This window comes from Acidobacteriota bacterium (genome assembly GCA_016208495.1).
GTDB lineage: Bacteria > Acidobacteriota > Blastocatellia > Chloracidobacteriales > Chloracidobacteriaceae > JACQXX01.
This window is the reverse complement of the sequence record JACQXX010000116.1, coordinates 1-57,671: the sequence shown is the minus strand read 5'-3', so window position 1 is coordinate 57,671 and position 57,671 is coordinate 1. Positions and strand designations below refer to the sequence as shown.

Genomic DNA, 57,671 nt, shown 5'->3' with positions numbered 1-57,671 from the left:
GATGGGTCAGTTGAGAGTTGAGACTGACTGAAGGGGCGCCGAGCCGGCTGAGACCGGAAGATTGGGACATGACGGTTGTCGAGCCGTGCAACTGAGGCTGAAACTGGATTTCCCGAGCCAGGAGTCCATCCGGGTCTTCATTCTCGTCAAGTTGGAAAACAGTTCGATTGCGACGGCTCTGATACTTCACCGGGTCAATACTTTGAGATTTGAGCAATATTGCTGCCCGCTGGAGGACAAAGTTGGATACCTGTTGATGGTTGGCCGTCACTTCAATTGGTTTGCCCAGCAACGGCTGAAACCCGGTGGCCGAGATCTTCAAACAATACAGGCCGGGAGGCAGGTCTGGGATTTGAAACCAGCCGCGGGCATCCGTCTGGGAGGTGGTCGTCACCTGGCGAAAATCCTGGCCTGAAAGAACCGAGATCACCGCTCCAACCAGTGGAAGACCGATCGTGTCTTTGACGGTGCCGCTCAGCGCTGAAAGCTTTTGTTCCGCAGGGATTTTGGGCATTTCACTCAACCCGATTGCCGGTGTTCCGACCAGGAGAACCGCAAGGGTTGCCAGGTGAAAAAATGCGCTCAAATTCACTTTCCTTCGATTCATACCACAACTTGCTCCCTTGAAAGTGAATAAACCGTTCCACCCGGTCAGCGTGACGCGGGTAAACCGGAAAGTAAGACCCACCCTGGAAGTTCCAGGTTTAGAAACGAATCACGGTGTCTGGTCCGCCTTCGATATGGACCGTATCGACAAAGCGGACTTGATGGGGTTCGGTTTTCATGACCAGCGAGGCGGTTCGTTTTCCAGTTCCGAAGAATCGAACGCCGCGAAGCACTTTGCCATCGGTGACACCAGTCATTAAAAAGAGGATATGGCGGCCAGGGGCCAGGTCATCGGTAAAGAATACGCGAGTTGGGTCTGATAACCCCATGCTTTTCATCCGATCCAGGGTCTCGGAGTCATCCGTGACTTTGGAGTGATCTTCCTGGTGTAATTGATCTTTGAGGACAAACCGGGCCTGGATCTCACCATTCAAGCATTTCATTGCGGCGGCTGTCAAAACACCTTCGGGGGCACCCCCAATTCCCATGACGGCATGAACCCCGGATCCCCCCACGGCAGCACTGATTCCGGCAGAGAGGTCGCCATCCGAGATAAGCTGGATGCGCGCGCCGGCTTCGCGGATATCCTGCATCAGTTTCGCGTGGCGTGGGCGGTCGAGAACCGCAACCACGAGGTCTTCAATGCTGCGGCCAAGTCGTCGGGCCAGGATTTTCAGATTCTCTTTGACGGGGGCGTCAATCCGAAGGCAGCCGCGGGCAGCCGGTCCCACCACCAGTTTATTCATGTACATATCCGGGGCGTTGAGCAATCCGCCACGTTCGGCGGTGGCCAGGACCGAAATAGCGTTGGGTGACCCGGTGGCGCACAGATTGGTTCCTTCAAGCGGATCAACGGCGATGTCAACCGCCGGGTAGGGATTGCCTTCGTCGGGAAGTTCGGCACCGATTCCAACCCGCTCACCGATGTAGAGCATGGGGGCTTTATCACGTTCGCCTTCGCCGATCACGATTCGACCGTTAATGGGGACGGTCCGCAACGCATCTCGCATGGCTTCGACGGCCACGTGGTCAGAGTACTTGCGTTTCCCCTGGCCCATCGTTCGCGATGAATCAATCGCGGCGAGTTCAACGACGCGCAGGAATTCAAGTGAGAGTGAAGGGGGAAGTGATTGGCTTGGTTTCATGCTGAGCTCCTTATGAGAAAAAGACGGGTGGGATTAAAGAGTAAAGATAAAATAACACGCTGATTAAAAACCGCTTAAAAACCGCGGGTCGAACAAATATCACACTGATCGCAGGCTTTTCGCGCTTCCATGACGCAGGTTTTGGGGCTCAAAAATTCAAGAATTTCCCCTAACTGGTCAGGTGTGAAAAGGAGTCGTTCCTGGCTTGGATGAAGGGGGGCGGGGGGGCTCAATGGGAGTGGGATGGAAGTGAAACCCGGGGAAGGCGTGACGGCCAGATTTCGAATGACCTTCTGGGAAATCTCGCGAGCCAGTTGATCGAGAATTGGATCGGTTTGATATTCGGTCATAGAGGGTACACAAGCCAGCAATAAGAGTGTCTGATAATCGTTAGGTCGAGAGTGGCCCGCAGGGCTCAATCTGATCCACAATGCCAATAATGGCAGCATCAATGGCGGCGCCTTCACGCCCGGTTGAAGTCGTCGAAGCACTCCATCCTTCCTGCACCACGACCACGCGATCCCCAACCCCGGCGTCGAGAATGTCAAGCGCCAGGAAATTCCCGCCTTGATCCTGACCATCCGGTGTGATGGGTTGAACCAGAAGCATTCTGCCGCCTGCATACCGCTCGTTTTTTTGAGTTGCCACTACATTACCGATGACTCGGGCCAGGAGCATAAGGAAATCCGGAATTGAATCAAGAATTGAATTGTGGAGGTGGATTAGGTAAAAATGCACCGGTATCTTACCACAGCGCAAAAGCTTAGGAAAAGGATGTAATTTGGAACAACCAGTTCCCGGTTGCATATTTCAGAAACGAACACCACCGATGGCGGAAAATCTGAATGAAACGATGGCTGAAAGAGCCCGGTTTTTCCGCCTCCAGGGGAGATTCAATGTCCGCACCCTATCGAATAACATTAGGAGTCACCGGCTGTATCGGGGCGTATAAAGCCGTACTTGTGTTACGTGAGCTCCAAAAAGCTGGAGTGGAGGTGACGGTTGTGATGACACGCTCAGCGGTCGAATTTATCCAGCCACTGACATTCCAGGCCCTGTCCGGAAAGCCGGTCATCACTGACATGTGGAAGCGCGACCAGGATTCAGAGATAAAACACATTGCCCTGGCCCAAAATACCGACTTATTGCTGGTTTCGCCGCTGACTGCCAATACCATGGCCAAATTTGCACAGGGAATTGCGGATGATTTTCTTTCCACACTGTATCTGTCCGTAACATCGCCGGTGTTGCTGGCGCCGGCGATGAACGTTGAAATGTGGCGACACCCGGCCACCCAGGAAAATCTGGAGCGCCTCAGACAACGCGGTGTCGCCATCATTGAACCCGAGGCCGGCTATCTGGCCTGTGGCATGGTTGGGGAGGGGAGGCTGGCGGATCCAACCGTCATTGCCCAACAAGCATTGGAGCTGGTTCAGGTCCGAACGGATCTGTCAAATGAAGTGGTTCTGATAACAGCCGGACCCACAATTGAAGACCTTGATCCGGTTCGATTTTTAACCAACCGATCATCCGGCAAAATGGGATATGCCCTGGCTGAAGCAGCCCGCTCGCGTGGGGCAACGGTCATCCTGATTTCGGGGCCAACCCGGCTTGTGCCCCCTTCCGGAGTCACTTTTGTTTCAGTTCGAACCACGCGCGAGATGTATCAGGCAGTACTCGATCACCTGCCCGGCAGCACCATCGTTTTAAAAGCGGCGGCAGTGTGCGATTTTCGGCCCAAAACTCCAGAACTCAATAAAATCAAAAAGCGCACCGTGTTTTCCCTTGAATTGGAAGCAACTGAAGATATTCTGGCTGAAATTGGACGACGACGAACGCCAACTCAAGTCATTGTGGGCTTTGCGGCTGAAACCGAGCACCTTGAAGCCCATGCCGCCTCAAAACTTCAGCGGAAAAATGTTGATCTCATCGCGCTCAATGACGTGAGTCGAACCGATATCGGCTTCGATGTTTCCAACAATCAGGTTACACTCTTGGGGCGTGATACCAGCCGTCGTCAACTGCCATTGCTTTCCAAGCGCGAAACCGCCGACCGAATTCTGGACGCTGTTCTCGATTGGAAACAATCGCGGACTCTGGCGACCACTCCCATTTCTGGAAAGTAGTTTATATGGATGTGAAGCAACCAACCGGTGCCCAGACTCACAGGCCCGAACCGGATGTGGAACCACTCAAAGTTCTGATTGTTGACGACGAAGCCGATATCCGGTTGATTTGCTCGGAAGTGCTGAATGAGCACTATCTGGTCAAATCCGTAGCCGATGGAAGTGAAGTCCCTCCCATGCTGACCAGTTTTCGTCCTGACATTATTGTTTCTGATTTAAAAATGCCCCGTGAGGGAGGGTTGAGTGTTCTCCGAAAGGCCAAGCAGGAATGTCCGCTCATTGAAGTCTTGCTGATCACTGGCTATGGGCGTATCGAGGATGCCATCGAAGCCATTCAACTCGGCGCCAGTGATTTCCTGCTCAAGCCGTTTGATATCAATCAGTTGCAAACTGCCGTCGGACGATGTGCCGGTCGGATCCGCCTTCGCCGGCAAAACCAGGACTTGCAGCAAGCCAATCGTGAACTGACCAGGCTCAACGATTTAAAAGAAAAGTTTTTGCGGTTGACCAGTCATGAGTTACGCGGACCGCTGACCGTTTTGCAGGGGTATTGCGATCTGCTTCCACTCCTGGCCGACTCACCCGCCGAAGTAACATCGGCAACTGAGGCGATGTCGCTGGCGGTCAACAGTCTCGGGTCAATCGTTGAGAACCTGACGACGTTGCTTTCAACCTACCAGGAAACACTTCTGATTGTCGGACAACCCCTTCGGATTCAGAAGATTGTGGAGCAGGCGGTTGAAGAGGTTCGGGCCTATGCCGCCCATCGAGGGCATACCATCACGATTGAAGATACCGATATGCTGTCGCCGGTGATTGGTGATCGCCTTCGGTTACGGCAGATATTGCGGGAACTGCTTTTAAACTCAGTGAAATTCACCCCGGATGGCGGATGGATCCGGGTAAAAATTCACCGGTTGGCGGAGCCTGGCTGGTTTGCCCTGGTGGTCGAAGATTCCGGGATTGGAATTGAACCTTCAGCCCTGAGTCGAATCTTTGAGGCCTTTTATGAACAGCAAAATTCGATTCATCACAGCACGTCGCGGACCAACTTTCGAGGTGGGGGAATTGGGGTTGGGTTAACACTGGTGCGTGAAATTGTAACCACGTATGGCGGGCGAGTCGGAATTACCAGCGAACCTGGCAAAGGGACTGAAGTGGTGGTTTCGTTGCCATCTTTGCTTCAAACGTCTTCCGCCTCGGCGATCCTCAGGTAATACCATTTTGGAATGAAACCATGGTATCAGAGAACAGTTAAATTATTTGATCAAATAGAGTTAGTGGACTACTGACTACGATTTACTGACTACAAACCGGTATAAGTCCTCTGTCAGCCCGTCTTCAACTTGATGTCGGCCCAGGCTGCCGCTCATCAGCGCCAGGGTAAGGGAGCAGCATCCGATCTGGAAAGGAAACAAGAGACAAGAGGAAAGAGGACAAGTGGAAAAACATTCTCCCGCTCCCAACTGGAGAGCATTCACGCTCTCAACGTCGGTGGGATGCTCTTCTCCGTGTCTCCCTGTCTCCTTGTCACACACCGACTCACCTTTCCTTATCCTGTTTCCTTATCCTGGCGCTTATCAGGCTGCCGCCGGACTCGGAGCAGTGAAAAGATAAATTCCGATTCTAAATGCTCGACCTGGAAGCGAGGGTCGGTCTCCAGTTCAGGTCGGAGAACCGATGGAAGTATGACCAGGAGGCTCTCAGTCGAGGATGTGAATTTGAGCAGGTCATCCGGATGGTCAAAGCGATTTGGTTCCTGGTCAGCATCGCAACAATAGACCCGATCCGGGAGATAAAAAACCGGGGCATATTTACGGCATTTATAAAAGGTTATCAGTTCGCCAGGCAGAATCGCTTTGCGTGCGGTGACCGAGAGATGCTTCAGGGACTCCCGTCGTTCCAGAGTGGGAAAGAGTTGAAGCGCGACAACGACCACAAGCACGCCCATCCCACCGCACAGAAGTCCATAAAACCCTGACTCAATGCGAAAGGCCGCCAGACCAAGGCCGATGATTCCAATACTGCCAAGCACCATGATCACCCCGCCCATCTGACCTGGGTCCGTGACGAATTTACCGCCAGCCATCCACGCGGCAACCGCAACCGCCAGTACCAGAAGTGAAGTTCCGGCTACCAGCCAGCGCCGGGGGCCGGCATAGTCAGCGGTGCTGAGTTTTTCAATCGATGTTCCCACCATCAGCGCGGCAGCCGGCCAGATCGGGAGCAGATACCCGGGAAGCTTTGATCCGGAAAAACTGAAAAACAGAAGTGGAAAGAGCACCCAGCAGGTGCAGAAACAGGCAAGTTTCAAAGAAGTCTGGGACGCCAGGGGTGTCGGTCGGTTTCGAAGAAGCCTCAGGTGCTCGGCGAACCCATGGAGCCAAAAGAGCGTCCAGGGAAACAGGCCGCCAAGCATAACCGGAAGGTAAAAATAAACCGGCCCGGTATGATGATACTTGTCCGAGGTATAGCGCTGGAAATGGTGGGCGATAAAGAATTCCTCAATAAACAAGTACCCATGCTTCCAGATCACCGGACCATACCAGAGGCTGGCCGAACACACCATAAGTCCGCCGCCGATCAGCCAGTGCGTCTGGTTCACCCGCTGGAAAAAGTTACGAACTGAGGTGGACGTCATCATCAGATATCCACCAATGATGCCGGCTGGAAGAACCACTCCAATTAACCCTTTGGCCAGAAGGCTGATCCCAAGAAAGATATAACATATCCACAACCAGCGCTGATCTGTTCTGGCTGGGGAAAGATCCCACCATAAAAAGGAGCCAAGGGTTACGGATAAACATACAGTCAGGGGAAGATCAAATGTCCCTCCGCGGGCAAAACCAAAATAAAAGCAGGTTGAAGCCAGCGCCGCCGCCGCCCAGAAGCCACACCGCTGACTATGAACCCGGGTGCCGAGCCAGTAGATCCAGAGAACCCCAGCCAGTGCCAGACAGGCTGAGGGAAGTCGAACGGCCCATTCCGAAACGCCGAACAGGCGATAGCTGAGTCCCATCAGCCAGTAAACCAGGGCTGGTTTCTCGAACCAGGTGTGCCCCAATAAGGTTGGGGTAACCCAATCGCCACGATCCATCATTTCACGGGCGACCTGGGCATATCGCGGCTCATCGGGCCCAAGCAGCCCGACACTTCCGAGATGGAAGAAGAACGTGAGGCCAGTCAGGGCGATCAGGAAACAGACATTGAGTGGTGGTGTGCGACGGGAGAGCGGGTTGGTTTGATTCACGGGAAGAAACGAAAAACTGGTTGCCGGGATGGTTTTTCGGCAACCAGTCAGGTTGAAAATCAAGGTTGAAAACTAGAACGGGATATCATCTTCACCGACTTCAGCCGGGGCATCGGCATCCAGGTGCGCCGCCGCCGAACTCCCGCCACCCGCCGAGCGGGTGAATGATTCCCGACTTCCCTGGCTGGGTGACCCGCCGCCGGCTTCATTTCGGGTATCAATGAAGTGTAGTTCGGTTCCGGTCACTTCCAGGCTGGTGCGAGTGACTCCATCCCGATCCTGCCATTCGCGGACCGAAAGCCGCCCTTCAACGTACACCTGACGCCCCTTGGCCAGATACTTGCTGGCCAGTTCCGCTTTTTCGCGCCAGAGCGTGACTCGAAACCAGGTCGTTGATTCATTCGCACCTGAGTCGCCCCCAGGTTTGGCGTCGCGTTTGCGCTCGGAGGTCGCAATCGAAAAGGTGCATACCGGGACGTTCTGGGCGGTATAGCGCAGTTCAGGGTCGCGTCCTAAATAGCCGACGATGATAATCTTATTGAAAGACATTGGTACTCCTTGGATTACGCTTGATCGAAGAACCTGAGCGGCCAGGCCCAGGCCAGTTTGGGGGTTGAACCTGTGCGGGAAGAGGAGGCAAAGATCCGATGGACTTCTTAAAAGCCCAGGGGCTTAGCCCTGGTCACCCCACAGATGTGCTTGATAAAATGCCAGGACACGCTCCCAGGCATCCTGAGCATCGGCTTCTCGATACACTTCGGGTCGCGTGTCATTAAAGAAGGCATGGTCAGCTTCAGCGTAGATATGGAATGAATAGGGTTTTTGATGCTGTTGAAGTGTTTGTTCAAGCTGATGAACGGAATCAACCGTCACAAAAGAATCTTTTCCGGCATACAGGCCCAAAACCGGTGCTGTCAGGCTGGCAATATCCGGGGTGACACCTGGGAAGCCGCCGTAAAAGATGACACAGGCGCCGATTTCAGGATTCTTGCAGGCAGCATACAGTGAAAGGAGACCACCCATGCAAAACCCGACGCTCCCGACTTTTGGAAAACCGCTGGTTTGTGGTAAAGCCAGCAGTCCCTGGATGGCGACCTGCATTTCACGGGCCGCCTCATCAATGCGCAGGCTCATCATCAGTTTTCCAGCCTGATCAGGGCCGGTTGCCTGCTGGCCGTGGTAGAGATCAGGAGCAAACGCGGTATAGCCCGCAGCGGCAAACCGGTCGGCGATTGATTCAATGTGGGGCACCAGCCCCCACCATTCCTGCAAAACAATCACTCCGGGGCCGGAACCGGAAACGGGTGTAGCCAGGTACCCATTGACGGTGAGTCCGTTAGCGGTGAATTGTGTTCTGTTTCCCATGAGGATGATAGCTCTTCTCCTTGAAAGACTTTTGACGGACGACTTTACCAAGTGCGGTGACGGCTTGACAAGTCCCGGCTGATTTCCGGATGATGATCTCTTTTCTTACCCGACACCACCATTCAGAGGTGGCCTGTAATCGCTTCAATTTCAGACCAATAAAGCCGACTGGGAGATTGTCGTGGCCTCAGATCTTCCGTTTGACTTGTGATGTGTCCTTTAAAGGAGACCCAGGAGAATGCACCAGCCTGACCTCAATCGAGATGTTTTCTCACCGATTAAATTATTCAGCCACATGGATCGAATGCACGACTGGTGGCATGGTCGCACCGTGTATCCGGTCACGATGGAACTCAGCCCATCTACCATTTGCAATCATTTTTGTACGTGGTGTATGCACGGCGGGTATTTCGGCTCCCATAAAGGTGACGATAAATCCCTCAAGGCGTACCCGGACAGCAGCGTGATGCCCCTCGATTTTTATCGAACTCTGGTCGATGAACTCTTTGAACTTGGCATTAAGTCAATGATCTTTTCCGGGAGTGGAGAACCATTTGTCAATCCAAACCTCATGGAATTTGTTGAGTATACCACGCTCAAGGGCATTGAAACTGCAATCATAACCCACGGTGGGTTGTTGACTCCGAAAAAAGCGGAAGTGGTAGCCAGGCATTGCACCTGGATTCGAATTTCACTCAATGCCGGCACCGCCGAAACCCGAAAAGCCGTGCATAAAGTGGATGACTTTGAGAAAGTCCTTCAAAATCTGGCCGATCTGGCGTCAGCGAAAAAACGACACCAATCGAGGGTCCATATCGGCGCGCAGATTGCAGTTTCACCTGAGACCCAGGGAGAACTCGATCTTGCCGTGCGCCGGGTGAGAGAAACCGGGATTGATTATTTTCAAATCAAGCCGGTCATTTTGCACCCGATGTCATCGCCAACGCAGTATGATCATGATTTCTATAGTCAGGTTTTACAGGAAGCCAGGGCAACCAAACAACACGAAACAAATGACTTTAAGGTTTTCGTCAAGGAAGATCAGTTTGCTGGAGTTTTAACCCCTGACTATGAACGAAGTACCTACAAAAAGTGCTACGCGAACTTTTTCCCCGTAATTGAAGCAAATAAAAAGGTTTATTATTGCTCTCAAACCCGAGGGCTTCCCGAGTTCTGCCTGGGCGACCTGGCAGTCCACTCCTTTCGTGAAATCTGGGAGAGCGAACATCGCCAGAAATTAAATGAAGGGATTGATATCTCCAAATGTCAGCCGATTTGTCGCTGTCACCCAATCAATAAGATGATGTGGACACTGCGTCATCCAAATAACAACGTGAATTTCGTGTAACGTACAGAAGGGAATTTGATGCCATGTCCCGGTACTTTGAACCCGTTCTGGTCACTGGTGGCGACGGATATCTGGGCCTGGTGGTGCGTGCATTTTTTGAGGCCGATTCAGCCTCGCGGCGGCGGGGGTGGGATTTTCTTGATCCGGTTCGGGCTCATCAGTTCCGCCAGTACCGAACCGTGATTCACCTGGCGGCTGAAACCAGTAAGTCACCTCAAGCAGCCGGAAGCTGTTTTCATGTAAATGCCCAGGGGGCTGGGTTTCTGGCTCACCATCTGGATCAAGGGCAAACCCTGATCTTTGCCTCAACCAAAGACATCTACCATTCACACAGTGACGGTGAGGTATCCGTTTCGGAAGCCTGCCCCACCACCTATGACCGGCAGAATGCCTACGCCTGGTCAAAATGGCTCGGCGAAGAGTACCTCCAATTCCATGCCGCTCAGCGGGGGTTCAGGTTGGGGATTTTTCGATTGTCGACTATTTTCGCGCCCCCATCAGCCGGCAATCGTGGTGGGTGGGTTTCGGGCTTTGCGCAATGCCTGCGGGAAGGGAAACCGTTGCACTTAAAAGGACAGGGAAGGCAGGTTCGAGACGTATTGCCGGCGCGGGAGTTAGCCCGGGCCTTTCAGCTTTTTCTGCAATCAGATCACCCCGGAGGTGTTTTTAATATTGGCGGCGGCCTCGATTTTTCCGGTACGCTTCTTGAATTTGCCCATCGAATTGCCGTTGTTCAAGGGCTGGATCAGTCGCTGATTGCCGGAATCGACACCCCACCAGGGAAAGACGAGCAAGAGCGCTATGTCTCCGACCTCGGAAAGATTGGCCGCGAGTTGGGATGGTCGCCCGACTTTGATCTCGATCAGGCACTCCGGTCTGTATAATTTCAGATAAAGCGACGACAGCATCCCATTCTTATCTGGCTGAACTGGGCCGCAGGCTGACATCCGTCGGTGGCTCCCATTCAACCTTAAAGCAACAACACCGCCCGCCTTGCTGAAGGCATTCGGTGATTTCAACCGTGACCTCCTGACCACCACACAACTCGACGGCATGCTGAAAATACCCCAATCCGCTTTCGCAATAATGCGACGGTGGAGGTTCGGGGTATTCGAGTTTGAGAAGGACGGTTTGGCGTCCCCCAGGGTCGCTTGATTCGGGTTGATGGTATGACGCCTTTCCAAAATCCTGGTAGGTTTTGTTCATGACCGCAGACAGATTCAAGAGCGCATGGATGTCCTTTTTCATGAGGGGTTCATACGCCCCGCCTAAATTCAAATCTGCCGAAAACCGACCTAGCTCTTCGAAAACGTTTGGATAGTGTCCGCCCAGTTCGGCGGCAATTGCCAGATCGAGACGAACCAGGATTGCCAGCGAGTACCACTCACCAACATAAATTGTTTTGCAGAGCAGATTTTGGTCTTCGGCAGGTAACAGCCGCAAGATTTTCTTGAGCGTCTGAACACCGTGTTTGATGTGGAGAAATAACAGCCTGGATTTAATCAGGCTTCCTTGGATGCGATGTTGAGCGGCGGTTTCAAGCTGGGATTCTGGGTTGGAACCGGATTGACAGCAAACGGGTCGGTTAGGCATAGGAAACAGGCTCGACTTGGTTTATTGGACTTGGGTGGAAGGGTTGGTCAAGATACCTGGTAGGGTAACTGAACGGAACCGAAAAGAAAAGTTACAGATTGGGCTTTGGATCCGGATATTGTGATACATAATACCTATTATCGGACTCAATAAAAATCTCATCTTGACTGCCCAAATCCACAGTCCCCTCACCTGATTCTATGACTGGGCTCGCGGGTGACATCGCTGATATACCTCTTTGAGCCGATCATTCGTTACGTGCGTATACACTTCGGTCGTGGCGATATCACTGTGGCCAAGCAAAACCTGCACCGATCTCAAATCCGCACCGTGCTCCAGCAAATGGGTTGCAAAACTGTGGCGCAACATGTGTGGCGTAATATGCCCGATTCCAGCCTGATTTCCATAGTCCACTATCATTTTCCAGCACCCCTGTCGCGTCATCGGCTTCCCCTGCGGTGTGATAAAAACCAGCTCCGAGCCAGATGATTTTCCTTTTTCCTTGAGTGCTCCTGTTCGGACCGGCCAGTACTGATTGAGATATTGAATCGCTGATTTCCCCAATGGCACCTGGCGCTGCTTGCTTCCTTTTCCAAAACAACTCAGAAACCCCACCTCGCAATTGACATCACCCAGTTTGAGCGTCACGACCTCCGACACCCGTAATCCAGTCGCATACATCACCTCCAGAATGGCCCGGTCCCGCTTCCCAACCTCAGTCCCCAGGTCAGGCTGCGCCAAAAGCCGGTCAATTTCCTCGACGGTCAGAAAATGCGGCAGTTCCGAAGCCCACTTTGGCGTTGGCAAATGAACGGTCGGATCCGTCTTTCGAAACCCATCCAGCAGCAGATATTTGTAAAAATTCCGAACCGTGACCAGGACGCGTCCGATTGACCGCCAGTCCAGCCCGCCTTCACGTAACACTTGAATAAAATCAACCAGATCCTGCCGTTCAAGCGTTAAAAGATCCCGCTGGCGCGCATCGCTAAACCCCTTTAATTTCTCTAAATCCCGCCCATAGGCTTCCAGGGTATTGACTGACAACCCCCGCTCGACTCGCAAATAATCCAGAAATGCTTTCCCAAGATCGCGTGCCATTTCGAGTCTCCCTCCCGCTCCGGTGATGTATCCGGGTTGATGTTCCACGTGACACTCTACACGTAACACTTGAAGTTCCACGGTCTACCTTGTGGATTGGCGGCTTGGCCAAAGGAACAGATTCCTTGACCCGGCTTCGCTCCTTTCGTACACTCCCGCTTTTCCCTCAAGGAGTCGTATTCCGGTTATGCCCATCAAAGTCGAAAATCAGGCGTCGGTAAAGGTCACCACCAACCTCGAAGCCCTCATTCAGAGCGTGTTTGACGCGGTCCCTCAAGAACATACTCGCGGCATTGGTAAAGTGGTCATCGTTGACCGCATCCAGGAAAAAGCCATCGCCAAAGAAATGCGCGAGAAACTTCCCTGTTTGTACCATCCAAAGGCCATGGGCATGCCCGCCTGGTTTGAAATCGCCCTCGCCACCTTTGTCGAACAGAAAGGTCTGGTCAAGCGACTGGCCAGCCGATTGAACTTAAAGACCAACCTTGCCGGCGCCACGCTTTCCCTCATCGGCCAGCATTACCACTTCACCCTCTCGCATGGCCTGAAGCCCAACCAGCGTGAAAAAGCGGTCCGCACCTATATTGAAAAATATTTTACCGTCTGGCGAGACCTCAATAGCGGGTGGCGAGCCAAAGTATTCAAGCCGATCTACCCTTACCTGGATCGCTTTGGCAAGTGGATGTCAAAACACTACCAGCACCAACTGCGCAAACAACAAAGCCAGGCCAAGCCCTCCAAATAGCTTTCCGCCTGGCCTGCTTCCATCTCCGTGGAACCCGGGCTCATCCGTCATTCCTCTCGGTCCCCCTCCTGCTCTAACTGCTCAACGATTCGCCGCAAGGCAGTTAAGACCTCCTCACGCTCGACCCGAGACCGCTTAAACTTCAACTCCAGCGTAAACTCGCGCGCCGGTGACTGAAATTTGAACAGAAAGGGCTTGGGTCTGCCCTGAGTTGGCGGCTTGCTGACCCGACGAACATCATCCCGGGTCAACCCCTGGCTTTGAATCCGGGCAATCAGCGCCCGCCGCTCATCCTCACCTGGTTGACGCACAATTTGCAGCAGGGTTGATTTCGAGGAAATCTTCGCCGCCCGACACAATTCCTTGATTTCATCCGAGAGCGAACTGATCGAAAGCGCCTCCGTGATCGAGGACCGGGACTTTCCGATTTTTTTGGCCACCTCATCGTGGGTATATTCAAACCGGTCAACCAGCGTCGCCAGCCCCTCGGCTTCCTCAAATGGGGTCAGATCCTTGCGCTGGAGGTTCTCAATCAAGGCAATCTCCGCCACCGCCCGATCATCCACATCCATTTCAATACAGGGCAACTCGGTTAATCCAGCCATCAGACTCGCTCGATACCGACGCTCCCCCGAAATAATCATAAACCGTCCACCGACCTGACTGGGACGCACCAGCAATGGCTCCAAAACACCTTTCTCCCGAATTGAGGCCGTCAGTTCAGTCAGGTCGCCAATTTCCATTCGCGGCTGGTTCGGGTTCGGCTCCAGGCGGTCAATCGAAATCATTCGTCCGATTGGCGCCCCGGTCCGCTGCCATAACTCCTCGACGTAATGTGCCTCATGCCGCATTTTGACGGTTGTTGGAAGCCCTCGCTTAGACACGATTGATTACCTCCTCACACAAGGTTGCATATTCGACCGCACCACTCGATTGTGGTGCATAGGTAAAAATGGATTCCCGGTACGCCGGGCTTTCCTCAAGTCGGACGGATTTGGTAATCACGGTATTGAAAACCCGCTCACCAAAGACCTGCCGAATCTGCTGAAAAATATCTCTGGACAGCGTTGTCCGCTTATCGTGAAGCGTAATGACCACCCCCAAAATATTCAGATTCGGGTTCGGTCGCGACTTGACCTTGTCAACCGTTTCCAATAAGTCATCCGTCCCCTCCAGCGCAAAATAGGATGACTGGATGGGAATCAGAACATGCGACGAGGCCACCAGGGCGTTGACCGTAATCAACCCCAACGTGGGCGGCGTATCCACCAGGATAAAATCGTATCGGGCGTTGACCGCTTCAAGCCGGTCTTTTAATCGAAACGGCGCGTCGAACTCCCCTGCCAGTCGGGTTTCAAACTTGGCCAGACTAATCCGGGCCGGCAGAACATCGAGCCCCTCAACCGGACTGCGGTGGATGACAATCTCCGCTGGAATTGATAAATCGGTTAAAAAGTCATAGGCCGAGAGCTCTATTTTGGATTGATCGAGGTAAGAAAGCGTGCTGTTCCCCTGGGGATCCAAATCCAGCAAAAGAACCCGTTTCCCACGCATGGCCAGGGCCGCCGCCAGATTGATCGTGGTCGTGGTCTTTCCAACGCCACCTTTCTGATTGGCAATCGCAATCGTGGCGGCACCTTTGAGAGGAACCGGCGCTGCTTTTCGTTCAGATTTCAGAGACTTGTTTTTCATTGGGATTTTGAACCAAACCTGGAACTACCGATTTTCAGAATAAGAAACCACGCGAAAAAGAAATCCAACTCTTTCAATGGTTTCTCAACGATGCCCCGCCAAAACACCACGGAACGATTGATCTGAAAAGCGATACTTCCAGTCAGTGTGCGACGAAACAGTGTCGCTCCTTTCTTTTTCACGTAAGATTTACATTTTGTACCGATCCATATCCGATTCATCAATTTCCTCAGGCCACTCGATTTCCTCCGCTGAACCCTCACCCGGTTCCGCGCTTTCCTCTAAATCTTTCTCCACCAGTGTCGCACTGGACTCGCGAATCACCTCCTCGTTGACAAAAATCGGCGCATCGGTTCTCAGTGCCAGGGCAATCGCATCGCTTGGGCGAGCATCCAGAAACAACGTCCGGTCCCCCACCTGCAATTCAATCACCGCATAAAAGGTATTCTCTTTGAGCTCGGTGACGACAATCCGCTTGACGGTCCCACCCACCTGTATAATGAGATTCCGCATCAGATCATGCGTCATTGGGCGCGGAGGCGACATTTTTTCGATTTCAAACGCAATCGCGTTTGCTTCGAACGGCCCCACCCAAATCGGAAGCATGACATCGCTATGGACGTCCTTGAGAATCACAATCGGTGTATTGGCGGTTGGATCGATCATCAAACCGCGAATTTTCATTTCGATTTCCATGTTGCCCCACTTCTTGAATGAATGAGCCAGTCCAGGCTTCCTGGGTTCAGGCAAGCTGGTCGTGTTCATATTGGATCGTGATTAATTGGCCGAGTGTATTGCTGCTCTGACTATATACCTTCCGTTCCAGCCGGGACAAGCCCACGACTCACGGATGAAGGATGAAGGATGAAGGATAAAAAAGCTGAAGATTCTAAGTGAGACGCTTCAGGCTCAGGCTCCAGCCCCTCACCCATAAGCGCCAGGAGAAGGAAGTTTGAGCCTGTGTGAGACACGAAGACACGGAGACACGGAGACACGGAGACAATTCACCAGGTTTGTCAGGTTGGATCAGTTCCGATTGAGAGCGGGGGAAGCGACCAGTTGTTTTTTCTCCCTGTCTCCGTATCTGTCTCCGTGTCTGTCTCCGTGTCTCCTCTTGTCCAGGCGGCGGATGAGGTTCTCACCTCCCACGTTTGATGAGCCTCACGAAACGGAGGTCAGCATTTCCTGGGCTGCCCGTCGGGCGGCCTCGGTCACCGATGCCCCACCAATCATGCGGGCGAGTTCATTCACCCGCTCGTCAATTCCCAGGCGCTCAACAAACGTTTCCGTTCGCGTACCAACAACATCTTTCCATACAACCAGATGGGAAGCCCCAAAACGGGCAATCTGGGCTAAATGGGTCACGCATAACACTTGCTGGTGGTCACTTAATCGCTTCAACCGCTGTCCCACCGCTTCGGCCACTCTCCCCCCGATACCGGCGTCCACCTCATCAAAAACCATCGTTCGTGGAAAATCCGTTGGCGCCGTGATGGTCTTTAATGCCAGCATCAACCGTGAGATTTCCCCTCCCGAAGCCACTTTGGCGAGACTTCGCAATTCCTCACCGATATTTGGGGATACCAAAAACTCAACCTCGTCAAGCCCGGTCGGCCCCCATTTGGGTTTGCCTTCGCTGTGCAATCGGGTCAGGCCAACCTCGATTCGGGTGGCTTCCATGGCCAGAAATTTGAGTTCTCCCATTAATGCCCGCTCAAAGTCTGTGGCCACCCCCCGTCGTCGCGCACTTAATGTTTCAGCCAGTCCCAAATAGACGGCGCCGGCTTTTTCAAGGGCAATTTCGAGCGACTGGGTATACTCCTCCCCGGCGCCCAGACGCTTGAGTTGTATCCTGGCAGTTGAGATTGTTTTCACCACGTCATCGAGCGTTGGACCATACTTTCGTTTCAGCCGGGTTAGTTCGATCAGGCGATCCTCAATCTGCTTGAGCCGTTCGGGTGAAAACCGGACCCGCTCGGCATAATCACGCAGGGCAAATGCCGCATCCTCAATCACGTACCGCACCCCATGCAGCGGCGATAGCGTCTCCTCAATACTTGGATCAATGGTTGATAAATCATCAACCCGCCTTAGAACAGTTGCCAGTCGGGTCAGGATCGAAGACTCGTCTTCATACAGGGCGTCAAAACAACTGGTCGCCAGCGTGACGAGTTTTTCGGCGTTTGAAAGCACGTGGAGTTCGGCCTCCAGTTCAACGTCTTCAGCGGGATTGGTGATTTTCGCAGCTTCGATTTCCTGACATTGAAAGGCGAGCATATCCACTCGCCGCAGCCGCTCGGCTTCACCCTGGCGGGCAGCTTCCAGTTCCTTGCGAGCCAGGTCCCAGGCTTCATACGCCTCACGAACCTGGGCGGCCAGTCCATCAATTCCCCCAAAGGCATCCAGCACCGCACTGTGGGCTTCCTTATGCAGAAGTGTCTGCTGATCTCCCTGGCCGTGAATATCAACCAGGAATGGCCGAAGTTGTTTGAGAAAATTGACAGTGGAAAGCTGGTCTTGAATAAAAACGCGGTTTCGTCCCTGGCTGGTGATCTCCCGACGAATCAGAAATTCATCAAGATCAACTTCCAGCCCATGTTCGGTGCACAGATCAAGGACTTGAGGGTGGTGTGGAATGCTAAAAACAGCTTCCACGCAGGCTTTCTGCTCCCCCGTGCGAATCATATCCGGAGATGAGCGTCCACCCAGGACCATTCCCAGCGAATCAACCACAATTGATTTTCCCGACCCGGTTTCTCCGGTCAGCACATTCAGGCCAGGTTCGAATTCAATACACAGACGCGAGACAAGGGCGAGGTTCAGAACATTCAGAAGCTTCAGCATGCCCGGTTGATCCTCACAAAAAAGAAATAATCAAAAAGTACGATCGAGAAAATGCAGATTCACGGCTGGAACCACAACATAACATGGGCGCCCGGTTTCTGGCGATTGTTCTCGGCCAGCGATGGCGATTGAAAGTTGACCGGCCTGTGTAGAGACGGTACAGAGCCACGAAGCTCCAGTAAATTGAATTGAATCAACGATGCCTTGAAAAGCAACACAGCCCGCGGACTGCAACTTATCAGACTGATCATTCCCTGGATTCGAAAACTCCAACCGGGCATCTTCACTGCGAAAAAAGACATGGCTGGCTTTTTCACTTTTTTTATCCAATCGAGAAATACCCTCTGTAACGGCGGTGAGCGGCACGCAATTCCCATCATTCCAAAACCGGGCCACCTCCAGGGTTTGCGGGGTAAAATATACTTCGCGCGGAGTCCCAACTTGCTTGACCTCTCCACGTTCCATCACCGCCAGCCGATCAGATAAGGCAAACGCCTCTTCCCGATCATGGGTTACCAGAACGGTCGTCACCTTTAAAGATCGTACAATTTCCCGCACCTGTTCGCGGGTTTCAATGCGAAGTCGTGAATCCAAATTGCTGAACGGCTCATCGAGCAGCAAAACCTGAGGCTGGATTGCCAGTGCCCGGGCCAATGCAACCCGTTGCTGTTGCCCACCTGAAAGTTCAAATACCTGGCGCTTCCCAAAGTCGGCCAGCTTCACCAACTCAAGCGCATCGCTGACCTGCCGATCAATCGTGCGGACCTCCAGTTTCTGAATGCGACACCCAAAGGCAACATTTTCCCACACGTTCAAGTGCGGAAAAAGCGCGTAATTCTGAAAAACATACCCCAGTCCCCGTGATTCCGGCGGGAGTGAGGTGATGTCAAGACCGTTGACCCAGACTGATCCAGACCAGGGGGTCTCAAGCCCAGCCAGAATCCTCAAGGTGGTTGTTTTCCCACATCCTGAAGGCCCAAGCAGACTAAAGAACTCTCCCCGCCTCAGGAAGAGCGAAAGGTTGTTTAAAACGGTCTTTCCTGAAAACCGACAGGAAAGCGCTCGCAATTCAACAAAGAAACGCTGATCCGTCATTTCGCCGATCCCTTTCCGCTTTCCTTGATCATCACCGTCCTGGTTCCAACATTGGCGGCCTCGTCATATGCCCGAATCGCCACCAGTTGAGCCGTCCCTGAGTGCTTGAGCTCCAGTTCAAAGGTTTCTGTTTTCTGATCGGAAATCCCATCCATTGGGCTCAGAGGAATCCAACTCCCCCCATTCACACTATACTCGACCCGACGAACCAAACTCATCTGATCGCTGATCTGAAACTCAACGCTTGTCCCACTGGTACGCGGCGTCGGCTCTCCCTTCAGGCTGATGGCTGGTGGGCTATTGTCAACCTCCACCGGGTCGCTGATTTGGTATCCGACCAGCACCCGATTGGCTGGATTCGAGGGCGCGTCGGTAACTTCTATTTTGAATTCATACAGCCCATCTGGCAAAACATCCGCATTCACCAGGAAAAACGACGCTCGCTGAGTCGCTCCAAGCAGGACCCAGGCCGACTGACCCACAAGGCGATAAGACACCTGATATACAAGTTGATCGCCATTGGCATCTTCGCCTTGCCATTGCAATGACCGGGCGCCTTTCTGGAAAACCTTGCGGGGGGGCAGATTTCCACTCAAACCAAACAGCGCCGGATCAAGCCCTGCCGTGAGAATCGCTGGATCAATTGGGGGTTGAGCGGTTTCCTGCAATGCAATTCCTGGCGACAACACCGTCAATGAACTAATCCGGGGGGCAATGTTTTTGGGCATATACGCCACTTTCAAACTATCCAGGCGACTGGCCGGCGAAAACCGAATCTGCCATTGGAGATAACGTGCCGTCGGGCTTTTGATTTTTTCCCCATCACCCAGGACAACTTCAACCGACCATCCACTCCACGTATCATCTGGTATTTCAGTATTGCCGCTTCGGGTTTGCACTCGAATTTCGCCACCGCCACGCCAGGAAATCATTCCCCAGTCAGCCACACATTTTGCATCCTGAACCGGCGATACATACTGCCCATCTGAAGCGGTGCCCGGTGTTATCTTCCAAACCTTCCCGAAATTACTGGTGGTTACCCATACCTCACCCGATGAACCAGCCTCAATATTCGAAATATGGTCTTCCGTTGTTTGGAAAACCATGTGTGTTTGCCCCTGGCGGTCAACTTCAAATAACCGTCCGTGGGTCCCGGTCCCAATCAGGATTGTACCCTGTGGCGTTTCCAGGCAATCCAGACCCACCAGCTCGGTTGATCCCCACCAGATCTCGGTCTCGCCGTCAGGTTGGATTCCATACAATACCGATTGTGCGGCGCCACTCTCCGACCGGGTATTGACCAGATTCACCGCGGATGAAATCGGGGAAGCCGAATCGGACAACAAAGTTACAGATACCGACTCTTTTCCGGTTGATACAGGCTCGCTGGCCGGACGAACCGCCTTGTCATCAACGGCAAGCGCAAAGACGGTCCCATTTTTTCCAATGAGCAAGCGATGAATTTCCCTCAGAGCGGAATCAAACACCGCAAAGGCTTTCCCAGGGCCTTCGATGCGGTACACAACCCCACCCGGATCACTCCCGGCGTAAATATTCCCCAGACGATCCACCGCCAGGGAAGTAATATTGACTTCGGTGGAATCAAACACCACCACGCTTTTGCCGGATGGATCCACCCGATAAACGATGCCTTTGTCCCCTGTTGCCACGATCAGTTCGCCACGATCAGTTGTCTCTAATGCCCAAATATATTTCTCTTCCGGATTAAAAAACACCGTGCGGGTTCCATCTGATTCAATTTGATAAACTTTCCCATTGGGAGATGTTGCCGCCCAGAGAGTACCTTTGGACCCCACTGCCAGAGCGGTTACATCCAGCTCGTCAAAGTCGGCGATCAGTTTTGACTGGCCAGCCGGGTCAATTCGATACACCTGCCCCTCGTGTCCGGTTCCGACGTAGGTCGTCCCCTGTCCGTCGCGTGCACAGGACCAGATATACGGCTGCCGGGTATCAAAGACGACCTCGTTGCGTGGTGACAACGACAGTCTCCCCCGATCAGAAACCGACAAGTTTGTCATCGTTCCTTTCAAAACATCAGCCTGACGAAAGACTTCCCAAAACTGAGTGTCGGTCGCTGCCTGTATCGGGCAAGTTGAAATCCACCAGCCTCCCCAGATTACCAGGAAAAAAACTAAAAAAGCGCGGTTCAACGGCAGGACCTTTTCAAGACTTCGAACCTGGCTCCATTTCAGTAATGGCTGAGAACCTGAAGACACTGGCGTGTGAAGAACGTCCGGGTTCGGATCGCACGAAAAATGTAGGGTCATTCGGTTTTACCTTTCTTGTTATTCCTTAGAAAAATCATTATCAGCCCCAAGATTAATACCAAGTCGCCGGGCTTTTCGGTACAGAGACCACCGTCCGATGCCTAAAAGCTCGGCTGCCCGGACTTTGTTGCCCTGGGTATAGCTCAACGTCACCAGTAAATGCTCTCTTTCTACTTCATCCAGCGTTTTAGGAAGCAGGCATACCCAACTGGTTATCCCTGTTGCCTGACTAACCGGCGGCTGGTTGGTGGCTGGTGGCGACATGTCAAACAATCCAAATTGAAGAAAATCCTGCGGGATTAACTCCCCGGTGATGTTCATCGTAACCGCCCGCTCAACCGCGTGCTCAAGCTCACGAACGTTTCCCAGCCAATCTTGCCTCACCAGCCAGTCCATCGTGACCTCAGCCAGCCGAACGGCCTTTCGCTGACGGGAATTAAACCGCTGGACAAAATACTCGACCAGAAGCGGGATATCCTCTCGACGCTCCCGTAATGGAGGCAGGCGCAAATTAATCACACTCAATCGGTAAAAAAGATCCCGACGGAAGGTAGCTGACTGAGCCAGGGTCGTCAGTGGCTGGTTGGTTGCGGCCAGCCATCGTACATTGACGGTTCGTTCCTGATTTGACCCAACCGGACGAATACGGTGCTCCTGTAGAACTCGCAGCAATTTCACCTGGAAATTCGGCGAGGTTTCAGAGATTTCATCTAAAAAAACGGTTCCGCCAGCCGCCGCTTCAAAGATTCCGATTCGCTCTGTATTGGCACCGGTGAACGAGCCTTTCACATGTCCAAATAACTCGCTTTCCAGCAGAGTCTCAGGAAAGGCGCCGCAATTGACGCCTATAAAAGGGCGGTGGGCTCGCAAGGAATTGTTGTGAATTGCCCGGGCAACCAGTTCCTTTCCTGTTCCGGATTCGCCTGACATCAAGACGGTGGAGTCAGTTGCCGAGACCCGCGCAACCGCCTTGTAAAGCTCAATCATGGGTGGGCTGCTCCCGATGATTTTCAGGCTTCCCGCCACTGAATCGGGGACTTCAAGGGTTGGTTCAATCTCAGTTGAAAGCTTTGATAAAGCTCGTCTCACGACCCGCAATAATTCACCAGCATCAAATGGCTTGGCAACATAGTCAAACACATCTTTGCGGATCGCTTCAGCCACGGATTCCATCGAACCAAAGGCGGTCACGAAGATAAAGGGGGTGTCCGTGGTTACCTCTCGCACCACACTAAGCACATCCAGGCCCGACCCATCACCCAGCATCATATCCGATATCACCAGGTCAAACGGCTGAGGGGTAGCCGCCATATCGCGGAACAACTGGATGGCTGTGGCTGAGGATTCAGCCACCCTTACCCAGTGGCCTTCGTGGAGCATTAACTGCTCTAAAACTTGTCGAAATTCGATATCGTCATCGACGATTAAAATGCGTTTCATGAGCTTCATTTTTCTTTGGGATGGAAAAGGAATTTGGATTGATCTTGAAGTCTCTCCCATCTTTCCCCAAACAGATGGGAATTTCAACCAGGGATATCCAGCTCCTTCGATTCAGGCTCAACTTTAACAGAGTATTTACAATTATTTTCATTGATTACATAAATGTATTTCCATATTTTCCAAAGAGAAAAATTAGATAATTTATGTAATTTAAACTAATTACAGATTATGCTTACAACGATATTTTAACTTTATCTATATATGTAATCACATTCAATATCCAGCACGATCTTCCCTTACCTGGCAGCCTGGATTCCACTTGATCCCCGGCTTTGATTTCAAGTAGGGTTCAGCCAACCTGACACTCCTCTTCTTTCCATTTCAAATTATTTTCTTATGATTGCGTTTCTGACTGGCAAATTACTTGAAAAAAATCCATCGAATTTTATCGTTGATGTTGCAGGCATTGGGTATGAGGTATTCATCCCGCTTTCTACCTTCTATCAAGCTGGCGAAAGCGGATCCGCACTCTCCCTCTACATCCAAATGATCGTTCGTGAAGATGCCCTGATTCTCTACGGTTTTAGCACAAAACTCGAAAAAGAGGTCTTTATCAGACTCATATCGGTTTCTGGTGTTGGCCCGAAATTAGCGCTCACTATCCTCTCAGGACTCACCATTGATGAGCTTATTTCAGCTTTGAAAAATGGAGATATCCGACGGCTTTCTGGCATTCCAGGGATTGGCAAAAAAACAGCCGAGCGACTTGTCGTTGAACTTCGTGATAAGCTCACCGCACTTTCCGTACTAGAGACAGGTGGAACCACAACCACAACTTCAACGCCAGAACCAGGCCAGGATCAACACCAGGAAACGCTTCTTAAATCGGATCTGGTTTCAGCCCTGGTCAATCTGGGATGGCAAACCGCCGCGGCTGAAAAAGCGGTCACCCAATGCCTCAAAGAAGAATCACGACGTGAGTTCTCTTTCCTCTTAAAAGAGTCAATGAAACGCCTCTACCGGTGATATCCCGGCTGTCTTTTATTTTGTACGCCTGACTGACATCGGCCTCCTGGTTTGATTCTTTTGCCAGCTTCGCAAGCAAGCGAGCCTACCCGCTTCACCAAAGGCCAAGTCGAACACCAGATCAGCACCTGTAGTTTTACTGATCCTGATAAGCAACCTCACGGCTCGACTTCGAACATCAGCCTTCTTGAAATCAGGTTCGCACCTCAAAAAGATTGTCCATTGACCATCCTTCCCAGTTTATCAGACCAACCTTCAAAGCATACCCGTCGAGAAAGATGGAAGATTCACCATCGTTTTTCCCTGGATAAACTTCTTCTGGTTTCTTTCTGCGAAAAATGTCGGCGAACTTTGTCGGCGGAAATATCAAGGCCGCGAATACTCTCAAAAACAAAAGCAGTAAATACGGTAACTTATTTAAAATCAATATTTTACATAAACCATAAAAGCCTATGTCGGCGCGCCGACATAGGCTTTTATGGTTCGTTGATAAGTCCATCAGGGTTTGCATCAATCAGGTTTAGCTGACTTAACAACGGGCTTTTCTTGATCAATACATGATGACCAAACCCTCAAAAACTAAACCTCAAAAACCTCGCATATCTGCCATAGCGATTCCCACAGCACCTCGTAACCAGTTTGAAATAGCCCCGATTCCATTCTAATTCGGGATTCTCGGCTACATCTCTGAAATGCCGAGAACGTGTGCTTCAAGATCCGAGATTTCATTTCATCAGATTGAATCGGCTGTGACTTTATACATTGTGCCAGGGTGAAAGCGGCCAAGGCACCAACCAGTTCACTCTCATCTATGATCTTTTCGGTAAGTTTTTTCAATAATCCTTCATTGATGACCTTGAGTTTCTGAATGGTATAGAGAACTTCAGCCCGAATCTTTTCAGTTTCATTCTCCAGGAGATTCTCTAGCCGGCATAGGATTCCAGGGGTCATGAACTGATATTTCCCAACCAACTGAATCGCCTCCTGGTAAACTATTTCACTTTGATCTTCCAATGCAGTTGTCACCATTTCAAGCACAATCTTTGATTTGGAATTCAATTTACACAGTGTTTTGAGCGCCTCTTTCCGAACTTCACCGCGCTCATCTTTCAGGTACCCCAAGAGATTTTCTTCAATTCGCGGAGTCAAAACCCCGAGGACCCCAAGCAACTCAAGGGTACAAATCACATCTTCTTGAGTACCGACTGTAAAACGTACCAACAGGGATTCCGCAACCTGGGAAGAGACAATATTCAATTGTTTCAGGCTTTTTGCAGCCGAATACTGAACCTGTCGTTTTTTGTCAGTTAGCATTTCAATCAACTTGAGGCCAATCTCTTGAGTAAGGACTCTTGTTTCCCCAAGAGCCTCCACTGCCTGCCCCCTCACCCCATCATCATTATCCTCCAGGCATTTCAATAAGCTCTTTATAGTTTTTGTGTTTGTGTTTTTACTACCCAAAGCCCCAACGGCTTTCTGGCGAACCGCCTCACTTTGATCATCCAATTGTTCGATAAGTACTTTTACAACCTCATCACTATCTGGGTTGACTAACCCAATCAATAAAATAACTTGACTTTTTTCAGTTCCACTTAATCCTTTCATTCTCTCAATTAACCCTCGCGAAAATTTCACTGCAGCATTTCGAAAACTGCGTGCCCGTATAGCTATGAAAAGCTGAAGGATAAATTCCCCGTTTTCCAGATATTCTTCGAGTACAGACTCAATTTCAGGGGTTATTTCCTTTAATTTCAAAATAAGGGAAAGCGTCATTTCAGCTTCGTCAGTATCATTGATTTTAGAAAACACCCCCCTGAGTATTTCTGGGGTGGGAGTTCCTAACTCGCCAAGATACTCAATAACCCGAAATCGAACTCTTTTACTTTCATCCGCCAGCTTGTCAAAGATTCGATTTACAATCTGCGGAGTTGAAAAAGCTAATTTCCCCAAGATGGCAATTGCTTTTGCTCTTTTCTGATCATCCTCATCTTCAAGGTGACTCAACGCCAGACCAACAACATCTGCTTCGAGGTCACTTCCTTTGAGCCTTTCCAAGGTTTGCTCGACTTTTTTATCAAGTTGCCAGTTTGTGCTTTCAAAGTAAACTTCAATCAACCTATTCACGATTTGTTTGCGAAAGACTGATTCAGTTGAATCACAGTCACCCAGACACCGTAGGCAACCAGCAAGTCCCGATGCAGCACCTCTTCAAATAGACTTGCAGCAAAGCCTAATTTTTGTGCCTCTTCACCTTTCCCCAGAATTGCGGTCTGAATAAGCTCCGAAGCATCTTCCGGACGGTCAGTGCTAATATACCCAATCGCCAGGAGTATAGCTTCCCGCCATCGTGGATGATGGCGGTACGGATACATTTTTGCCGCTGACTCTCTGGCTCGACGAGTAATTTCACGCGCCACAAAATATTCCTCAAAGGTCAGGTGCAAAAATCCATATCGATCAGCAGTTCGCTCGACAAAAACTCCGGTATGCTCTCTGACTCGTCGCAAAAAATCGTCAACCGCTTCTTCGATTGTCTCATCTTCAACTGAAACCTGGCGCGAGTGAGCCAGAAACTGCATCAATTTGGCTTTCACTTCACTGGTTTTGACCAATCCAGTTGGTTTCTCCTGGTGAATCCAGTAGGCTAGAGGTGCTAAAAACAATTGCACCTCACTTTCTTTCACAATTTGTTTTGAATCTAACCCACGATGAATCTGCCAATCCTTGAGAAGAGTTTTGACGGCCAGGTCATAAAGTTCAATTCGACGGCTCGGAAGCCGGCTTCCATTCCGGTGAATCAATGCCAGAATGGTCAGCATGAGTGGGTTTGAGGCTAATTCCATAACACCACGGTTTTCATCAACCGCTTGCAAAATTCCATCAATTTCTGGCTGAGCTGACCGACTCAATTCAGATGGCTCTAAATCAGGACGATGGAATCGCTCAACCGCCACACACCATCTGTTTAAAAAAGTCTCAATCTGGGGGCGTTGAAATTTTCTCAATGTAAATTGTTGAAAATCCCCTCCCAGTCTGGCAACCCGATATCCGGCAATGCGACTGGTCACCACAAAACGATTCTCGCGAGGAACAGCCGATACCAAACTGGAAATTCGCTGTGAAATCAAATTCCGATCCTGATGCTCAATCACCTCATCCAGTCCATCCAATAACAATAGTGCTTTTCCTTGTTGCAACACACTCTCAAAAACACCCTTCAACACGATCAACTCAATCCCAGTATCTCCAAACGGCACGGTTAAAAAATCCCTCAATGCTGTATTGCGATTGAGTCGTAACGCTTCAGCATAAGCAGAAATCCGAACCAGGATCGGGAATCGAGCACGTCCATACAATTGACCATCTTTATCAGTCACGATTCCAGTTGAACCAGAATCTCGAAATTGACGAACGAAATGAAGCGCCAGAAACCGGAGCAATGTCGTTTTGCCGGAACCAGGGTCACCCAGGATGACAACGTATGAATGATTGGCAATGGTGGTGGACAATTCAATTCCATCAGAATGCTCAACAGTCTGTAGGTGCTGGTGCAGGAACCAGTCCTCTGCCAGATCGGATTCGGCTGAGACCATGATTGAAATCTCAGAGGGTACATTGCCTTCCACAATTCCTGATCTTAACTTACTCACCTTTCTTTTGAGTTGAGTTGGATCAGTCTCTTCTTTTTCACAAGTCAGCCTGACAAATACCTCGTCAAGGGGGAGTGTCACCGAACGCGCAGTTTGCATAATTCCTTGTGACCCAAGAGTACAATGCAGGTTCACAACATAATCCAGATACTGTTGTTGTGCTTTTTGAATATCAGGCGGAATTGGCAGCCGACGATCAAGCAAGTCCAAAGTCTTCTGACTGAGTTCAACGTGCGTCGTCTCAAGCTCCACTGACTTCTGCTGATACACCAGGGAAAGCAATTCACGGAGTTTCTTGACTGAACATAGTTCTTCAAGCAAACATTGGAGAAAATATTGGGCGGCGTCAGCCTGCTGACCGCCTGAATGATCCGGCATCACGGATGACAAAATGCGCTCAACTGTTTTGACAGCATCCTGGTCAAAGGGGTGAGCGACCAATTCACCAATCGCGGCTTTGACATCCTCGCGTTCATAAAAATACCGATCCTGGATAAGCGCCTGAGCTTCAGGCGAATCAAAGCGTTCAACCAGCCGCCGGGCTGCCCGTTCAAGAGCCTCACTCAATTCCTTTTTGGAAGCCCGGTCGGTGCGCCATTGTTCAAACCAAATTTGGTTTTGCTCTCCTAAAAAACGCGTTCCCAGAGTATCGATGTGAGTACATAAACCGTTAAAAATACTTTCTTTCAGATCATTAGGAATCCAGGACATATTCAATCACCTCAGGAAAAAGACTCTGCTGTTTAGAAATCAACACTTCAGAAAAGTGCTCTTTCTATATAAGGAGCACCCAGTTTGTAGGCGAGGTCAGATCACGATCTCATGTCTCGACGTGCAGAGGCAGATTCGAATTACTTCAAGCTTCAAGGTCTCACATATTTGTATGCCGGAACATTTTACACAAGTCAGTCCCGGCGAACAGGTGTATCACTCACTGCAACAAAACCACTCCTGTAACGGCAACCTGGCATAAGTTCATTCCTTCAGTTAACTGAGGTGAAATTCACCCAACAAGGTTTTCAATTCTGGTTCCAATATCAGGATACAACTTTTAGACATGGTTAAATCCTTCCTCTGGCTCAGGAGGAGATCATTTCCTTTCCGCGGATAAACGCGTCATGAACCAGATCCAGATACCAGTTCCACGACTGCGTTCAATGGGCTTCCTGATATTTTTATCCAGCCCAGTTTTTGTTTCCATCATCTGGGGATTGCCCAAATCAGTCGGCTTGCCGCATACTCGGTGACCTTTGCGGTTTCCCCCCTTGCACCTTCGGAAAGCATCCATCCTTCACCTGGAGGAGTACGTTTGTGATACCAGAACTTAAGCTACTTGGGATTTTAATTATTATTATCGGACTCATTTTCAAATTAAAAACTGGCCCAGTTGTTCTGATTGCTGGGATTGCCACTGGACTCCTCGCCGGTATGCCTTTGATCGGGACTGAAGCAGTCCCAGGCATCTTCGATACCCTTGGCAAAGCGTTTCTGGATGGCAGGCTCATTTCACTTTACCTGATCACGTTACCTGCAATCGGGCTTGCCGAACGGTATGGATTGCATCAGGTAGCCTCAAATCTGATCAAGAAACTGCGTCTGACAGCTATCGGATCACTCTTCTGGGTGTACCAGTTTATTCGAGTTCTCATTGGCGCTTCAGGCTTGCGGGTCAGCGGCCATGCCGTGTTTGGGCGACCTCTGATTCTTCCGATGGCATTTGGTATGACCTCATCAGACGTCGCTTCACAGCAATCAGAGCAGATCAAAGGAAACCTTGGGGCAAGCGAAAACTATGGCAATTTTTTTGGCCAAAATCTGTTCCCGGCTTCGGCTGGATGCCTGCTCGTTTACAAGGTTTTAAAAGACGCTGGTCTCGACACCACACCTGTTGCCATTGCAATTGATGCGATTCCTATCGTGATATGCTCTCTCCTTTTATCTGTAATCCAATTTTTACACCTCAATCGCAATAAAAGATAATTACTCCACAGCCGAATTTCACTATATGCTCCGGAAAATAATTACACCAGTCCTTACACTTCACTCTATCTACCTAATTATCGCAATTACCCTCATCGCAATCTCGGTAATTATCATTACCACACCAGGACGCCGACATCGGCTTGCCAATGCAGGATACTGGGCATTGCTTGGGGGTATTTTTTTCCTCCCCGAAAAAATTCCATATGGTGGATATGCCATCATTGGTATCGGAGTGGCAATTTTAGTCATGCTTGATGCTTGCGGGATTATCCGCCCAGCCTCCATCCGAGTGGAACTGCCCCCAGATCCATCTCAATCTCGTCAAACCGAGGCGCATCCAGCTCAAGCTTCCCTGCCCGGCCTGAGTTCCAAAATCCCAACCGCGATCCTCTGGCCGGTTTTGGCAATTCCGGTTATCACCTTTGCCGTTGCTTTTATTTACCGATGGATAGGACGCGACAGCTCAACCGGAGCGTTAATCGGACTGGGTGTGAGCGGTCTCGTCGCAATGGGTATTGCCTACTGGGTAACATCCCAACGGTTGGTGGAACTGGCTGAAGCGGGTGCCAAACTCACTGAAGAAATCGGGCCACTCAATATCCTGCCTCAACTTCTGGCAGCGCTCGGCACTCTGTTTACCAGTGCCGGAGTCGGTACCTTGCTCGCCGGATATTTCTCTTCTTGCATTCCAGCCAATCACCCGTTTCTCGCGGGTATCGTATATTTTGCGGCCATGACTTTTTTTACAGCGATTATGGGAAATTCCTTTGCTGCCTTCGCAGTGATTACCGTGGGAATTGGAATCCCACTGGTTATTCTTCCATTTTCGCTTGACCCCGCGTTTGTCGCTATTTTGGGTCTGACGGCTGGAAGTTGCGGTACCTTGCTTTCCCCGATGGCCGCAAACTTTAACCTCCTCCCTGCCTATCTTTATGAAATGAAAAACCCCTATGGAATCATCCAGGCCCAATGGAAATTTGCCCTGGGACTTTGGGGATGCCACGCTTTGATTTTTGCAGTCTGGTTGTTTTTTCGGTGAAATATGGGGGCAATCACGGGGTTCCGGAAGAAAGAACCCTTTCTCAGCCAAGATCAGGGGTAAATTTCCGAAATACTGAATAGTCATTCAAAAAATTGATTGATTGATTTCACATTCAGTATTATTTTAGTGGTTGGAGAAATCCAAAATCTCCACCAAACAGAAACACCATCCCCATTCAAATCTCTGTGTTTCTCGTTTTTCTGCCCACTCAATCCAAACAATTTGGCCTGATGAAATTGAAGGCTGCCTTGAGGGATCAACCACTGTGTTGACCAACCTGGAGCAAATTACCATCTACTCACTCGATGTGGCCCAAGGACATCCATTCGATTTCAATCTTTCAGGTTCGTTTATTTACAGGAGCCCACGATCCATATCGTCATGAAAGAACGCATATTTCACCTTCCCATTATCTCTGTTCCTGGGACCAACCACTTTCGTGGTCTTGTGTACGTTCTTTTCCTTATTGGCTTTGCCGTTATTCTTTCCCCACTCCCGATTCAAGCCCAATCGGCCCATCCCAGTGAAATAGCTGCCGAATACACCCGGCGGGCGGCCACACTCCGGCAAAGATGGCATTTAGATGAAGCCGAGAGAGCATTTGAAACGGCTCGTGTGGCGGATAAAAACAATATCTCAGCGCTCTTAGGGCTGGCCGAAATTGCTCGAATTAAACTGGATTACCAACAATCGCTTGGATTATTGCATCAAGCCTCGTTCCTGGCTCAAACACGATTGGAGGCTGAGCCATCTGCTCCCAAGGTAATTGACGAAACCTATCTGTCATTACTCAATTCTTACGGGATACTTTATTTAACCATTGAAGATCCAGTCACTGCCGGACAGTTCTTTGATAAAATACTTCAAATTTCGCCTCAGGATTCAAGAGCCTGGCTTGGGAAGGCCACCGTGGCACTCCTCAATCGTGATTACCTTCAAAGTGAAAACATCCTTACAAAGCTATCATCAAAAAGACCAAATGATTCAGCGGTTTACTCAACCTTAGCCAAGGTTTTTCTTGAGCAAAATCGCTGCCCTCAGGCGGCCTCCGCCGCACAGCGTGCCCTGGACCTGGACCCATTCAACTTAGAAGCAAAATCCGTTTTGTGCTCAGTCCGAGTGATTGAACGAAACCCTGATGGGGTTCGAAAACTAGCTCAAGAAGTACTTGATCTGAACCCATATAACGCTCGCATTCGAAGGCTTTTCTCGCAATATATCCGCAGCCGTAGGGCAGTTCCCGCTGTTTCACCTGAAGCCCGAAAATATTTTGAGAAAGCTTCAAATCTGGCTCGCCAAAAAGAAACCGGGCGGGCCATCGAGGCGTACGAACAGGCCACTCAACTTTCGCCAGACTTTCTCCAGGCCTACCTTGGACTTGGTGCCTGCGCACTATCTGAAGGCAACCTGGAACTGGCAGCAGTTGCTGCCGAACAGGCGACTTCGATTGACCCAGAAAATGCATTAGCTCAGCTCCAGTTAAGTCTTGCACATGCAGAACTTCATGAACGTGCTCGAAAAGCCGTTGGAATGAATTTACCCAGCCTTCCGCTTCCGTCTGATCAAACCTCCCCCACTGACATCGGTGAGGTTTTCGTCAATTACTTTGGCCTTTCAACTGAGCAACAACGAATCATCAATCTTTCGGTGTCGCCTTTTGCGCATTTGCTTCCGGAATTGAAACGGCGGGGCGCCAAGCATTACCTGCTCCCCCTGGATCGGCAACTTCCTGAAATCGCCGGGTATGAAATGCTTGAAGATCGAACCACCTTTGATGGTCGGTATTACAGCAGTATTCGTGGAGTTGGAGGCCTGGTCACGGTCTCTGGGATCGAATACCTGAACGTGGTCGAACAGGGCGGCTTTAATACCATTGCCCACGAATTTGCTCATCAAGTTCACAGCAGTGTATTTGACAAACCATTGCTTGAACGGATTCAGGCGCTGTATGCCCGAGCAGTTCGAGAAGGTCGCACCCTTGATTATTATGCCGCCGCCAATGAATGGGAATACTTCGCGCAGGGGTATGAAGCGTATGTTTCCATCTCCAAACGACCAGGTCTGGGAATCACTGGTCGTCACACCCGTGATGAACTCCGGAAGCTTGACCCAGCCCTGTATGCACTCATTGAAGAAGTAGCCAATCCCAGGTTTCAAGTTGCCAAAAATCGCTAATTGATTCCGTCTGCATCTCGACCCCAAGTTCAATGCACCCCCTTTCAGTGATCTCTTCCATCTATTTACTCAATGCCAACCGAACCATCCAAAGTTTTTCGTGTTCCCAAATCAGTTCAAATTTTTGTTGTTCGCCGGCTTGAGACTGATCAAATCACCCCCAACTTTGAAGTTCTCCTTCTGCGTCGAATTGAGTCACGCGGCCATTTCTGGCAACCCATTACTGGACGCGTGGAACCAGGAGAAACGATTGAAGCCACCGCACGGCGGGAACTAGGCGAAGAAACAGGGCTTACACCTGATGACGGTTTCTTATTTGATGCTGGCCATATGCACAGCTACCCGCTTCGGGCAGAATGGCTGGTGAACTACCCTCCAGGGACAACCCACAATGATGAGTTTGCCTATGGATTTTTGGCATCCCCAACGGCAACGATCAAAATTGATCCCAAAGAACATGAATCCGCGCAGTGGGTGACGTTTGACGAAGCTCTGATCCATTTGGTCTGGCACGGCAACCGGGCAGCATTACACTGCGTGCAGGCACACCTGGCTCCAAGACGACGGCTCTTTGAATGGCAACTCCCCCAGCACCCCCTTCACCTCGGCCAGCGAACGTTCATTATGGGCATCGTAAACATTACACCCGATTCGTTTTCTGACGGAGGTCAGTATTACGAGCCATCTCGGGCAGTTGAACATGCCTTACAGTTAGCCAACGATGGTGCTGACATCATTGATCTCGGTGCCGAGTCTACTCGACCAGGCGCGGCTCCAATCACGGCAGACGAAGAATTGAGCCGGATTCTGCCAGTCATCGAGGCCTTGCGCCCAATACTTCAGATTCCGATTTCAGTGGATACCTACAAGGCATCGGTGGCTGAGAAAGCGCTCACTTCAGGCGCCTCAATTATCAACGATATTACAGGCTTACACTACGACCATCATCTCCGTAATGTAATTGCAAAATCCAGGGCTGGAGTTATCCTCATGCATAGCCGGGGAACACCAGGGCACCTCCACCACCACCCACCGGTTGCCAATATCCTCGAAACCGTCCGCACAGGGTTGAAAGCCAGTATTGAACTGGCACTTCAGGCCGGGATTTCAGCTCATTCAATCGTCATTGACCCAGGGATTGGGTTCGGGAAATCCTTTGAGGACAACCTTCGTATCCATTCCCACCTGAGTCATTTTGCTGATTTAGGGTTTCCGCTTCTGGTTGGCACGTCTCAAAAATCGTTTCTTGGAAAAATTTTAACTCAAGGTACCCCGTCTGAACGTGGTTGGGGGTCAGCAACCAGCATCACGCTGGCGATTCAGCAGGGTGTTCACCTGGTTCGGGTGCATGATGTCTTCCACCTGCGCCAATGCTGCCTGACGGCGGATGCCATTCTTTCCCGAATCCCCTTTTAGGTGTTAACCACCCCACGCCACAAACTGCTTTCGAGACACTGGGCAGAGGACGTCCCCATCCGTTCATCCTTTTTACACCAGTCTAGTACCAAGCAACCTTGCGCCTCCCCAAATGATCAACCTACAATGTGGGAAAGTTGACCTTGCACCCGTGATTTCATCCGGTACTGACGGTCTTAGCCGTCTCTCTCCTTTTTAGGAATTTGGGTGCTGCCCTTCCTGGCCCAGCAAGAACAATCTACCTCTCGTCTCTCCAAACTACTTTGAACTATGACCCACAGTCGCCGATATGCCTGGTATGTCCTTCTTATTTTGACCCTGACTCAGTTTGTCAATTATGTGGACCGCCAGGTCGTTGCTCCGTTACTCCCATTGATTCAACAAGACCTCCATCTTTCGGACAGTCAACTTGGATTGCTTGGCACTGGATTTATGATTGTCCACTCTTTGATGGCTATCCCATTGGGGGTGCTGGCTGACCGATGGGAACGTCGGAAAATTGTGGCTCTCGGATTGGGCTTTTGGAGTGTCGCCACCGTGTTTTCAGGTCTGGCCAATTCCTTCTGGCAATTAATGGGGGCTCGGGCAGCCATTGGGGTCGGCGAAGCCGCCTATGCCCCAGCGGCAACCTCCATGTTGAATGATTTGTTTCCCAAAGCGGAGTGGGGGAAAGTCATTGGTATTTTTAATGCCGGCCTTTTTGTCGGCGGCGCCTGTGGACTGGTCGTTGGGGGCATTCTTGGAAAATACCTTGGCTGGCAGGCCTGCTTTTTTGTGGTTGGGTTACCGGGACTGGCATTAACCGTGGTGAACTGGCTGGTCAAAGAACCAGTTCGGGGACAGGACTACAAAGAAAAACACCATTTCTCCAGTGTTCTTTCCATTGCCTCCCTCTGGGTCGTCATTTTAGCTGCGGCCTGTGTCACTTTTTCGGCTGGGGCTCTGGTCCACTGGCTGCCAACCTTCCTTTCCCGATATCACGGCTTCGATGTGGGCAAAGGGGCCATTACCCTTGGGGCGGTGGGAATCAGTGCTGGATTGTTGGGGGTTATTTCCGGGGGGGTCATCGCTGACTGGTTGCATACAAAAAACCCCGGAGGCCGGGCGATGGTTCTGGCATTTGCATTTCTGGTCACCGTTCCATTTATGATTTGGGGTATCAATACCACTAATTCCACGGAATTTGTGATTGCAACCTTCTTTATTTCTTATTTTATGGGCTGGTATCACGGTCCCGTCGCCGCCATTGTGGGTGAAATTGTACCCGCCAGTCTTCGCGGAACGGCCATTGCACTCTACATGTTCGGGATCCACATTTTGGGCGATACCCCAGCCCCAGCGATTATTGGATATCTCTCAGACCGGTTGAGTGCCACAGGGGGTCTGCGAAGCGCACTTTTCCTGACGATCATTGCCAATGCCCTCGCAGGTTTGTTATTTATTCTTGTTTCCTTTGTTCTTCGTCGGCGAGCTGGAATAATGGATTCGCTTCCGGTTACCGCCGTCGCCACGGCTCAAGAATAATCAGGTGGGTTGAACCTTTCCTGGTATACACCAATCGTACCCACCGAATGCTCCGGTGAATTGTTCAAACAGACGGACCTTTGGCGGCTGTCTTTCCGACAGCCCGATTTCTGCAAGGAATTCTACCTATGACGATGAACCATCCCAATCCCTCTCCAACCACGCACCGAATTGCCTACCGCATCATGTGTTTCGCGTTGATGCTCCTGTGTCTGGCTTCAACCCCTTTGCAGGCCAGGCAAGAAGGTGAAAAAAAGAAGCAGAAACGAAAGGTTGAGATTGAGAAAGTCTATCAAAAATGGCTTGATGACGATGTCCGGTACATCATCACCAAGGAAGAACGCGATGCCTTCAAAAAGCTCCTCACCGATGAAGAACGGGAGGAATTTATTGAACAATTCTGGTTGCGACGGGATCCGGATCCCGATACAACCGAAAATGAATATCTTGACGAATATTACCGCCGCATAGCCTACGCCAACGAGCGGTTTTCATCTGGGATCCCAGGGTGGAAGACAGATCGGGGTCGGATCTATATCACCTTCGGACCTCCTGATAGCATTGAATCCCATCCAGCCGGGGGGCCCTATGAACGCCCCTATTATCAGGGCGGGGGTCAAACCTCCACGTTTCCATTTGAAATCTGGTTCTACCGCTTTATTGATGGGATTGGGTCTGGCATTGAAATTGAATTTGTGGACCCAAGCGGTAGCGGTGAATATCGGATTGCCCAAAGCCCGGACGAAAAGGATGCGTTGTTGTTTACCCCCAATGGCGGGTTGACCCTCTACGAACAACTCGGCATTACCTCCAAGCGCGACCGTCCATACTTTAGTCCTGGCAATAGCAACAATTCTCAATATGTCCGCCGGGCTCAGGATCAGCCCTTTGAACGACTCTCCCTCTATGCCAATCTTCAAAAAGCCCCGCAGGTCAAATATCGGGCATTGGCTGATAAACTTGAAAAAGTTGATCAACTCACCGAATTTGATGTTCTTCCGTTAAACCTGCGAACCGATTATATTCGAGCTGGTGAAACCCAGGGGGTGATGGTCTTTACCACCCAGGTCAAAAATAGTGACTTAAGTTTTAAAAACGTGGGTGGCATCCAGCAGGCAACGGTCAATATTTTCGCCCGCATAACGGCCCTTTCTGGAAAACGAGCTGGCATTTTTGAAGACCCCGCGACGATTGCCTTCCCAGAATCCCAATTTGATTCAGGGATTCAACAAAGCTCGGTATACCAAAAATCAGTCGTGCTGCCACCAGGACGCTATAAGATTGATATGGTTGTCCGTGATATCACCAGCGGTCACACGGGCGTGGTCCATCATGGGTTTGAAGTTCCCCAGTATAGCCAGGAAAAAATGGTCACCAGTTCGTTGATCATTGCCGACCTGCTTGAGCCATTGCGGGGCCGGGTGGCGGCGGGACCGTTTATTGTCGGTTCGAATAAGGTCCGACCAAATGTGGCGCAAGTGTTCAAAACCAACCAAAATCTGGGCGTCTATCTGCAGGTGTATAATGTGCAGATCGACCAAACCACCCTCCAGCCAGCAGTTGATGTTGAGTACATCATTTCTAAAAATGGACAGGAAGTGCTGCGTCTCAAAGAAGATGGAAACAACGGAATTTCTGATCTTTCTGGAAGTGGCCAACAAATCATTTTAGGACGCTCAATCCCACTCGCCAACCTTGAACCTGGTGATTATGAGGTCACGGTCTCGGTCACGGATCGGGTCGGACGCCAAACCCTGACCCCCAAAACCAACTTTACGGTTGAAGCGGCCAATCAACTGACCAGTTCCCGCTAAACTCAACGACTTCCGCTTTACATACCAAAGGGAGAGTGAATCACGATTGTGATCCACTCTCCCTTTTTGTTCTCGCCCCCGCCCTCACCACGGGGCTAGTTTTCTCCGGCAAATGGCGATTCGGATATTTCAAAGGCCAGATCCCCATCATCCGGCAGACTTTCCAGCCATGAATTGAGCCGGTTTTTTAACTCAGCTTTCGTCAGTCGATCACCTAATACAAAAGGTGCTGGCGGAGAGGCTGGAATGACACGGGTTTCCTCTTTCAGAAACTCATTGATTAATTCAACCATCCCAGGGGTCATGGTCATCGCGGTGGTTGATTCCCCAGTACTAATGAGTGCCAGCAGAGCACCAACCTGATCTTTATGGCTCCCGGTGGCCGTGGTAGCCGTCCGTAAATTCTGGCTGAGTTTTGGGCGATACTGCAGTATTAACCGCCGGTGATAATCAACCCCAGCCCGAACCAGGTGTTTCAGATCTTCGACCATTGAGGAAACAGGTGTGACAGACCCGACGCGAAACCCACATGAACAGGAAGGTTGAATCGCCAAAATATCCCGTACCGGAAGCATACAATGTGATTCACGAATCAGTTTGATCATTTCCTGCGCCAGGACCAAAAATCGAGGATTGGCGATGTTTAACTGGCTGACGAGTTCAAAGGTCCGCCACAGACGGCTTGCCAGAAACTCTTCCAGGGTTTCGAGGTTGACCAACTTCGTCATGGCATCTTCGTGTTTTGTGGCATACAGGGTGGTAAATTTCTCCTGAAAACTCCGAAACGTCGCCTCAAATCGTCGCCGTTTATCCTCGTCAAGCAGCCGGTGTGGATGATCAAAGAAGTGAGTCAACTCACGGCGATGGGCGTTGATTTCCTCGTTGTTGAGTTGAACTGCCGTCAGGGTATAGGTTTTTGCTCGAATGTAATAGGGCAGCCAGTTTAAGAACTCAACCAGCAGTTGAAACTCGTGCCTGGCCCGCTGAAAAATGGTCGGATTGGCTGAGAAAACTTCAACGATCCGTGCGAGCCCCATTTCCAGTGAGATTCGCTCGTGCAAAACAGCTTCTACCGCATTGGATGTTGTTTCAAAATAGCGCTTGCACGTGATGATCAGTTGCCAGGTTCGGGTGGTCATCATTTCGACCGGCAAGGAATTAAATCGCTCAGCCAGGTTCAGGTCTGACCAGCGCTGGTACCACCCAGCCAGCGCTTCACGGATCATTTTCCGCGCCTGAACCGCCGTCAGTTCTGGAAGATCCGGTCGCTCCGTCAATAACCGGCACCATTCAGTCAAAACCTCAGCGGAATAACTGATCGTGGCTGTCCGACGGACGGTGCCATATTGGCGAAAACTGACATCCTGGGTTAATTCAGCGGCACCAAACACCCGCAACCCCGAAACGTCAATCAGTTCAATCCGCCAGCCGGCAATCAGTGCCATCATAATCAATTGCTGGACCGGCTCCAGCAGCCCGTATGGCTCGCGGCGCAGAGTCTGGTAAATCACCTGAACCGGGATGGGGTCTCCGGAGGCACTGGCTTCAACCAGCCGCAAAACCTCACTGATAAATGGCTGACTCAGGGCTTCATCACGATCAACCGCAAGCTGATAGACCCCTTCCCGCTCCGTCACAATATGCAAGGGAGCGGCATAATTGAAGGCATATTCCTGAACCGCGGCATCCGTTGGATTCAAGCCTCCCATCAACCCCAGGACCAGGCGCCGGACTTCACGTTCGGTCAGCAGTGATCTAAAAACTGGATGAAGTGGGAATCGCTTATCAAGCGGGGTTTGAATCAACAGTCCAACAAAATCAACAAATCGCTTTTGGAGGGCTCCATCCGGCCAGAAACTTTTGGCCGGATACCGGTCCCCCGTGGCACTGACAAACATGCCCTGCTCGATATACAACTTTAAAAATAACTCGCGAACTTGGATTTCAAGGTACTGTAAGCGGTCAGCCGCCTCAATTCCCAAAACTTCCTCACCCCGTGTGTAAACGACCCACGCCTTTTTCAAAATATCGCACCCGGCGGCATCAAGCATCCCCGGCTTCCAAAATAATAAGCTGGGAATGAGCGGTACATTATCGGGAATTTCCGGGTAGATCGCCGGCAGCAGCGATACCTGCCAGTCCAATTCGCACCCTTCCTCGGCCCACTGATAGGTATAGGTTACTTTGACTTCAGTCGTAATCGCTTCCTGTAACCCAGATGGGGTTGTGGCAGTTGATTTGACATCGAACGCCTGAGCATCAACCGAGATGGCATCTGGCGTCAATCGCTCTTCGTGGCGCTCAATCTGAACCGGTTGGAGTATGGACAGCTCAACCGGCTGGTTGAAGACCACAACCCCTTTGCGATGGGTACCACGCCAGGCCCCAGCGACCTCTGTTCGTTGCTCAATCGCATTTGCCATCAATAAGGCATCCGCCGAAAAGGGCCATTCCTGAAAACAAATTCCGCCCAGGGTCACCAGCAAGGCACACAGGCGTGGGTCATCATAGGCAATTTCAGCGGCTGCCGCATTGAGCTTGGCTTCTGGGTCCAGCCGCTCGACGATGGTTATTTGATACTGCCGGGAAATCCCCTCTTCCTTGCCAATCAATTGTCCTTCAGCCAGATTTTCTAACTGCTGCAGGATGGCAAAGGTTTGGCGATAGGCGGCTTCTCGATCCGTACTCCGTTCTTCATATAACATGAGGGAATCGGTCAGATCATAAGCGTTCACCGTTCGACCTGATATGGACGATAACAAAATGCCCTTGAGAATCAATTTCGCTTTGAGCCGGTCGCCAAAGGCCAGCGTCGGAATCACAATACTGGCGAGAAAATCATAGACTTCCAACCCTCGCTGCAACAATGGATTGCGTCGCAGATCAAATTCAAACCGATCAAACAACTCGTCGAGGGAGATGAGCTGGAGCGGTCGCCGGCCAAGAGCACGCCCCGCCGCTGCGTTCATAAACCCAAACAGCGAAAAACTTTCACAGAACTGGCACATTGAGGGAGAGACATCGAGCACAACCGGATGAACCGGGTACATCTCGATAAACTCCTGCTCGCTCCATTTAAAATTTGGGAGTAGCCGCAATGCCTCACGGTATAATGCCTGCAGTTCAGACCGCTGGATGGGGTTTTTTCGAAACAATGCCTGATCGGCGATCCGGCGGAGACTCTCCAGAGAGAGGGCATCCACCTGGTAATCGGCGGTGAGTCTGGCAGCCGGACCGGATTGCGGATCAATAACATCACTGTCAAGTGCCAGCAGCACGACAATCGGCAGGTCACGGGCTTTCATCGCCAGCAATGACAACCAGCGATAGGTATTGGTAATCAGTTCGCGTTTTCCGGACCGAAAAATTTCCGAGACATCATCAATTGTCACCAGCAAGACCATGCCTGGAAACAACTTACTACAGATCAACTCACAGACTTGCCCATGTTCAATCGCCAGATACCACTGTGTATCATCAAACTCCATGGGGTTACCCGGCGAATGTCTGAGTGCTTCCCGGAGTGCAAGTCCAAAATCAAACGTGGTCGAACCACGTGGACCTGAGACCTGGACCACCACAAAACTGCTGCCTTCAAGCCGACGAACGGCATTCGAAACCTGGGGAACCTGCCCCACAAGTGCCCGGGCACGCGGTTTATAGGCCAGCGTTTGAATCAGCATCAACAGGTGGCTTTTCCCAACGCCACGAGGACCGGCAATAATGCGAATGGCGCCAGGCGTCCGGGGTGAGGCAATCGCTTCAAGATTGCGGGACACAAGCCGGCCTAATTCGCTGGTAAAGTGGTATGCTCGAACAACCCGCTCCCCCTCGGCCTCTCGAAAGTTGCTGATTTGGTCAAGTTGCTGAATATCGATGTAGGATTTGATGTTTTGCGGAGGCATAGATGGCTTGCGAATGTAGCACATCCCCCCACAGGGTGCAATTCTGGCAAGTGTTTGCCGAAATTAGATTAAAAGATTTTAATGCATCATTAACCCTGGTCTAATCTTGACTTTGCTAGAATGCTGTTTGTTGTCGGGAAGTGTCCAGTCCGAACTGACCACTCTCCAAATTCCATCAATGATTGATTTCTGGCTCACTTCGAGGAATTCAGCTTATGTTTTTGAAAGCCTCACGTCTCTTCTCGCTTCTGGTGATGTGTTTGCTCCTTGCCCCAGGCCTGAGCCTGCTGGCAGACACCAAATCCAAAAAACTTGATACCAAAGAAGATCCTGAAAAAATTGGGAAGCGCAATATCAATAAAGGCAGTATCCAATTTTATTCCATGGAAAAAGAAATGGCGATTGGCCAGCAACTGGCCGCCGACCTTGATCGCCAGTTAAAATTTGTCACCGACCCACTGGTTACGGAGTATGTCAATCGGGTCGGTCAAAATATTGTCCTGAATTCAGATTCAAAAGTTCCATTCACCATTAAGGTTATCGACTCTGACGAAGTCAATGCGTTTGCCCTCCCTGGCGGTTTTTTCTACGTCAATAAAGGTTTGATTCTGGCGGCTGAAAATGAATCGGAACTGGCCTGCGTCATGGCTCACGAAATTGCCCACGTTGCCGCCCGGCATTCAACCGAACAGGTTTCCAAAGGACAACTGCTTCAGTTTGGTGCGATCCCGCTGATTTTTTTAGGTGGACTCGGTGGTGTCCTGGCTCAAAATGGGGCGAACCTGCTGATTCCATTGACCTTTCTTAAATTCAGCCGAAATGCCGAATTTGAAGCCGACATGCTTGGCATCCAGTATGCCTGGGCCAGCGGGTATGACCCCAATAGCATGATGACTTTTTTTGATAAACTTCAGGCTCGTGAAAAAAACAAACCTGGCACGATGGCGAAGCTGTACTCAACCCACCCGGCCAACGGTGACCGGATTACACGCGTAAAAGATCTGATGTCGCGGTTCCCCGACAAGGGTGAGTACATCATGAACACATCTGAATTTAACCGGGTCAAAAGCCGACTGGGCGCCCTCTATGCCACCAATAACCGGCGACTCAATGGTGGCTCGGGGCAAGGCAGTGGCGCGCCGCAAAAGCCAACTTTAAAACGCCGTCCAACCACCGATCCCAACGCGCCAGTTGATCCCGATGCGACCGGAGATATTGATGACCAATCCCAGCCTCCGCAACCGTCTGATCGTCCAACGCTCAAGCGCAAACCACAAAATTCAGATCCTCCCCCAACTGACAGTTCCTCCTCCCAGTAGGCCCTCCAACGGGCTTCCTGTTCTACTCTCTCAAGCCTGCGGATTCCAATCCGCAGGCTTTTTTTATGGGGAGGGATAAATTCCTGATCGAAATTAAGCCATCACGGATTACCTGTAATCGGTTGAATTCCAGCCATGCCTCATTCTTCCGGCATCATCTCGACCACGTCATCATCCCAGTGTTCTGGGGAAATCGAACGTGATTTCCCTTTTGCCCCGGAATTGGATGGCCGGCTCAGGACCGTTCGAAGCGCCTGCCCGGTGTGTGATTTCTTGAGCCGGGCAATCTCTTCTGGCCGTCCTTCCCCAATCAGACGCCCCCCCATGGCCCCCCCTTCGGGACCAAGGTCAATAATCCAGTCGGCTGACTTAATTACATCCAAATTATGCTCAATTACGATTACAGTATTTCCATTATCCACCAAACGATGTAACACATACAGTAATTTACGCACATCTTCAAAGTGTAATCCCGTCGTTGGTTCATCTAAAATGTAGAGGGTTCGGCCAGTGGCGCGTCGGGATAACTCTTTGGCCAGTTTCATGCGTTGGGCTTCCCCGCCAGATAACATTGTGGCTGATTGTCCCAGTTTCAGGTACCCCAACCCCACTTCATTGAGGGTTTGCAATTTTTGCTTAATCGAGGGAATGGCGTTGAGAAGCTCCAGCGCATCCGAGATCGTGGTATTGAGCATATCGGCAATTGATAACCCTCGATACCTGACGGCCAGTGTTTCGCGGTTGTAGCGCGCCCCCTGACACACATCACACTGGACATACACATCGGGCAAAAAATTCATCTCAATTCGTTTTAACCCATCTCCTTGACATGCCTCACACCGACCACCTTTGACATTAAATGAGAAGCGTCCGACTTTATACCCACGCTCTCGGGCTTCAGGAAGACCAGAGTAGAGTTCGCGAATCATGGTGAACAATCCGGTATAGGTGGCCGGGTTTGATCGTGGCGTTCTCCCAATTGGCGATTGATCAATTTCAATCACCTTATCAATATGCTCAATTCCTTCAATACCAGTATGGCCACCTGGAACCGAAAGGCTCCCATAAATTTGTTTGGCCAGCCCGCGATATAAAATGTCACCCACCAAACTTGATTTCCCGGACCCAGAAACACCCGTGACCACGGTAAACACTCCGATTGGAAATCGGACATCCACTTTTTTCAGATTGTTATGCGTGGCACCGAGCACCGAAAGATGTTTCCCATTCACCAGTCGTCGGGTTGCGGGTACGGGGATTGAAAGTCGCCCAGAAAGAAATCCACCCGTAATGGATGCTGTGTTAGCTGAGATCCGATCCGGTGATCCAGCCGCAACGATTTCCCCTCCCTGCGAACCGGCGCCGGGTCCCAGGTCAACCACGAAATCAGCTCGCCGAATGGTTTCTTCGTCGTGTTCAACCACCAGCACGGTGTTCCCAAGGTCCCGTAACTGTTCTAATGACTCCAGGAGCCGGCTGGTATCCCGGGGATGGAGTCCAATGCTGGGCTCATCCAGAACGTACAAAACCCCTCGCAACAACGATCCAACCTGCGTGGCCAGGCGGATGCGTTGCCCTTCTCCACCTGACAGTGAAGCCGCCGGGCGGTCGAGCGATAAATATCCCAGCCCGACCTTATTTAAAAAGGAGAGGCGAGACCGGATTTCTTTGAGTAAGGGACCGGCTATTTTTTCTTCCCGAGAGGACACTCTCAAATGGTGAAACCATTCGGCGGCTTCAGAAATCGCGGTGCTGGTCAGGTCGGCAATTCCCCGGCTTCCAACCCGAACGGCCAGGGCTTCCGGTCGGAGGCGCTTTCCGTCACAATCGCTGCAGGTTCGGGGCAGGATCAGACTTTCCAATTCATTGCGTAACCGGTCAGTTCGGGCGTCATGAAACCGTTCCCGAAGCAGATTCACCACCCCATTCCAGACACTCCGATATTCATACCCGGCATACTCAAAAACAATCTTCTCTTTGAGTCCATTGAAAAACTGGTCTTTGATGGTCTGGGGCAACTCGGCATAGGTCAGTTTCGCCCCAACTTGGTGATGTCGAACCAGTGCCAGCAACCCTTCACGCAACTGGTTGGTGATATGTCCATCGGCCACCGCAAATTCAAGTTTTGGCAGCGGCTTTTTGGGATCCAAGACCAACCGGGCCGGATCAACTTCGGTGGTGACTCCCAAACCAGCACAGGTTTTACAGGCGCCGAATGAGCTATTGAAGGAAAATGACCGTGGTTCCAACACCGGCATATTGATCCCGCAGGTTGGACAAGCCATCTTTTGAGAATATAATTTCTCATCGCCATCCACCACCGCCACCATCACCACCCCATCGGTCATCGACACTGCCGTATGGATGGATTCCAGCAACCGTTTTTGGATTCCATCCTTGATCAAAATTCGATCAATCACAGCCTCAATGGTGTGGTTGCGACGTTTATCCAGTCGGATTTCTTCATCCAGAAACCGAAGTTCCCCATCAATTCGAGCCCGGGAAAAACCCGTTTTCTGCAGCTTTTCCAATTCTTTTTGAAATTCACCTTTGCGTCCACGAACCAACGGCGCCAAAATCATGACCCGCTCCCCAATCGGCAATTCCAAAATACTCTGGACAATTTGCTCGGCTGATTGGCGGGTAATCGGTTGCTCACATTCAGGACAATGGGGCGTCCCAATCGAGGAGTACAACAACCTCAAGTAATCATAAATTTCGGTGACCGTGCCCACCGTTGAACGAGGGTTGCGTCCGGTCGTTTTTTGATCAATTGAAATAGCAGGGCTCAGTCCTTCAATCGAATCGACATCAGGGTGTTCCAGTTGATCTAAAAACTGACGGGCATAGGCTGAAAGTGAATCAACATATCGCCGCTGCCCTTCGGCATAGATGGTATCAAATGCAAGTGATGATTTCCCTGAACCACTTAACCCCGTAATCACGGTGAGTGTATTGCGAGGGATTTCAAGATTAATATTTTTAAGGTTATGCTGTCGGGCACCACGAACCGTAATCCGGTCAATTGCCATGAAGGACTCCAGAATCAATCGAAAGGATGAAAAAAGACGGTTATTCTAGTCCTGAACTGGCTCTTGAGCAACAGCCACTGGCGTATGCCCCCAGATGTGTGTGCAAACTCACCAGTTAGCCATCTTTGCCAAGGATACTTCACCCATGATTTGCCCACGATGCAGGACATTGAATGCTGAATTCACTGATGTGTGCGTGGAATGTGGAAGTGGAATGGAAAAGCCTTTGCTACTCCCATCGCGAGGTGTGCCACTCGCGACGTGGAGGAAACCAAAAATTTCAACCGCTCCGCCGCTCGCTTCCTCCACGCGCCTGTCCCCGCTCACCTGTCCCTGGTGTCACCAGCCTTTCACCCTCTCCTGGGCCCGCTTTCTGACCTCCCCCTGGAGCCGCTATGACTGCCCTCAGTGCCTGGCAAAATTGAAATTGCGCGACAAAGGTCTGGCGGTGGGAATCCTTCGGGTGGGGCTGGTCGGGTTGGTGACGCTGCCGGTTGGAATTGGATTGATGAAGTTTTCGAACGGGGATATTCTGGTTTCCGGGATTGCGAGTTTACTCGTGTGTTGTGCAATCTGTGTTCCCTGTGACAAATATCTCAATCAACACTTTCGGGAACTGGCCCTCCTGAGCCCTCCACCCTCAATACCATCAAAAAAATAATTATCAGACCAATGCGGTATTTTATCCCACTTCAACCCCATTCATTTGACCCCGCGCTGACGCTGCTGGGTGGACAGGCTTTTCGCTGGCGCTATTTCCCCAATGACAATACCTATCGGGGTATCGTCAATGGACAGGTCTGGCGGCTTTCAGTCAGCTATGGAGGCATTCGAGTTCACCAGGATGCCCCCTCGCCAACCGGCACTCCCCCATTTCCGCTTCAGGTGTTTCATTATTTTGACCTTCGTCGCGACTACGCCAGTGCCCTGGCCACCCTCAATCAGGACCCGGTATTTTCCCAGGCCACCAGCGACATCACTGGACTCAAACTCCTCAACCAGAACTGGTTTGAGGTCATCGTGAGTTTTGTCATTTCCGCCAATAATCACATCAACCGCATTTCCAATATCGTGGACCGTCTGTGCAGTACCTATGGCACCCCGATTTCTGGTCAGTCAGTTGCCTTTGCATTTCCAACCCCGGAGCAACTGGCCGAGGCAGTGCCTGAGGTTCTGCGTGAAAAGTGTGGCACCGGGTACCGTGACCAGTATCTGATCGGGCTCGCCCGTCAAATCGCCAACCAGCCTTCCCAATGGCAACAGGCCGGCCAGTGTTCAACCGCTGAGTTACGAGAGCAACTCCTTGGTTTGCCTGGAGTCGGTCCCAAAGTTTCGGATTGCATTCTCTTATTTGGATATGGCCGGTGGGATGTCTTTCCAATTGATACCTGGATCAGACGCATCATGATTGACCTTTACTTCCCAGGCCAGTCACCGTCAGATCACATCGTGCGGCAGTTTGCCCTGGAGCAATTTGGACAACTCGCAGGACTGGCTCAACAATACCTTTTTGAAGCGGCACGCAACCAAAAATCCTCAACTTCGAGTTAACCGGCACTCAATTTCACTCTGGCTCCGCATAAGCGCCAGGATAAGGGAACAACGTCCGATCTGGACAAGGGGACACGAAGACAAGGAGACACGGAGACACATTCAATACTCTCATTCCTGCGGCTCCCAACCGGAGTCCGTTCAAGCCGACACACTCCGTGAAATTGTCTCCCTGTCTCCGCCTCTCTTCTTCTCCTTGTCTCAACCAGGCTCTCATTTCCTTCTCCTGGCGTTTATGCCCTGGCCCCGCCGGTCTTTTTTCTCATCAAACAGCCGTGACCCACCAGAAGACCGACCTTCACCAATCGCCTCAATCTTCTGCATTCGCACCGGCCTGATCAGGGGAAATCGTCCATTGTCGGCGCGCCGACATCCCCAGTTACGGCCTTGATTCGCTTCGATTGTCACCGTTTGAACGATTTACTTTTCACCCACCCACCGGTATGATGAAGGCTCATGTGGTACAAGATTCGTCGCCCAAAACTGCACCTTAATTCCAACCTCCTAACCCAAACGAGTTGAATCCCATGCAAGGTGACCTGACGACTATCTGCCTTCCAGACTTGCTGCGTTCGATTTATGTTGAACGACGGACCGGAGAATTGATCTTCTCTCAAGGTGAACAACGCAAGCAGATTTTTTTTGAACTTGGCAACATTGTCTTTTCCGCCAGCAACCAGGCCCAGGACCGCATCGGTGAAGTACTGCTTCGCCATGGACTGCTGTCCCCACAGGATTTTGACCGCGCGGTTGAAGAAACCAAAAGCGGCAAACGGTTTGGAAAAGCTCTGGTCGAAATGGGCATTATGGGTGAACGCGAACTCATTACGAATGTCACCTTTCAGGTCCTCGACATTATTTATTCCCTTTTTGCCTGGACCACTGGCAGTTACCAGTTTATTGAAGGTGAGAACCGGGTCGCCGATGAATTAAAACTCAAGCTCACCACGGCCAGCATTATTTTAGAAGGCGTTCGGCGGATTGAAGATTTTGACATCATCCGGCGCGGGCTTGGGGATATCAACCGGTTGGTGGCACCGTCCTCTTCGATGTTGCTCCGCATGCAAACGACGTCCCTCAAACCAGTCGAACGCAAGATCGTAGATCTGGTTACCAAACCAACCGACCTCTTGAAAATTCTGATTGCGACTGATTCTGCTCCGGAACTGACGTTAAAATCAATGTATGGACTTCTCTCAGCAGGGATCCTGGAACAAACCCAGGCGGCTGAACTTTCCCACCGAACTGGTAAATTTGCCGTGCCGGATGAAATCGCTTCCCAGCCAGCTCCTCCGCCACCAGCCGCCCCCCGCCCCCCCAGCCCCTCACCACCCGATTTCAGGGTTTTTCTTCAGGATCTGGACATGATCAAGGGCCGGATTGCGCAACATAACCCCTACATTATCCTGAATGTCTCTCCCGCAGGAAATCTCGATGACCTGAATCGAGCCTATTTTCAACTGGCTGAACGATTCCATCCGGATCGGTTTTTGCAGGCGCCGCGGGAATTACGAGTTGAAATTGACGGGATCTTTCGTCAAATCATTTATAGCTACGAAACCCTGAAAAACCGGATTCTGGCCGCCGCCATGCGACCTCCGACGACCTCATCATATTATGGCACGGCACCGTTGCCGCATCCTCAAAGTTATGGTACCCAGCCACTGGTCCAGCCCAATCCATTTCCGCAACCGACCCAACCGCTGAGCGGATATGGGACCGCGCCTCTGGCGCCCCCCCAACTGTCGTCCGGCCCTGGCTCTGGTTCAACGGGAAGCTATCCTGCATTTGGTTCAACCATGCCACTCCAACAGCCCACCGGAGCACTTTCGCAACCATCAAAACCACGAATGCCCCGCCCGGTCGCCTATGGCAGCGCGGCTCCCGCACCGCCACCGCCGGTTGAAGACCCGGCTGATCCAATGTCGTACGCCAATCGCGAAGGCGATAAATGGCCTGAAAATACCATGACCCGGCGTCCCCAGTGGACTGACCCGAGTAAATCAACCGTCAACATGGATGCAGCGGTGGCCGACCTGCTGGCCTATCTCGACGATCAAAAAGCTCCACTCTTTGTCGCTGATTCGTTATCAATTCTGTTCCGAACCGCCCCTCCGTTGTACATGAAACGTGAACGAGTCGCTGAAATTGTGGCCGGCTGGGCATTGCGCCGGGCCAGTTTATCCGGCAAACCAATCCATGAATTGATGCTGGCCGCCGTCAACAATATCAAACATGCTGAACAAGCCCGAGTCTTGACCCAGTTTGAAGGTCCCAAGTTTTACGAGGACTTTATTCGCGAGCTTTTGACCTACTGCCCGCCGGAAGAACACGAAATCTTTTATATTAAACTCGGTGGAATCAAAGAATTGTTGCGCAAATAAAGAGTGAGTAGCGAGTAGTGAGTGGCGAGTAGCACTACAATTAAAAATTTGAGATACCAGAGTCTGAAGGAGATGTTTGTTGTTTCAAATTTTGAAAAAATCAATTGCTCAATACCGGGTTTCAATTGATTGATTACTCGCTACTTCGCTACTCACTACTCGCTACTCACTACTCGCTACTTCGCTACTTCGCTACTCGCTACTTCACTCTCCTATGTCTTTTTCCTATTTTGATTGTCCTCACTGCCATCAGGCTGGTGTACATTGGTTTCAAAAATATCGCTCAGCGGATTATGGCAATGAAGTTGGGTTGGCAACCTGTCGGCAATGCCAGAGGAAATCCTACACCCCAGGCCGAAATATTCCACTTTCCTTTGGCTACCTCGGGACGTTTTTAGGGCTCGGTATCTATCTTTTGATCCCAGGGACCCAATCCCTTCGGGCGACAATCGCTGTTTCAATCATGATGGCCAGTGTTGTGGTGTGTGCCTATTTCCAGTTGAAGAAACCACTTGTGAAAAAAGAAACAGCGCCTCGAAAAAAGGAACAAAAGCGCCACCGTTGAAGTGTAACCGGGTGACGACATATTCCCTCCTTCCAATCATTTTTTTCCGAAGCATTTAGACAACTGGACAAAAGGTGGAGTAGTATGCAGCGTCAGCTAAAGCTATTCCACACATCAGCCCAAGTCACTTGAGGTTGCCTTGTAAAAGGCGGAATTTCTGAGCACTACACTGCTTTGAGAAAGTTGAAGATACACCATGCGACGATTTTCTTTTTTATTATCAGCCGCGCTTATCCTGTGCCTGATTGGCGGCGCAACTCCCACGACCACCTTTGGCCAAAGTGGCCGCGTTCACCGGCAAGAAACTGGTGACTCATCCCCCACTCCCAGGCGAAGTGGGTCGGTGGTGATTCCCTCGGGCACCATCCTTCGATTGTCACTTCAAACACCCATCAATACCAAAATGAACGAGGTCAACGATCCAGTTTCGGCAACACTGGAAGACTCGTTCTTCCTCAACGGCACGCTCCTGTTTGGGAAAGGGACTGAATTTCGAGGCTACGTTGCCCAAATCAGTCCGGCGAAAGTCGGTCAACGTCAGGCCACACTTCAAATCCAATTCAATGAAATCATCACCGACACCGGGACTCAACCGATTGCCTCAATGGTGATCGCGGTTGACGACTATGTGAATGAATCGCGCCGCAAAGCCGATGAAGACGGTGAAATTAACGGTGGACGCAGCGGGCGGCGAACCGTTGATAACACCCTGCGTGGCGGCGGCATCGGCTGGTTGGGAGCATCAACCGTTCTTTTAGCCGGCGGTGGCGGGGCAGCGGCGGCAGCAACACTTGGCGGGGGAGCACTTGCAGGTGTCCTGCTGACCAAGGGCAATGACCTCCGGCTGCAACCAGGTTCAACCCTCAAAATCCAATTCACGGAAGACGCACCGATCAACTTTTAGGACGAAAGATGCCTGGGCTTGGGGTGAAGACTTCGGGCTACGGCTGAAGACTTCGGCCCGTTTCCTTCACCTTGTCGCCCAACCGTCTCGGCACCAACTCATTTTTTGCACTCCAAAACGATACAAGGAATGTCTCAACGCTTGAATCACACCACCTCTCAGCCAGCCCCACCACAGATCGTCGCCACCCGTACTGAACTTCCCAACGGCCTTGTTATTCTGACCGAACAAATGACCTCGATCCGGTCGGTTACGCTTGGTATCTGGCTTCGGGCCGGATCCCGGCATGAACCGCCGCAACTCAATGGAATCACCCACTTTATTGAGCATTTGCTGTTTAAAGGCACGAAAAATCGCTCAACCCGTCAAATTGCCATTGAAAGCGATCATCTTGGCGGCGCCGTTGATGCCTTCACCATGCGCGAATGCACCGGGTTTCATATTCAAACCCTCGATCATCGGTTGGCTGAAGGCTTTGACCTGCTGGCGGATCTGGTTTTGAACCCGCTGTTTGATCCGGAAGAGCTGGAACGTGAACGCAACGTCATTCTTGAAGAAATGAAAATGGTGGAAGACACCCCGGATGAGCTGGTATTTGAAAAATTCACGGCCCGGTTTTGGGATGGCCATGGGTTGGGCCGCCCAATTGAAGGCACGGCTGAAACAGTGGAATCGTTCACCCGCGACGGGGTTCAGCAATATTTTGAAAAGATTTTCACACCCGCCAACTTTGTGATCACGGCAGCCGGAAACCTCGAACACGATCAGATTGTCGAGCTGGCAAACCGCTATTTTGGCTCGCTGCCAGCCGGAACCGCTCATTTGGATGAAGACCTTCCCCACCCAACCCTGTTTGTTGATGCCATCAATAAGCCCTATGAACAGGCTCATCTCATCCTGGGTGTCGTCGCCCCGCCGCTGCTTTCCACCTACCGATTCACGTGCAACCTGCTCTCAACCGTGCTGGGCGGCGGGCTCAGTTCGCGGTTGTTTCAACGCATTCGCGAAGAAGAAGGGTTGGCCTACACCGTTTATTCGGATGTCAACGCGGTACACGACGCCGGCTGCCTCAATATCTATGCCGCTGTCTCACCAGCCAATCTCCGGCGGACCATTGAACTGATCATGGCTGAAATTTCAGCCCTGGTTCGCGATGGAGTCAGCGATGAGGAACTCCAGCGGGCTCGCGAACAGTTGCTGACGGGAATCTTACTTGCCCTTGAATCAAGTGCCAGCCGCGCCGCCCACCTGGCACGCCAGGAAATTGTGTATCAAAAAGTCACCACGACCGAAGAGATTATTCAGGAAATCAAGGCCGTGACAGCCAGTGATGTCAAACATCTGGCCGAACATCTGTTTCAAACCGGTAAAATTGCCTGTCTCACCCTGGGACCGGGCCGAAAAGCTGTCATTCCCGCTAAACTTCTGAAAATTACCTCAAGTTGACGACCGAAGTTGTGAATTTTTTAGACTGACAAACCACGAAATACACGAGACACACAAAAATAAACCATTTCTTTTCAACAAAATACCAGGTCTATTTTCTGAAACCCGATTGAATCACATGATTGCGGGAATAACTTTGTGGTATTGATTGCACATCACCTTGAATCCACATCATTTTTCCCTCTATGCGATTTACTTCAATTGGCAGTGGCAGCAGCGGTAACTCGACGCTCATTATCTCCGGTACCACCCGGTTGCTGGTGGATGTCGGTTTATCAGCTCGTGAAACGGTCCGGCGACTCCGGGAAGTCGGACAGGAGCCCAGCCAGTTAACCGCCATCGTGATTACCCACGAACACGCCGACCACGTCGGCGGCATGCCGGTTCTGGCCAAACAAACCGGAGTTCCAGTCTACATTGCCCCGGCCACGCGAAGCGCATCGAACCTCAAAGAAAAAGACGAGAGCCAGATTTCCTGGGCGGAACCAATCAATTCCAGCGTGCCCTTTGAAATTGGAACGATTCGAGTGACACCCGTCAGTGTTCCCCACGATGCCGCCGACCCAATGATTTTCACCTTCGAAGCCGACGGTGTCAAAATTGCCGTGGTGACTGACCTTGGCTACATCCCACAACATGTCGCGCACCGATTGCGTGGCTGCCAGGCGCTCTTGCTCGAAGCCAACCACGATAGCGATATGCTCAAAATTGGGCCCTACCCCTGGGCACTGAAACAACGCATTGCCAGCCGGCGTGGGCACCTTTCAAACCACGAAATGGCCCGCTTTCTCAAAGAGGATTTCGATGGCCAGGCCGAATACATCATTCTGGCCCACTTGAGCGAGAGCAACAATCATCCGGAAATTGCCCGACTCTCGGCCCTCCAGGCCCTCCAACAACGGGAGCCGTTGTTTAGCTACGACTGGGAACACCGCGTCAAAATCGCCGAACAAAAAACCCCAATGCCCTGGATCGAACTTTAGGTAGGGCGGAAGAAAACGGGCTCCGGGCTGAAGACTCGCAGGCTCGGGGCTGAAGATTTCGGGTTTAATACCCTCAGCCCGTCTTCTTCAGCCCGTCTTCTTTAGCCCAAAGAGGTCTCGTCATTTATGCCCCAACGTTTTCTTGCACTCGTTCTGCTGGTAGTCATTGGAATCAGCGCGACGACGGCTTTTGGCAAGCCAGTTCAAACACCAAAGGATTCAAAACAGGACGATGATGTCGTTCGAATTTCGACCACGCTGGTTCAGGTAGATGCCGTGGTGACCGATAAGAAAGGCCGTGTGGTGCCGACGCTGAAGGCCGAAGATTTTGAATTGCTGGTTGACGGAAAACCGCAAACCATCTCCAATTTTGAATTTGTGGCAACCGAATCACTGACCACCAGCACGGAATCAATCACGGCAACACCCACCGGCCCGATACCCACTCAACCGCTCCCGGCAAATCAAACCCGCCGGACAATTGCCCTGGTGGTTGACGATTTGGGACTTTCCTTTGAGAGCTTTCCGCAAGTTCGTAAAAGCCTCAAAAAGTTTGTGAATGAACAAATGCGCCCCACCGATCTGGTGGCAATTTTGAGAACTGGCGCCGGCATTGGTGCGCTACAACGGTTTACCTCAGATCGCCGGCAACTGCAGGCAGCCATTGATAACCTGAGATGGAATGCAGTTGGTCGGGCCGGTCAAAGCGCCATTGCGGCCTTGAACGAATCCGCCGGGATCAACCGTGACCAGCCGAGTGTGCTGGATAAGGTTGGCGGTGGTTCGCAATCCACCAGCAGTAAAAATGATCCAACCCTGGTGAAAACTGATGTCGGGCAGGTCCGAACCGAAATTTTCGCGGCTGGCACACTTGGCGCCATTCGGCAAATTGTGCGCGGATTGGAAGACCTTCCTGGTCGAAAATCCATCATGTTGTTTTCAGATGGATTTCAAATTTTTGGGAGTGATCGGGACAATGGACGAATCGTCAATTTGCTCAGACGATTGACCGACCTGGCCAATCGAGCGTCAGTGGTGATTTATTCGATTGATACCCGTGGGTTACAAACCCTCAATATTACTGCCGCTGATTCCCCTGGTTCAGTCACTCCTGGCAAACTGGCGCAGGTGTTATCCCAACGTCAAGGAGATTATTGGAACGGACAGGAAGGACTTAATTTTCTGGCCCAGGAAACTGGCGGGCTCTTTCTGAAAAACACCAATGATTTTTCTCGAAGTGTCGAAACGGTTCTCAAGGATCAGGCTGGGTATTACTTGCTTGGGTTTATTCCCGACGAAGATCTCTTTCAAAATGGAAAATCTGACCTTTCCTTTCACAAGATTCAAGTTCGGGTCAAACAACCGGACGTGAAAGTCCGTTCTCGGAACGGCTTTTTCGGTGTGACTGATGAGCAGGTGGCCCAGTCTCAACCCAAAGCAGTCAATCCACTGCTGGAAGCGGTGCTTTCACCATTTGTCGCCAACAATATTCATGCCCGGCTCACCAGTATGTTTGGGAACGAACCAGAGACCGGTCCACACATTCGATCAATGCTGTTTGTTGATGCCAATGACTTGCAGTTTGTCGAACATACTGACAAGAAACGATTTAACGCCACGCTGGAAGTTCTCTCGGTCACGATTGGGGCTGAAGATAAAATCGTGGACCAGGCATTGCGCCAAATCACCATTGAACTGGATGAAAACGGTCTCAAACTCGCCAAAGAAAATGGGTTAGTCCAGAATGTCGTTTTACCGGTGAAAATCCCTGGTGCGTATCAGCTTCGAGTTGGTGTCCGGGATGCCAATTCATCCCAAATTGGATCGGTCAACCAGTTTGTCGAAGTCCCCAATCTCAAAAAGGGGATTTTTGCCCTGTCGGGAATCATGGCTGCGGGAGTGAAACCCACCGCAATCAATACCCCGCCTTCAGCAAACAGCCAACTGGCTCAGACTCAGCTTGAATGGAGCGCCCCGGAAGCCAGTCCGGCTGTTCGTCGAATTCAACGTGGGAATGTGGTGCAGTACGGGTATGACATTTTCAATCCTCAGCTTGATTCCCAAACCCGCCAGCCAAATCTTGAAATTCAGGTTACCCTGTTCCGCGATGGCCAGCTTGTCTTTCAGGGACAACCCCGTGCAATAGCGTTTCCTCCACAAACTGACTGGAAACAAATCCGAACTGGCGGGCAACTCCAGCTTGGCACGCAAATGGATCCGGGTCTGTATGTGCTCCAACTCACGGTAACCGATAAAGTGCGCACCAAAGAGGGCAAATCGGTTAGCCAATGGATTGATTTTGAAGTACTTGAGTAACCAGGGCTTCAAGCAGACCAGGTCGGAATTGGAATGCGGGTTTGTATATTCAACCCGCATTTTTCTTTTCAATGGTATCAACCTCAATACTCCTGAGGGCTTCAAATTTTTCCATTGAGAAAAGGTGGTTTTTCCAGTACGATGCGGGCTTCTTTACCAACTCCCAACAATTTTTTGTGATTCAAACTGGTACTGACAACCCCTGGTTTGAGAGCAGGTTTTGTGGGATTTCACCCCATATTCCCCACCGTTTACCTGCTACACCTTGCCCAGGTCATAAATCTTTTTTCTTTTACCCTCTGGAGGAAAATGATGGAGACCGCTGAAACTGATGCCTATCGTGAACGAGTTGCCACCACTCTGGTCGTGTGGGTTGGCTTGGGTCTCTTGATCTATAGCCAGTTTGCCTACACCATTGATCACACCTTTCTTTCCCCGACTGGCCACTGGCGCGCCAAACTAATTGACTACAAACAAGCCGACCACAAAATTGAAATAAAACTCGAAGACACCACTCATCGTCAGCCAGCCAAAGTGATTTACGCCGTTCACAACCTTCCTTCTTTTGCCAATGAGCGAATTTTGTGGTCCAAGGATGAAACCAAACTGCTGGTGGTCGGACGGGGATGTTCAACTCCCAGCGATTGCTCTCGACTCAAAACGGGTGAAGAGCTTTATTTGCTCTATGACATTCCAAACGGGACAACCCGCTGTAATCTGAATTCCAGCCATACCACATTTAACTATGCGGATGTGGCCCGGTATGAGTTTGTCCCGCCCTTGCCGGAAAATGGCAAATTGACGAAATGACTCAGGTGCGGGGTTGAGTTGCCCGCCAGCGGCGGCAAAGATCCACGGCTGCCGCATCCCAGGTTGGAAAGAGAAAGCGAAAACCGGATTCCTGGAGCTTGCCCGGTATCACCCGACGGCTTTTGAGAATCAGTTCGGTTTCGGTTCGCAGAAAAACAGCCCCGATTTCAAGCATCCATTTGCTGGCCGGTAGCCCCATCGGAATCCCCCAGGCTTTCCTCAATGTTCGCATAAATTCCGCATTTGGAATGGGGTTGGGGGACGAAAGATTAACTGGCCCTGACAAATGGTCTTGCTCGATAATCCAGTTGACCGCCCGAATAAAATCCTGATCGTGAATCCAGGAAACATATTGACGCCCATTTCCTGACTGCCCACCCAATCCACCCCGCGTCAGCCCAAGCAACACGTCAAAGACTCCTCCCCGATCCGGGCTCATCGTCATCGCTGACCGGAGCAACACTTTTCGGGTGTTTGGAATAAGTGCCTCTTCCGCTGCCTTTTCCCACATGGTTGCCACATCAATGCTAAACCGCCACGTTTCCGGCACACTGGGTTCCGTTCCCCCGATGACTCCAGTTGCCTCATCATGTGGAGCATCATACCGATGGGCATAAATTGTCGCCGTACTGGCTTGTAACCACACACGCGGCGGATTTTTGCATTGGGCAATTGCCTTCCCGATGACCTGGGTTGATTTGACTCGCGAATCAACGATTTGCCGTCGGTTTTCAGCCGTGTACCGGCAATTGACCGACCTGCCTGCCAGATTGATGACGACATCGGCGCCGTCAAGTTCTGAAGCCCACAACCCCAGGCTTTCGGCATCCCAGGTAATGACACGCCACACCGAAGGCTGCTGGGTTCGACTCAAAATGACAACTTCGTGGCCGGCAGCTTGAAAGGCTCGTGCCAGAACTGTTCCAACCTGTCCGGTTCCGCCTGGAATAACAATTTTCATATTTCCTCAAAACAAACCTGTTTGACTGCAAGCTGCAGACTACTTCAGACTACACTATTCAAAAAACCAGAACATCCGCCCAAGATAGTCAATAAAGGTTATTACGATTAAATCATAGGAACCCAGGGTGTGATCCGAACTCGAAAATTGTGAAGGGCGGCACAAACTTCCATCACCAGATCCCGAACCCCCTCGCCCTGTAACCGAATCTGTTCCTTGACAATCCGACA

General features: G+C 51.1%; 42 protein-coding genes (1 of these 42 running past the window's edge). 22 read left to right on the top strand and 20 right to left on the bottom strand.

Annotated elements, in window-relative coordinates:
- The 3 genes from HY774_24165 to HY774_24155 all read right to left on the bottom strand — a co-directional run.
- Positions 1-607: the start of a TonB-dependent receptor gene (locus HY774_24165; GenBank protein ID MBI4751589.1), read on the bottom strand. It extends 1,130 nt beyond the left edge of the window; the window shows 607 of its 1,737 coding nt (coding positions 1-607); the start codon lies at positions 605-607; its stop codon lies off the left edge, out of view.
- A gap of 97 nt (positions 608-704) precedes the next feature.
- A complete protein-coding gene (glpX, locus tag HY774_24160; GenBank protein ID MBI4751588.1) occupies positions 705-1,751 on the bottom strand; it encodes a class II fructose-bisphosphatase in 1,047 nt (348 codons plus the stop codon).
- Positions 1,752-2,141: 390 nt separating this feature from the next.
- A complete protein-coding gene (locus HY774_24155; GenBank protein ID MBI4751587.1) occupies positions 2,142-2,429 on the bottom strand; it encodes an ethanolamine utilization protein EutN in 288 nt (95 codons plus the stop codon).
- Positions 2,430-2,647: 218 nt separating this feature from the next.
- On the opposite strand from HY774_24155, the gene coaBC reads away from it, so the two are divergent.
- Together coaBC and HY774_24145 are read left to right on the top strand one after the other, a co-directional pair.
- On the top strand, positions 2,648-3,877 hold the full coding sequence (gene coaBC / locus HY774_24150; GenBank protein MBI4751586.1) for a bifunctional phosphopantothenoylcysteine decarboxylase/phosphopantothenate--cysteine ligase CoaBC: 1,230 nt from the start codon (positions 2,648-2,650) through the stop codon (positions 3,875-3,877).
- 5 nt (positions 3,878-3,882) lie between these two features.
- Entirely contained in the window at positions 3,883-5,094 is a 1,212-nt protein-coding gene (locus tag HY774_24145) for a response regulator (protein ID MBI4751585.1), read from the top strand.
- Between the two features lie 335 nt (positions 5,095-5,429).
- On the opposite strand, the gene HY774_24140 is transcribed toward HY774_24145, so the two are convergent.
- From HY774_24140 to HY774_24130, 3 genes are all read right to left on the bottom strand, one after another.
- Positions 5,430-7,127, bottom strand: a complete 1,698-nt coding sequence (locus tag HY774_24140; GenBank protein ID MBI4751584.1) for a glycosyltransferase family 39 protein — start codon at positions 7,125-7,127, stop codon at positions 5,430-5,432.
- 72 nt (positions 7,128-7,199) lie between these two features.
- Positions 7,200-7,676: a single-stranded DNA-binding protein gene (locus HY774_24135; protein MBI4751583.1), complete on the bottom strand. Its 477-nt coding sequence runs from the start codon at positions 7,674-7,676 to the stop codon at positions 7,200-7,202.
- Positions 7,677-7,799: 123 nt separating this feature from the next.
- On the bottom strand, positions 7,800-8,492 hold the full coding sequence (locus HY774_24130) for a dienelactone hydrolase family protein (protein MBI4751582.1): 693 nt from the start codon (positions 8,490-8,492) through the stop codon (positions 7,800-7,802).
- 238 nt (positions 8,493-8,730) lie between these two features.
- Here HY774_24130 and HY774_24125 point away from each other — a divergent pair, with 238 nt between their 5' ends.
- Positions 8,731-9,840, top strand: a complete 1,110-nt coding sequence (locus HY774_24125; GenBank protein ID MBI4751581.1) for a radical SAM protein — start codon at positions 8,731-8,733, stop codon at positions 9,838-9,840.
- A gap of 23 nt (positions 9,841-9,863) precedes the next feature.
- Positions 9,864-10,724 (top strand): NAD(P)-dependent oxidoreductase, encoded by an 861-nt coding sequence (locus tag HY774_24120; GenBank protein ID MBI4751580.1) that lies wholly within the window; start codon positions 9,864-9,866, stop codon positions 10,722-10,724.
- Between the two features lie 31 nt (positions 10,725-10,755).
- Here the strand turns inward: HY774_24120 and HY774_24115 are convergent, their stop codons facing one another.
- Together HY774_24115 and xerD are read right to left on the bottom strand one after the other, a co-directional pair.
- On the bottom strand, positions 10,756-11,433 hold the full coding sequence (locus HY774_24115) for a hypothetical protein (protein ID MBI4751579.1): 678 nt from the start codon (positions 11,431-11,433) through the stop codon (positions 10,756-10,758).
- 198 nt (positions 11,434-11,631) lie between these two features.
- Positions 11,632-12,531, bottom strand: coding sequence for a site-specific tyrosine recombinase XerD (gene xerD / locus HY774_24110; GenBank protein ID MBI4751578.1), 900 nt, complete (start codon positions 12,529-12,531; stop codon positions 11,632-11,634).
- Between the two features lie 187 nt (positions 12,532-12,718).
- Between xerD and HY774_24105 the strand changes: the two genes are divergently transcribed.
- A complete protein-coding gene (locus HY774_24105; GenBank protein ID MBI4751577.1) occupies positions 12,719-13,276 on the top strand; it encodes a hypothetical protein in 558 nt (185 codons plus the stop codon).
- A 47-nt stretch (positions 13,277-13,323) separates the two neighbouring features.
- Here the strand turns inward: HY774_24105 and HY774_24100 are convergent, their stop codons facing one another.
- From HY774_24100 to HY774_24070, 7 genes are all read right to left on the bottom strand, one after another.
- Positions 13,324-14,160, bottom strand: coding sequence for a ParB/RepB/Spo0J family partition protein (locus HY774_24100; GenBank protein ID MBI4751576.1), 837 nt, complete (start codon positions 14,158-14,160; stop codon positions 13,324-13,326).
- Positions 14,153-14,968, bottom strand: a complete 816-nt coding sequence (locus tag HY774_24095) for a ParA family protein (protein MBI4751575.1) — start codon at positions 14,966-14,968, stop codon at positions 14,153-14,155. Before HY774_24095 ends, HY774_24100 begins: the two co-directional genes overlap by 8 nt.
- A gap of 189 nt (positions 14,969-15,157) precedes the next feature.
- Positions 15,158-15,664, bottom strand: coding sequence for a bifunctional nuclease family protein (locus HY774_24090; protein MBI4751574.1), 507 nt, complete (start codon positions 15,662-15,664; stop codon positions 15,158-15,160).
- 465 nt (positions 15,665-16,129) lie between these two features.
- Positions 16,130-17,812 (bottom strand): DNA repair protein RecN, encoded by a 1,683-nt coding sequence (recN, locus tag HY774_24085; GenBank protein ID MBI4751573.1) that lies wholly within the window; start codon positions 17,810-17,812, stop codon positions 16,130-16,132.
- Between the two features lie 30 nt (positions 17,813-17,842).
- The gene (locus tag HY774_24080) at positions 17,843-18,907 is read right to left on the bottom strand and encodes an ABC transporter ATP-binding protein (protein ID MBI4751572.1); all 1,065 of its coding nucleotides are present in this window, start codon (positions 18,905-18,907) and stop codon (positions 17,843-17,845) included.
- On the bottom strand, positions 18,904-20,946 hold the full coding sequence (locus tag HY774_24075; protein MBI4751571.1) for a hypothetical protein: 2,043 nt from the start codon (positions 20,944-20,946) through the stop codon (positions 18,904-18,906). Before HY774_24075 ends, HY774_24080 begins: the two co-directional genes overlap by 4 nt.
- 267 nt (positions 20,947-21,213) lie before the next feature.
- Complete coding sequence (locus tag HY774_24070) at positions 21,214-22,635, bottom strand: sigma-54-dependent Fis family transcriptional regulator (GenBank protein MBI4751570.1); 1,422 nt, start codon at positions 22,633-22,635, stop codon at positions 21,214-21,216.
- Positions 22,636-23,031: 396 nt separating this feature from the next.
- On the opposite strand from HY774_24070, the gene ruvA reads away from it, so the two are divergent.
- Positions 23,032-23,661, top strand: coding sequence for a Holliday junction branch migration protein RuvA (gene ruvA, locus HY774_24065; GenBank protein MBI4751569.1), 630 nt, complete (start codon positions 23,032-23,034; stop codon positions 23,659-23,661).
- 579 nt (positions 23,662-24,240) lie between these two features.
- Here ruvA and HY774_24060 read toward each other — a convergent pair.
- Positions 24,241-25,785: a HEAT repeat domain-containing protein gene (locus tag HY774_24060; GenBank protein ID MBI4751568.1), complete on the bottom strand. Its 1,545-nt coding sequence runs from the start codon at positions 25,783-25,785 to the stop codon at positions 24,241-24,243.
- Entirely contained in the window at positions 25,782-28,022 is a 2,241-nt protein-coding gene (locus tag HY774_24055) for a hypothetical protein (protein ID MBI4751567.1), read from the bottom strand. Before HY774_24055 ends, HY774_24060 begins: the two co-directional genes overlap by 4 nt.
- Positions 28,023-28,622: 600 nt before the next feature.
- Here HY774_24055 and HY774_24050 point away from each other — a divergent pair.
- The 6 genes from HY774_24050 to HY774_24025 all read left to right on the top strand — a co-directional run bounded on the left by HY774_24050 (position 28,623) and on the right by HY774_24025 (position 37,265).
- A complete protein-coding gene (locus HY774_24050) occupies positions 28,623-29,291 on the top strand; it encodes a DUF969 family protein (protein MBI4751566.1) in 669 nt (222 codons plus the stop codon).
- Between the two features lie 25 nt (positions 29,292-29,316).
- Positions 29,317-30,333, top strand: coding sequence for a DUF979 family protein (locus tag HY774_24045; protein MBI4751565.1), 1,017 nt, complete (start codon positions 29,317-29,319; stop codon positions 30,331-30,333).
- A 450-nt stretch (positions 30,334-30,783) separates the two neighbouring features.
- Positions 30,784-32,511, top strand: a complete 1,728-nt coding sequence (locus HY774_24040) for a tetratricopeptide repeat protein (GenBank protein ID MBI4751564.1) — start codon at positions 30,784-30,786, stop codon at positions 32,509-32,511.
- A 72-nt stretch (positions 32,512-32,583) separates the two neighbouring features.
- Positions 32,584-33,927, top strand: coding sequence for a dihydropteroate synthase (gene folP, locus HY774_24035; protein ID MBI4751563.1), 1,344 nt, complete (start codon positions 32,584-32,586; stop codon positions 33,925-33,927).
- A gap of 270 nt (positions 33,928-34,197) precedes the next feature.
- Positions 34,198-35,451: an MFS transporter gene (locus HY774_24030; GenBank protein MBI4751562.1), complete on the top strand. Its 1,254-nt coding sequence runs from the start codon at positions 34,198-34,200 to the stop codon at positions 35,449-35,451.
- Positions 35,452-35,579: 128 nt separating this feature from the next.
- Complete coding sequence (locus tag HY774_24025; GenBank protein ID MBI4751561.1) at positions 35,580-37,265, top strand: GWxTD domain-containing protein; 1,686 nt, start codon at positions 35,580-35,582, stop codon at positions 37,263-37,265.
- A 95-nt stretch (positions 37,266-37,360) separates the two neighbouring features.
- Here the strand turns inward: HY774_24025 and HY774_24020 are convergent, their stop codons facing one another.
- On the bottom strand, positions 37,361-41,170 hold the full coding sequence (locus tag HY774_24020) for a hypothetical protein (protein MBI4751560.1): 3,810 nt from the start codon (positions 41,168-41,170) through the stop codon (positions 37,361-37,363).
- 215 nt (positions 41,171-41,385) lie between these two features.
- On the opposite strand from HY774_24020, the gene HY774_24015 reads away from it, so the two are divergent.
- Complete coding sequence (locus HY774_24015) at positions 41,386-42,489, top strand: M48 family metalloprotease (protein ID MBI4751559.1); 1,104 nt, start codon at positions 41,386-41,388, stop codon at positions 42,487-42,489.
- 140 nt (positions 42,490-42,629) lie between these two features.
- On the opposite strand, the gene uvrA is transcribed toward HY774_24015, so the two are convergent.
- Complete coding sequence (uvrA, locus tag HY774_24010; GenBank protein ID MBI4751558.1) at positions 42,630-45,521, bottom strand: excinuclease ABC subunit UvrA; 2,892 nt, start codon at positions 45,519-45,521, stop codon at positions 42,630-42,632.
- A 214-nt stretch (positions 45,522-45,735) separates the two neighbouring features.
- Between uvrA and HY774_24005 the strand changes: the two genes are divergently transcribed.
- The 9 genes from HY774_24005 (at position 45,736) to HY774_23965 (ending at position 56,480) form a co-directional block, all read left to right on the top strand.
- Positions 45,736-46,182 (top strand): hypothetical protein, encoded by a 447-nt coding sequence (locus HY774_24005; protein ID MBI4751557.1) that lies wholly within the window; start codon positions 45,736-45,738, stop codon positions 46,180-46,182.
- A gap of 11 nt (positions 46,183-46,193) precedes the next feature.
- The gene (locus tag HY774_24000; protein ID MBI4751556.1) at positions 46,194-47,072 is read left to right on the top strand and encodes an 8-oxoguanine DNA glycosylase; all 879 of its coding nucleotides are present in this window, start codon (positions 46,194-46,196) and stop codon (positions 47,070-47,072) included.
- Between the two features lie 527 nt (positions 47,073-47,599).
- Positions 47,600-49,456 (top strand): DUF4388 domain-containing protein, encoded by a 1,857-nt coding sequence (locus tag HY774_23995; GenBank protein MBI4751555.1) that lies wholly within the window; start codon positions 47,600-47,602, stop codon positions 49,454-49,456.
- Between the two features lie 214 nt (positions 49,457-49,670).
- Positions 49,671-50,021 carry a hypothetical protein gene (locus tag HY774_23990; protein ID MBI4751554.1) on the top strand — a complete coding sequence of 117 codons (351 nt, stop codon included), beginning with the start codon at positions 49,671-49,673 and terminating at the stop codon, positions 50,019-50,021.
- A gap of 196 nt (positions 50,022-50,217) precedes the next feature.
- A complete protein-coding gene (locus tag HY774_23985) occupies positions 50,218-50,925 on the top strand; it encodes a hypothetical protein (protein MBI4751553.1) in 708 nt (235 codons plus the stop codon).
- A gap of 129 nt (positions 50,926-51,054) precedes the next feature.
- On the top strand, positions 51,055-52,371 hold the full coding sequence (locus tag HY774_23980) for an insulinase family protein (GenBank protein ID MBI4751552.1): 1,317 nt from the start codon (positions 51,055-51,057) through the stop codon (positions 52,369-52,371).
- 185 nt (positions 52,372-52,556) lie between these two features.
- Complete coding sequence (locus tag HY774_23975) at positions 52,557-53,354, top strand: MBL fold metallo-hydrolase (protein MBI4751551.1); 798 nt, start codon at positions 52,557-52,559, stop codon at positions 53,352-53,354.
- Between the two features lie 126 nt (positions 53,355-53,480).
- Positions 53,481-55,670 (top strand): VWA domain-containing protein, encoded by a 2,190-nt coding sequence (locus HY774_23970; protein ID MBI4751550.1) that lies wholly within the window; start codon positions 53,481-53,483, stop codon positions 55,668-55,670.
- A gap of 309 nt (positions 55,671-55,979) precedes the next feature.
- Positions 55,980-56,480 carry a hypothetical protein gene (locus tag HY774_23965; protein ID MBI4751549.1) on the top strand — a complete coding sequence of 167 codons (501 nt, stop codon included), beginning with the start codon at positions 55,980-55,982 and terminating at the stop codon, positions 56,478-56,480.
- A gap of 1 nt (position 56,481) precedes the next feature.
- Here HY774_23965 and HY774_23960 read toward each other — a convergent pair whose 3' ends face one another.
- Positions 56,482-57,441, bottom strand: a complete 960-nt coding sequence (locus tag HY774_23960; GenBank protein MBI4751548.1) for a TIGR01777 family protein — start codon at positions 57,439-57,441, stop codon at positions 56,482-56,484.
- Positions 57,442-57,671 lie beyond the last annotated feature (230 nt).

Coding starts and splice junctions, on each gene's coding strand:
- glpX (MBI4751588.1), bottom strand. CDS start 1,751: ATGAAACCAAGCCAATCACTTCCCCCTTCACTCTCACTTGAATTCCTG.
- HY774_24155 (MBI4751587.1), bottom strand. CDS start 2,429: ATGCTCCTGGCCCGAGTCATCGGTAATGTAGTGGCAACTCAAAAAAAC.
- coaBC (MBI4751586.1), top strand. CDS start 2,648: ATGTCCGCACCCTATCGAATAACATTAGGAGTCACCGGCTGTATCGGG.
- HY774_24145 (MBI4751585.1), top strand. CDS start 3,883: ATGGATGTGAAGCAACCAACCGGTGCCCAGACTCACAGGCCCGAACCG.
- HY774_24135 (MBI4751583.1), bottom strand. CDS start 7,676: ATGTCTTTCAATAAGATTATCATCGTCGGCTATTTAGGACGCGACCCT.
- HY774_24130 (MBI4751582.1), bottom strand. CDS start 8,492: ATGGGAAACAGAACACAATTCACCGCTAACGGACTCACCGTCAATGGG.
- HY774_24125 (MBI4751581.1), top strand. CDS start 8,731: ATGCACCAGCCTGACCTCAATCGAGATGTTTTCTCACCGATTAAATTA.
- HY774_24120 (MBI4751580.1), top strand. CDS start 9,864: ATGTCCCGGTACTTTGAACCCGTTCTGGTCACTGGTGGCGACGGATAT.
- HY774_24115 (MBI4751579.1), bottom strand. CDS start 11,433: ATGCCTAACCGACCCGTTTGCTGTCAATCCGGTTCCAACCCAGAATCC.
- xerD (MBI4751578.1), bottom strand. CDS start 12,531: ATGGCACGCGATCTTGGGAAAGCATTTCTGGATTATTTGCGAGTCGAG.
- HY774_24105 (MBI4751577.1), top strand. CDS start 12,719: ATGCCCATCAAAGTCGAAAATCAGGCGTCGGTAAAGGTCACCACCAAC.
- HY774_24095 (MBI4751575.1), bottom strand. CDS start 14,968: ATGAAAAACAAGTCTCTGAAATCTGAACGAAAAGCAGCGCCGGTTCCT.
- HY774_24090 (MBI4751574.1), bottom strand. CDS start 15,664: ATGGAAATCGAAATGAAAATTCGCGGTTTGATGATCGATCCAACCGCC.
- recN (MBI4751573.1), bottom strand. CDS start 17,812: ATGCTGAAGCTTCTGAATGTTCTGAACCTCGCCCTTGTCTCGCGTCTG.
- HY774_24080 (MBI4751572.1), bottom strand. CDS start 18,907: ATGACGGATCAGCGTTTCTTTGTTGAATTGCGAGCGCTTTCCTGTCGG.
- HY774_24075 (MBI4751571.1), bottom strand. CDS start 20,946: ATGACAAACTTGTCGGTTTCTGATCGGGGGAGACTGTCGTTGTCACCA.
- HY774_24070 (MBI4751570.1), bottom strand. CDS start 22,635: ATGAAACGCATTTTAATCGTCGATGACGATATCGAATTTCGACAAGTT.
- ruvA (MBI4751569.1), top strand. CDS start 23,032: ATGATTGCGTTTCTGACTGGCAAATTACTTGAAAAAAATCCATCGAAT.
- HY774_24055 (MBI4751567.1), bottom strand. CDS start 28,022: ATGTCCTGGATTCCTAATGATCTGAAAGAAAGTATTTTTAACGGTTTA.
- HY774_24045 (MBI4751565.1), top strand. CDS start 29,317: ATGCTCCGGAAAATAATTACACCAGTCCTTACACTTCACTCTATCTAC.
- folP (MBI4751563.1), top strand. CDS start 32,584: ATGCCAACCGAACCATCCAAAGTTTTTCGTGTTCCCAAATCAGTTCAA.
- HY774_24030 (MBI4751562.1), top strand. CDS start 34,198: ATGACCCACAGTCGCCGATATGCCTGGTATGTCCTTCTTATTTTGACC.
- HY774_24025 (MBI4751561.1), top strand. CDS start 35,580: ATGACGATGAACCATCCCAATCCCTCTCCAACCACGCACCGAATTGCC.
- HY774_24020 (MBI4751560.1), bottom strand. CDS start 41,170: ATGCCTCCGCAAAACATCAAATCCTACATCGATATTCAGCAACTTGAC.
- HY774_24015 (MBI4751559.1), top strand. CDS start 41,386: ATGTTTTTGAAAGCCTCACGTCTCTTCTCGCTTCTGGTGATGTGTTTG.
- uvrA (MBI4751558.1), bottom strand. CDS start 45,521: ATGGCAATTGACCGGATTACGGTTCGTGGTGCCCGACAGCATAACCTT.
- HY774_24005 (MBI4751557.1), top strand. CDS start 45,736: ATGGAAAAGCCTTTGCTACTCCCATCGCGAGGTGTGCCACTCGCGACG.
- HY774_24000 (MBI4751556.1), top strand. CDS start 46,194: ATGCGGTATTTTATCCCACTTCAACCCCATTCATTTGACCCCGCGCTG.
- HY774_23995 (MBI4751555.1), top strand. CDS start 47,600: ATGCAAGGTGACCTGACGACTATCTGCCTTCCAGACTTGCTGCGTTCG.
- HY774_23990 (MBI4751554.1), top strand. CDS start 49,671: ATGTCTTTTTCCTATTTTGATTGTCCTCACTGCCATCAGGCTGGTGTA.
- HY774_23985 (MBI4751553.1), top strand. CDS start 50,218: ATGCGACGATTTTCTTTTTTATTATCAGCCGCGCTTATCCTGTGCCTG.
- HY774_23980 (MBI4751552.1), top strand. CDS start 51,055: ATGTCTCAACGCTTGAATCACACCACCTCTCAGCCAGCCCCACCACAG.
- HY774_23975 (MBI4751551.1), top strand. CDS start 52,557: ATGCGATTTACTTCAATTGGCAGTGGCAGCAGCGGTAACTCGACGCTC.
- HY774_23970 (MBI4751550.1), top strand. CDS start 53,481: ATGCCCCAACGTTTTCTTGCACTCGTTCTGCTGGTAGTCATTGGAATC.
- HY774_23965 (MBI4751549.1), top strand. CDS start 55,980: ATGATGGAGACCGCTGAAACTGATGCCTATCGTGAACGAGTTGCCACC.
- HY774_23960 (MBI4751548.1), bottom strand. CDS start 57,441: ATGAAAATTGTTATTCCAGGCGGAACCGGACAGGTTGGAACAGTTCTG.